Genomic DNA, 56,500 nt, shown 5'->3' with positions numbered 1-56,500 from the left:
CCTGCTGCGATGTGGCGATGGCCTCGGCCAGCTGGGCGGACTGCTGCGTCAGCGCGCCGATCTCGCGCAGGCGTTCCCCGGCGGTGCCGGCCACGCGGTAGCCCTGCTCCACCTCACGGGTGCCGTCTTCCACGCTCACGATCACGTCCTGGATCTCGGCCTGCACGTTCTTAATCAGGGCGGCGATGCGCGCGGTGGCCTGCCCGGAGGTGTCGGCCAGCTTGCGCACCTCGTCTGCCACGATGCTGAAGCGTCCGCCCGCTTCCCCGGCGCCGGCCGCCTCGATGCTGGCGTTCAGCGCGAGCAGGTTGGTCTGCCGGGCAATCTGCGAGATGGTGTCGACGATTTCCTGAATTTCGAGCGAGCGGTCGCCCAGGCCCTTGATGCGCTTGGCAACGCCCTGCACCTCGCGGCGGATGTTCTGCATGCCGTCCAGGGTGCCGGTCACGGCCTCCTGGCCCTGCTGGGAGGCCAGCAGCGCCGCACGCGCGGTCTCGGCGGAGTTCTGCGCCTGCTGCGCCACCTCACGGATGGCGGCGGTCACGGTCTGCACCTGCGTGGCCACGCGGGCGGCCTCGGCGGCGGTCAGCTGGGTGCCCTGACCGATCTGTTCGGTGGTCACCAGCAGCGCCCGCGACCCGTCGGTCACCGAGACCGAGGCGCGCTGCACGTCGCCCAGCACGTCGGCCAGCTCGGCGGTCATCAGGTTGATCGAGTCCACCACGTTGCCCAGCACGTCCTCGGTGACCTGGCCGCGCGCCGTCAGGTCACCGTCGGCGATGTCCATGGTCACGTCCAGAAACGCGCTGATGTTGCTCTGCAGGCGCGTGGCCTCCAGCCGTTCCTGCTCGGCCTTCTCGTGGTTGCTCTGCAGCTGGGCGGAGGCGTCGTTAAAGGCCCCGGCCACCAGCCCCAGCTCGTCCTGGCTGTTGACCTGCACGGTCTGGCCGAATTCCCCCCTGGCCAGCAGGCGCGCCGAGTGGGCTAGCTGACTCAGCGGGTTGATGATGGCGCGGCTCACGGCCACCAGCAGCAGGGCGGCCAGCAGGGTCAGCAGCGCCACGCCCAGCAGCTCCAGCAGCTGGCCGCTGCGCTGCGCGGCGAGGCGGTCACCCAGCAGCCGGTTGACTTCCTCGCTGCCCAGGGTAATGGCGGCGGCTGTCTGCGCCGCAGCGCTCTGCAGGCTCTTGAGGTTGGCGCGCTGCTCGACGCTGCGCAGCAGGTCGGCGTTGGCCGCCGTGGCAATGGCCTGGCGCGTCGGCTCCAGGTTGCGGATGGCCGCGCCCAGGGTGGGGGTCAGGCTCTCGTCCTGGGCCTCGGCGCGCTTGATGGCGCTGAACGCCTCGTCGAGCGCCACGCCGGCACGCACCGCCAGGTCGCGGTACTGCGGCGCGATGATGTCTACTAGGTCCGGCTGGTTCTTGACGGTTTCCAGCGAGGTGGCCAGGGCGGTCAGGGCGGCCAGCCGGGCGCGCACCTCGGGCAGACGAATCAGGGCGGCCTGAATGGCGAACGATGAGGTGGCGGTGGAGTCGAGGCGCAGGTTGGACTCCTGCAGCAGGACGTCCAGGCTGGGCAGCACCTGATCGTCGTAGAACTGCTTGTAGCTGGAGGCCAGCAGCAGGCCGCTGGGGCCAAGGTCGCTGGCCTGCAGCTGCGTCCACTGCTCGGCCACCTGAGTCACCGTGGTCTGGGTGTTGGGCAGCCGCGCGGCGCCGGCACCCTGTTCCAGGGCGGCCAGGGCCTGCGTGGCCGCCGCCTGCGCGCCGGTCGCATTGCCGTTCTTGCCCCGGATCCGCGCGTCAACGTAGCTGGCCAGCTCGGTCTGAAAGCGCTGGTAGTCGGCGATCTGGGCCACGCCCGCCTGCTCGCGCTGAATGAAATTGATGTCCTGCTGCCGGCCGCTGACGGCCAGCACCAGCAGCGCCGTGATGGGCAGCGCGAAGATGCCGGCGGTCAGGGCCAGCTTCTGCCCCACGCCAATGCGGCCCAGCAGGCTGCTGCGGTTCTGGGCGCTGGCGGTGGCGGCCTTGCGGCGCCCCTGCTTGGGCAGGGCGGTATTCAGGAAGGGATCGAGACGGGCGTTCTGGGACATGGGCGGGCTCCTTTGCTGGGGTGGGGAAAAGCGGTGGATCAGGGCTGGCGGTCAGGGACGGTGCGGGGACAGCGGCACTCAGCCCGGCAGACGGAAGCGGGTCAGGCTGCTGCCCAAGCGGTCGGCCAGGGCGCGCAGCTGCTCGGCCACATCGCGGCCTTCCTCGGCGGACTGCTGGGACTGCTGCGCCACGGCGGCAATCTGCCCCACGGCGCCGCTCATGTTCTGCACTTCCTGCACCTGTTCGCGCGCGGCGTCGGAGATGTTCTGGGCAAAGTGGGCGGTGACCCCGGCCAGCTCGCCGATCTCGCGCAGCGCCTCACCGGCCTGGCCAGCCACCACGTAGCCCCGCTCGACATGCGCGTTGTTGGACTGCATCTCCAGCGCCACGCCGCGCACGTCGCCCTGAATTCCGTCGATCAGCGTCGCAATGCGCGCGGTGGCCTCGGTCGACAGGTCGGCCAGTTCGCGGATTTCCTCGGCCACCACGGCAAAGCGCTTGCCGCCCTCGCCTGCGCCCGCCGCCTCGATGCTGGCGTGCAGGGACAGCAGGTTGACCTGACTGGCGACGTGGCTGATCGAGTCCACGATGTCCTCGATCTGCTCCGAGCGGCTGGTCAGAGACTGCACGCGGTCCGACACGCTGCGCGAGGACTCGCGGATGGCCTCCATGCCCTGCAGGGTGCCGCTCACGGCCTGCTGCCCGGTCTCGGAGGCGATCAGCGCGCGCTGGGCCGAGTCGGCCGAGGCCTGGGCAATCGCGGCCATCTGCCGGATGGCCGTGGCCATCGCCAGGGCCTGCGTGGTCACGCGCTGCGTTTCCTGGGTGGTGATCAGCGTGCCCTGGCGGATCTGTTCGGTGGAGCTCAGCATGGCCTGCGACCCGCCGGTCACCGACGCCGAGGCGCGCTGCACGTCGCCCAGCACGTCGGCCAGCTCGGCAGTCATCAGGTTGATCGAGTCCACCACGTTGCCCAGCACGTCCTCGCTGACCCGGCCGCGCGCCGTCAGGTCGCCGTCGGCGATCTTCATGGTCACGTCCAGGAACGCGCTGACGTTGCTCTGCAGGCGCCGGGCGTCCATGGCCTCCTGCTCGGTCCGGTCACGGTTGACGCGCAGCGTCGCGGTGGCGGCGTTGAACGCCTGACCCACCAGCCCCAGTTCGTCGCGGGAGGTGATGGGCACGTCCACATTCAGGTTGCCCTGTTCCAGCGCGCGGGCCGACTCGGTCAGGCGGCGCAGCGGGCCGGTGATGGCGCGGGCCACGGCCAGCAGCACCAGCGCCGCGAACAGCGTAATCAGCCCGGCCACCAGCAGCTCGAGGAACATGCTGCGGCGCTCCACGCCGGCGCGTGCGCCCAGCAGACGCTTGACCTCCTGCGCGCCGGTGCCGATGGCGGCCGAGACCAGTCGGGCCGCGTTTTCGATGTCCTTGGGGTCCAGACGCTCCGAGGCCAGGTTCATGTTGTCCCGGCCGGCGCTGCCGCTGAGCAGCAGACGCACGTCACTGAGGCCCGCCATGGCCTGCCCCAGCGTTCCCTTGAGGCTGGGGTCCTGCGCTGCGGCGCGATCGGCGGCGCCGAAGGCTGCGTCGAGCGCCACGCCGGCGCGGATCGCCGCGTCGCGGTACTGCGGAAGCAGAATGCTGAGCAGCGCCGACTGGTCCTCCATCCGGTTGATGGCCTCGGCCAGCAGGGCCAGCGTGGACAGTCGCGCGCGAACTTCAGGCAGATAGACCAGGGCGCTCTGGACGGCGAAATACGAGGACGCGGTGGGGTCGAGCACCAGGTTGGACTCGGTGAGCAGCGTTTCCAGCCGGGGCAGCAGCGACTCGCTGGTGAAGGTGTTGAAGTCCGAGACCGCGAACGTGCCCTGCGGCCCGGCGTCGGCGTCGCGCAGCTGCGCCCATTCCTCGCCCAGATCGGTGAACGCGCTCTGGCTGACGGTGAGCCCCCTGGCAGCCGTGTCGCGCTTTAGCGTCTCCAGGGCCTGGCCGGCCGTGGCTGCCGCTGCCGCCGCCGCCGTCTTGTTGCTGACCACACTGGCCCCGACGTACTCGGCGATGGCGGACTGGAACTGTCCGTAGGCCTCGATCTGCCGGGCGCCGCTCAGTTCGCGCTCGGTGAAGCGGATGTCCTGTTGCCGGCCGCTGGCCGTCAGAAACAGCAGGGCGGTGATGGGCAGCGCAAACAGCCCTGCCGTCAGGGCCAGCTTCTGTCCCACACTGATACGCCCCAGCAGGTCGCGGCCGGCGCGGCTAGGGCTGGGACGCGTTTTTGCGGCGGTGCGGGCCGGTGGGGGGGTCAGGGTGGGATCTAGGCGGGCGTTTTGCGACATGGGCGGGCTCCTTGGCGGTGCGGGTGGACGGGAAACGGCAGTGCGGGTAAGGGCAGCGCGGCAGGCGGCGGGCAGGACCCGGCCGGGTTCAGACGGACTGCATTCGGCCGCCGACGGCCGCGATCAGCGCGCTCAGCCCCAGCAGGGCCGCGGCGTGCTTGCCGAACTCGCGTTCGGTCAGCAGCGGCGCCACCTGCGGCGACGTCTCGGCGCTCGCGCTGCCGATCACCTCGTCGATGGGCAGCAGCAGCGTCTCGCCCGCGTCCTCGCACAGCAGGCCCAGGACGCTGCCGTTTGCCTGCTGGCCGGCGGGGCCGCTGCCGAGCATGGCGGCCAGGTTGACCACCGGCACGGCGCGGCCCAGGGCGCCGGACAGCCCCAGCAGGCTGCCGCCGCTGGCCGGCAGCGGCGACACCTGTCCCAGGGGCAGCACCTGGCGGGTCTGCCGCGTGGGCAGGGCCAGGGTGCGCTCCCCGCTGCGGAACAGCAGGTAGGTCTCGGACGTCGTGGGCAGGTTCACGGAGCTTAGACGTGCCGGGCGATCAGGCTCAGGAGCTGTTCGGGGGTGTAGGGTTTGATCAGGTAGTCCACCGCACCCTGCCGCATGCCCCACTTCACATCGGTCTCCGCACCCTTGCTGCTCACGAAGATGACCTTCATACCTTCGGCCGCAGGCAGCTTCTTGAGCGCGCGCAGGGTCTCGTAACCGTTGCGCTCGGGCATCACCACGTCAAGCAGCGCCAGCTGGGGGCGCTCGGCCTCCACGGTGGCCTCGGTCTGCTGGGCATCCGTGATGGACACGCACTCGTGGGCGCTGCCCTTGAGCGCCTCGGTCATAAAGCGGATGTCGGAGGGAGAGTCGTCAACGATCAGGATTTTTGCCATGTGGGTGCCTTCCTTGTGGGTCTTGTGCCTGCAGCACATTCGGGTGGGGTCCCGGTGGCCGGTGGCCGTGCCGGTCATAACTTCTGAGCGGAGGAGTCGCAGGGTCCACGTCAGAATTGGGGCTGTGGCGGTGACGATATTCACCATTGCTACACAGAACTCTTACATTTGCAGGCCTGGATAGAGTGCCGCATGTGCGGTATGAAGTACCTCACACAAGGGCCATGTGAATCACGGATATTTAACTTGTGATGCGGACTACTTAAGGACTCAGGTGCCTTGCGGCTGGGATGTCCCTGGACGTTCAAAATTGACGCGCACGTAAATTTTGGCCTATGCTGGGGGGGTCCGTTTTTGCAACCTGATCTTTTCCTCACCCCACCCCACAGGAGGTCAACCGTGGCCCTGAAACAGTTGTTTGACTTGAGCGGGAAAACCGCCCTCATCACCGGAGGCTCGCGCGGCCTGGGTCTGCAGATCGCCGAGGCACTGGGCGAGTACGGGGCCACCGTGGTCCTGACCGCCCGCAAGCAGAACGAGCTGGACGAGGCCAGGACCCACCTGGAGGGACTGGGCATCACGGTGCACGTCTACGCCAATGATCTGGGTGACTTCGCCAGCATCGATCCCACCGTCGAGAAGATCGTGTCCGAGGTGGGCAGCATCGACATCCTGGTGAACAATGCCGGGGCCACCTGGGGTGCGCCGACCGCCGAACACCCACTGGACGCGTGGCTGAAGGTGATGAACGTCAATCTCAACGGCACCTTTTTGATCACCCAAAGCGTGCTGAATCGCTGCATGCTGCCGCGCGGTGGCGGGCGCATCGTCAATGTCGCCAGCGTCGCCGGATTGCAGGGCAATGACCCGCGCATGGCCGCCACGCTGGCCTACAACACCTCCAAAGGCGGGCTGGTGAACTTTACCCGCGCGCTGGCGGCCGAGATGGCCGACAAGGGCGTGACGGTCAACAGCATCTGCCCCGGCTACTTTCCCACCAAGATGACCAAGGGCACGCTGGCCTACGGCGAGCAGGCCATTCTGGAAGCCACGCCAATGCACCGGCTGGGCGGCTCGGAAGACCTCAAGGGGCTGGCCCTGCTGCTGTCCAGCGACGCCAGCGCCTTCATGACCGGGCAGAACATCGCCGTGGACGGTGGGGCCACGGTCGTATGAAGCCGGGCGAACTCGCCGCATCGGTTGGACAGGAAGTCGCGCTCTCGGAGTGGGTTCTGGTGGATCAGGCGCGCATCGATGCCTTTGCCGACGCCACCGGGGACCACCAGTTCATTCATGTTGACGCAGCGAAAGCCGCCGCCGGACCGTTCGGCACCACCATCGCCCATGGGTTTCTGACCCTCTCCCTGCTGGCCGGAGAATTCATGAACACCGGCGGCTCAGTCCAGATTGAGGGCGCGCAGATGACCGTGAACTACGGCCTGAACCGCGTGCGCTTCGTCTCGCCGGTCAAGGTCGGCAGCCGCCTGCGCAACCGCGCCGTCCTGCAAAGTGCAGATCAGGGCGCAGGCTTCATGCAGATCACGGTGCTGAACACCATCGAGATCGAGGGTGAGGAGCGGCCCGCCGCGACGGCGGAGAGTGTGTTCCGGGTCTACCTGTGACCGTCGGCCTCCGCCGCTGATGAAGTGGGCGCCCAGACGGCGAGACAGTCGCTGACGGCGCCCGGCCCCTCTTTCTGAAAGCCTTCTCCCCCAAAGCGAGGAACCCCCATGACCGTATTCGACGTTTCAGACCGCTCCAGTGACCTGCGCCGGCGCCTGCTGGCCTTCATGGACGAGCACATCTATCCCAACGACGCCGAGGCGACCCGTCAGATCAACGAGGGAGAGCGCTGGGAGCACCTGCCGCTGATCGACGAACTGAAGCCCAAAGCGCGCGAGGCCGGGCTGTGGAACCTGTTCCTGCCTCCGGCCAGCGATCCGGACGGCACCTTCGGCCCCGGTCTTTCCAACCTGGAGTACGCCCCGCTGTGCGAGGTCATGGGCCGGGTGTGGTGGGCCCCCGAGGTCTTCAACTGCGCCGCGCCCGACACCGGCAACATGGAGGTGCTGGCCCGCTACGGCACGCCCGAGCAGCAGGCCCAGTGGCTGATTCCGCTGCTCAACGGCGAGATCCGCAGCGCGTTTTCCATGACCGAGCCGGACGTCGCCTCCAGCGACGCCACCAACATCGAGTCCAGCATCACGCGCGACGGAGACGACTACGTGATCAACGGCGAGAAGTGGTGGACCTCGGGCGCGGGTGATCCCCGCTGTGCGGTCAGCATCTTCATGGGCAAGACCGATCCCAACGCCGAGCGCCACCTGCAACAGAGCATGATCCTGATTCCCATGGACGCCCCCGGCGTCACGAAGACGCGCATGCTGACCGTCTTCGGCTACGACGACGCGCCGCACGGCCACGCACAGATGACGTTCAAGGACGTGCGCGTGCCGGCGTCAAGTCTGCTGCTGGGCGAGGGCCGGGGCTTTGAGATCGCCCAGGGCCGCCTGGGGCCGGGCCGCATTCACCACTGCATGCGTCTGATCGGGCAGGCCGAGCGCGCGCTGGAACTGATGGTGGCCCGCGCGTCGTCCCGCGTGGCCTTTGGCAAACCGCTCGCGGCGCACCAGCACGTGCGTGAGCTGATCGCGCAGAGCCGCATGGAGATCGATCAGGCCCGGCTGCTGACCATGAATGCCGCGCACATGATGGATACGGTGGGCAACAAGGAGGCGCGCGGGCAGATCGCGGCCATCAAGGTTGTGGCGCCCAACATGGCGCTGGCCGTCATCGACCGCGCCATTCAGGTGTTCGGCGGTGCGGGGGTCAGCCAGGACACCCCGCTGGCGATGATGTACGCCCAGGCCCGCACGCTTCGGCTGGCCGACGGTCCCGACATCGTGCACATCGGCACCGTGGCCAAGGAAGAACTGCGCCGTCAGGGCGAGGCGGCGCGCGGACGCGAGGGCGTGGCCCCGGTGTCCAGCTAGGGCGTCTGGCCTGAACCCGGAGACAATCAAAGCGTTGGCGCCGACGGAACGGCCTGGTGGAATGACCGGCCTCTCCACCGGCGCCCTCTGGCGGTGAGAGGCAACAGCCGCGCAAGGAGACACCCATGCAACTGAACAACAAGACAGTCGTCATCACTGGCGCCGCCTCGGGCATCGGGCTGGCCCTCGCCACCCGTTTCGTGCAGGAGGGGGCCACCGTGATTGCCTCGGACCGCAACGCGGAAGTGGGCGCGCAGAAGGCGCAGGAGATCGGGGCGCGTTTCGTGGCTGCCGACGTGGGGCAGGAGGCCGATATCCAGGCGCTGATCGAAAACGTGCTGGGCCAGGAGGGTCAGATCGACCTGTTCTGCTCCAATGCCGGCATCGCCATCGGCGAGGGTCCGGAGACACCCGACAAGCAGTGGGACCTGATTCACCGCGTGAATGTGATGTCCCATGTGTGGGCCGCCCGTCACCTGTTGCCGCACATGCTGGAGCGCGGCGAGGGTTACCTGCTGAACACCGCCTCGGCTGCTGGTCTGCTGACCGAACTGCACTCCGCGCCCTACGCCGTGACCAAGCACGCCGCGCTGGCCTTTGCCGAATGGCTGGCCATCACCTACGGGGACCGGGGCATCAAGGTGGCGTGTCTGTGCCCCGAGGGGGTCTGGACGCCCATGATCGAGAACGCCCCCATCCTGCAGCAGACTGCCGTGACCACCGACGTGCTGGTGGAAGAGACCCTGAAGGTGCTGCGTGCCGACGGCTTCCTGATCACCACCCACGACACCACCCTGAAATCCTTCCAGAACAAGGCGCGCGATTACGGCGAGTGGATCAGCAAGATGCGTCACCTGCGGACCAAGGCCATGGCGCTGCTGGGACAGGGCGCGGCTTTCAAGGACGGCGAGGCCCCGCGCACCGAGGGCCATCCTTGACCCGGCCGGAAACGTCGTCGGTGCGGTCCGGCGAGGAGCTGCCGCTGACCATCCTGCGGGACGTGCTGCGCGGCCGGATTGAGGGAGACCTGGACACGCTGGAGGTCGCGCAGTTTCCCGGCGGCTTTTCCAACCTGACCTACCTGCTGCGCATGGGCGGGCGCGAGTACGTGCTGCGCCGCGCACCGCTGGGGCCGGTGGCCAGGGGCGCACATGACATGGCCCGTGAGTACCACCTGCTGGAAAAGATTCATCCGGTGTTGCCCGTGGCCCCCGAACCGCTGCTGCTGGTCGAGGACCCTGGCCTGCTGGGCTCGCCCTTCTACCTGATGGAGCGGCGGCGCGGCGTGGTGGTGCGGACCACCATTCCGCCCGAGTACCGCGACCTGCCGGACGCCCCCCGGCAGATGTCGGAGGCGGTGGCCGACACGCTGGCCGCCCTGCACGCGGTGGACATCGACGCGGCGGGCCTGCGGGCCATCGGCAAGCCGGAGGGCTTCAACGCCCGGCAGGTGGGCGGCTGGGCCGGGCGCTGGCGGCGGGCGCGCGAGCTGCTGAAAGACAGCGGCGACCTGCCACCGCCGGCAGAACTGCGCGACGAACTGGTGATCGCGTGGCTCGAGGAGCAGACCCCCCCGGAGTCCGCGCACACCCTGGTTCACAACGACCTGAAACTGGACAACCTGATGCTCGATCCCACCGATCCCGCGCACGTGGTGGCCCTGCTGGACTGGGAAATGACCACGGTGGGCGACCCGCTGGTGGACCTCGGGCTCACGCTCACGTACTGGACCATGCCCGAACAGCCGGGCCGGGGCGTCAACGAGGTGGGGGCCAGCTTTCCAGGCTTCCTGAACCGGGAGCAGTTCATCGCCCGTTACGCCAGTCAGTCGGGCCGTCACGTGACGGGCGACTCGGTCCGGTGGTACGAGGTGCTGGGCCATTTCAAGCTGGCCGTGATCGTGATCCAGATTTTTGCCCGCTACCGCGCCGGACAGACCAGCGACCCGCGCTTTGCCCCGCTGGCCGGGCAGGCCGAGTGGCTGATCCGCGAGGCCTGGCGGCGCATCTCGGCCGAGGCGACGGGTGACGCCGGCGAGGTCCGGCCGGCCGATGAGTGAGCTGATCCTGATCCGGCACGGCCAGGCGACACCGTTTGAGCAGGAGACGGACCGCCTGTCCGGGCTGGGCGAGCAGCAGGCCCGCGCGGTGGGGCTGGCGCTGGGCACCGAGGCATTTGTGCCCACCCACGTGCTGCACGGCCCGCTGGTGCGTCAGCGCCGCACGGCCCAGATCGCCGCTGGAGCCGCGCATTTCGCGGACGCTGACGCCCCTCCGCCCTGGCCGGGCGCCGTGGAAGACGACCGGCTGGCCGAGTACGACGGAGACGGCCTGATACGTGACCTCGCGCCGCTGCTGGCCGCTCAGGACGCCGAATTCGCGGCGGCCGTCCGGCAATTCCAGCAGCGCCGCGACGCCCCGGACCGCAACCGCTCCTTTCAGCCCATGCTGGAGCAGCTTGCCGGGGCGTGGCAGGACGGCCGGGTCACGCACGCTGAGGTCGAGGGGTGGTCCGCGTTCCGCTCTCGGGTTCAGGCCGCGCTGGGCCACGTGCTGGGCCTGCCGTCCGGCTCGTCGGTGCTGGCCTTCACCAGCGGAGGCGTGATCGGGCTGATGGTGGCGCTGGCCCTGGATGCCCCGGACGCGGCGGCGCTGCGGCTGAACTGGCGCGTGCGTAACGGCAGCCTCACGCGCTTTACCTTCGGGGGTGGCCGCCTGAGCCTGGATTCCTTCAACGAGGTGGCGCATCTGCCGCCTGACCTCAGAAGCTGGCGTTAGCCGGATTATGCCAGCAGCCGCATAAAGGCGGTGAAGGTGCCCAGCGCGTGCGGGTGCGCGCCGAACAGCACTTCCGGGTGCCACTGCACCCCGATCACGCCCTCGGCCTCGACCGCCTCCACGATGCCGTCGGGAGCCACGGCGGTCACGCGTAGCGTCGGCGCGACCTCGTCGACCGCCTGATGGTGCGATGAATTCACCAGCGCCCGCTCGCCGTGGGTCTGCGCCAGCAGGCTGCCCGGCGTGAAGCTGACCTCGTGGCCCAGCGTATCGGCGTGGACGCGCTGGGCGTGGTCCACCCACGCCCCCGCCACGTCCGGCAGGTGCTGGTGCAGCGTGCCGCCTTCGAGGACGTTGATCATCTGAAAGCCCCGGCAGATGCCCAGGACGGGTTTGCCCAGGGCGCGGGCCGCCCGGTACAGCGCGGTTTCGAAGGCGTCGCGCGCCTCGTCCACCTCGCCCATGCCGCGCCGGGGGTGCTGCCCGAAATGGCGAGGATGCACGTCCACGCCGCCGCTGAACAGCACCGCGTCGAGGCGCCCGGCATAGTCGGCGGCCAGGTCCGGCTGGTTGGGCAGCAGGATGGGCAGGCCGCCCACCCGCTCGACTGCCTGCGAGTAGCGCCGGGACAGGCCGTTGTGGGTGCGGGGGGCGTCGTCCGCCAGGTGAGAGGTGGTCAGGCCGATGAGGGGACGCGCAGACATGCGGCCAGGATAGTGCGGTGATGGGAGGGATGGTGCGCTGGTGGGGCCACGACCTACAGGAACATTTATCCGCTCCACAGCCGCGCCTCCCCTTCGGGCGGCAGGCTGCGTCCATGAGTGTCTCCCTGCCCCATTCTGGCCCCATCGCCGGGCCTGACCGGCCCCCGCTGGCGCCGGGTGCCCCGCCGCCTTCGCCGCCCGCCTTCCAGGCCGCATTCTGGGGCGGCTTCGAGTGCAGCACCCAGCGTCGGCCCTCGGGACGGCGCATCGACGTGATCGACGCCACCGCGCACGACCGCTTTGCCGAACAGGACTACGGCCGGCTGGCGGCCAGCGGCCTGCGGACGGCCCGTGACGGGCTGCGCTGGCACCTGATCGAGCGTGTGCCCGGCGAGTACGACTTCGCCTCGGTGGCGGCGCAGGCGGCGGCGGCGCGCGGAGCGGGTGTGGAGGTGATCTGGGACCTGCTGCACTACGGCTTCCCGGATTTCGTCGACCCCTTTGCCCCGGACTTTCCGCAGACCTTTGCCCGGTACGCGGCGGCGGCGGCGCGGTTCCTGCGCGAGCAGACCGACGGAACGCTGTGGCTGTGCCCGGTCAACGAGATCTCGTTCACGGCCTGGGGCGGCGGGGACGTGGGGTATCTCAACCCCTTCGCGCAGGGCCGGGGCCTGACCCTCAAGGCGCAGCTGGTGCGCGCCGTCATCGCGGGCATGGACGCGGCGCGGGAGGTGGACCCGGGCGTGCGCTTCCTGCATGCCGAACCCTTGATCAGCGTGCAGGCCCATCCCGAGCGGCCGGACGAGGCGGGCGACGCGGAGCGGGGGCACGCGGCGCAGTTCGAGGCGCTGGACATGCTGCTGGGCCGGCTGCACCCCGAGCTGGGCGGCGCGGAGCGCTACGTGGACGTGGTGGGGCTCAACTACTACCCCTACAACCAGTGGTGGCACCACCCTGAGCCGCAGCGGCGTGAGCCAGTGGCCCACACCCACCCGGCGCACCGCCCGCTACGAGAACTGCTGGCCGAGGTGCATGCCCGCTACGGCCGTCCGCTGGTCCTTGCCGAGACCGGGGCGGAAGGTGAGGACCGCGCCGCGTGGTTTGAGCTGGTGGTGAGCGAGGTGGAGGCCGCGCGGGACGCGGGCGTGCCGGTGGCCGGCGTGTGCCTGTACCCGGTGGTCAACCACCCTGGCTGGGACGATGACCGCCACTGCCACAACGGGCTGTGGGACTACCCCGACGCCCTGGGGGGCCGCGCGGAGCACGCCCCGCTGGCCGGGGTGCTCCGGCTGGCCCAGCAGGCCTGGGACCGTGCGGGGGCGGAGGCCCGGCCTGCCAGCGCCGAACCCGCGCCGCTGTCTGAGCTGCTGGTCCGCCTCGCCCGCGCTGCCCCGGTCACCGCCGCCGAAGCCGCCGCGCGGGATCAGGACGGGGAGTTTCCCGCCGCCTCGTTCGGGGCGCTGCGCGACAGCGGCCTGCTGACCGCCACGCTGCCCACCACCCACGGCGGCCTGGGCGCTGCCGGCACGCGGCTGCTGGCGCTGCTGCGCCGGGTGGGGCGCGCCAGCCTGCCGGTGGGCCGGCTCTACGAGGGCCACGTCAACGCCCTGCAGCTGATCCTGGCCCACGGCAATCCGGAGCAGCGCGCGCGCGCCGCCGCCGACGCCCGCAGCGGCCAGCTGTTCGGGGTCTGGAACACTGAGGAGGCGCCGGGACTGCGGCTGGAACCGGACGGCGGCGCTCAGGCCTGGCGGATGACCGGCGGCAAGACCTTCGCCTCAGGCGCCCACTTCGTTACCCGTCCCCTGCTGCCGGCCGAGTTGCCGCAGGGCGGCGGACGGGTGCTGGCGCTGCTGCCGCACGCCGTTGCCCGTGGACGTTTCGATCCCGATTTCTGGCGCCCGCTGGGCATGCGCCCCACCGTCAGCTTCCGCGTCGACCTGGGAGGTCTGCGCCTGGGCGGGAACGACGTGATCGGCGGGCCGGGCGACTACTACCGGCAGCCGGAGTTCGGCGGCGGGGCGCTGCGGTTTCTGGCGGTGCAGCTGGGCGGCGCCGACGCCGCGCTGGAGTCGGCCCGGGACGTCCTGCGCCGGCTGGGCCGCGCAGGGGACGACGTTCAGCGGCTGCGCTTCGGCGCGGTGTCGGCCCGGCTGGAGGCCGCGTGGCAAACCGTCCTGCGCGGGGCGGCCCTGCTGGAACAGGCTGGACCTGACGACCCCGGGCGGGTGCTGGCCTACGTTGCCCTGGCCCGCGAGGTCAGCGAGGACGCCTGTCTGGCTGCCTGCGAGGCGGTGGAGCGGGCGGTGGGGGCACGCGGCCTGCTGGCCCCGCAGCCGGCCGAGCGGGCGGTGCGCGACCTGCGGATGTACCTGCGCCAGCCGGCCCCCGACGCGGCCCGGTTGCAGGTGGGAGGATTCGTGCTGGACGCCCCTGACCTGCCCGACAGTGCCTACAGCCTGTGGGGCGAGGAAGGTCTGTGAACACGGCGGCCCGGACCAGCCCGCTGGACCCGCGCCGCCTGGCTGGCCCGGTGTGGGTGGTTTCGCCGCACCCGGACGACGAGGCGCTGGGTTGCGGGGCCCTGATCGCCGCACTCGGCAGCTTGGGCCGTGAGGTCCACGCCCTGCTGCTGACCGACGGCGGGTTCTCGCATCCCCACTCGCGCCTGTTCCCGCGTGACCGTCTGGCCCGGACCCGTCTGGCCGAGTGGCGTACCGGCCTCGCCCTGCTGGGCGTGCCGGCCACCCGGACCCACGCGCTGGGCCTGCCCGACGGCGCGCTGGCGGGGGTGGCCCCGGCTGAGCTGCAGCGGAGGGTCGCGCGCGCGTTTGTCGCTGCGCCGCCTGGCACGCTGCTGCTGCCGTGGCGGCGTGACCCCCACCCCGACCACCGGGCGGCCTGGGAGCCGGTAACGGCGGCGGCGCCCCCGGCAGCCCGGCAGCTGGAATACGCCGTGTGGCTGCCGGAGCGCGGCGAGGCGGTCGACTGGCCTGCCGCGGACGAGGCCCGGATCTGGACCTTTGCGGTAGGTGCCGCGCGTGGCCTCAAGGCCCGGGCCATCGCTGCCCACGTTACCCAGCTGGGCGGCGTTTCCGACGATCCGGACGGCTTTACCCTGGCCCCGGAGATGGTCAAACGGGCGGTGGCGGGTCCGGAACGCTACGCCGAGGCGGCCGCGGCTGGCCTAGAGGTCCGCGCGTGACCCTGCCGGACCGGTACTTCGACGACGTGTACCGCGCCCGTGAAGACCCCTGGGACTTTGCCACCAGCCCCTATGAGGCCGCCAAGTACGCCCGCACCCTGGCCGCCCTGCCGCGTGAACGTTACCGGCGGGGCCTGGAGGTTGGCTGCTCCATCGGCGTGCTGAGCGGACTGCTCTCAGAGCGCGCCGACCAGCTGTGGGCGGTGGACCTGAACCAGCTGGCCCTGGCACGGGCACGGGCGCGCAACGCGGGCCGCCACAACCTTCACTTCGAGCAACGGCGGCTGCCCAGGGATCTGCCGCAAGGCCCCTTCGATCTGATCGTGCTCTCAGAAGTGCTGTACTACCTCTCACCGGGCGATCTGGAACAGGCGCTGGACGCGGTGCTGGCGCGGCTGGAGCTGGACGGCACGCTGCTGCTGGTCCACTGGACGCCGCCCGTCCACGATTACCCGCAGACGGGAGACGCTGTCCACGCCGCCGCGCTGGCGCGTGTGGGCCGGGGTCTGCGCCACCTGCATGCCGAGCGTCACGGGGACAGCGAACGGGGCTACCGGCTGGACGCTTTTGCCCGCAGCGGCTGAGCGGTCCGGGGCGAAGCCAAACCGGCCCCGGCCTGCCCCAGCCGGTCACGCACCTCAGTCAGGGCCTGCGCCACCGGCACCGGCGGGTAGACGGCTGACCAGTCGCCCGCCACCCGCGCGGCATGTGCGGCCTCCAGCGCCAGCCCGAAGGTGGAAGCACGCAGCGCGGCCAGCAGCGGCCCGGCCTGGGTGCGCCACAGGCGCGTCAGGTTGCCTCCCCCCTGCCCCGCGTACGCCGCCCGCAACGCGGCCTCGGCGCGGGCCAGCGCGGCCACCTCCGCGCCGCCGGGAACCTGCCAGGCGGCCGGGCCGCGTCGCCATTCAGACAGCTGCGTCGACAGGCCCACCGTCACCCGGCCGCTCAGGCGGGGGCTGGTGTACACGCGGGCCGCAGGGGTGTGCCGCAGCGTCAGGTCCGCGCGGCGCAGCGCCTCAACCAGGGCCAGGTCTTCCAGACACGGCACTGCTGGTACTCCACCCACGGCGCGGTAGGCCCGCACGCTCAGAGCGAGGCTGGCGCCGAAGTGCTGCCAGTGCCGGGGCCAGGGATCGGCGGGGTCCGGATCCAGGCGCGCGCCCAGCTCACTGGCCGCCATGCGGTACAGGTCGTCGAGGCGCTGGGTGCGCCGCACCTCGGGGGGAAGGGCCGCCCCTTTCCGGTCCAGCAGAATGCGCCCGGCAGCCGCGTCGGCCCCGGCCCGCAGCGGCGCGAGCAGCGCCCACAACCACGCCGGGTCCGCCCGGGTGTCGGCGTCGGTGCTGACGATCACGCCCCCCTCACCGGCCAGGGCTGCGGCGCGGTCCAGTGCCGCCCGGCGTGCCCCCACCACGTTGGCCTGCTCTGGAGGCAGCGTGACCTCCTGAATCCACAGCCGCAGGCCGTCCGGCGCGGCCTCGCGTGCGCGGGCCACGGTGCCGTCAGCGCAGTTGTTGACCAGCAGCAGCACGCCAAATGCCCGCCAGGGCTGGCCATCCTCGTCGACCTGGGCCCCCAGTGCCCGCAGCGTGGCCCCGATGCTGGCGGCCTCCTCGCGGGCCGGAATGGCCACGATGGCGGCGGAAGAGGCGCCGGCGGCGGCACTGGCCGCAGCGAACGGTGGGGAAAACATGCCCATGGCTGGCGGAAGCGTAGCGCCGCACCGGTCTCATGGGGGCTTTACCTTTCCCCGTCTGATTCTTTAGCTAGAGGCTATCTGGAACGCAATTTTGACCTGCGTTACGTTTGGCGCTCAGACCCCCCTCTTATAGTCCAGCCACCGTGCCAGGTGGCCGCGTCTGGACAGGGGCAGAAATGTGACGCCTGGCCCACCGCGATGCCACCGGCCCCAAAACGGTCCACACCACTTACAAGCCGCCGCTTCTACCCTGGGGGGAACTTATCCGTGCCGTATTCAGTCCCGTCTGCCGGGCCCCGCGGGGCCTCTGTTCCCGCCCTGATCGTGCTGGCGCACCTGCGCTGGGATTTTGTGTTTCAGCGTCCACAGCACCTGATGACCCGCGCGGCCCGTGACCGCGCCGTGTACTACATCGAGGAACCGGTGTTCGGGACGCACGATGACCATCTGGTGTGCCGGCAGGAAGGCGTCGTGACAGTGTGCACGCCGCATCTCCGGGCCGGGGACCCGCCTGCACCCTCCCAGGCCCGCACCGCCGGGCTGCTCAGCCGCCTGGTGGCCGACGAGGGGCTGGTGGAGTATGACCTGTGGGTCTACACCCCCATGGAACTCCCGGTCACGGCAGGCCTCCGTCCGCGCGTTACGGTGTACGACTGCATGGACGAGCTGGCCAACTTCAAGGGTGCGCCTCCCGAGCTACGCGCCCGCGAGGCTGAGTTGTTCGCCCGCGCCAGCGTGGTGTTCACCGGCGGCCAGCGACTGTACGAGGCCAAGGCCGAGCGCCACCCCAACGTGCATCCCTTCGCGTCCAGCGTGGAGGTGCAGCACTTCTCGCAGGCCCGCGCCGGACTGACCGACCCGGCGGACCAGGCCAGCCTTCCCGCCCCGCGTCTGGGTTTTTACGGCGTGATTGACGAGCGGTTCGACACCGCGCTGATCGCCGAACTGGCCAGCCGCCGGCCTGAGTGGCAGTTCGTCCTGATCGGGCCGGTGGTCAAGATCGACGCGGCTGAACTGCCGCGCGCCGCCAACATCCATTACCTGGGCATGAAAGATTACGCTCAGTTGCCCGAGTACCTGTCTCACTGGGATGTGGCGCTGCTGCCGTTTGCCCGCAACGAGGCCACCGAGTTCATCAGCCCCACCAAGACACCCGAGTATCTGGCGGCGGGCGTGCCGGTCGTGTCCACTGGAATTCGCGACGTGGTCCGGCCCTACGGTGACCTGAATCTGGCGCGCATCGCCGACGGCCCCGCAGCGTTTGAGGCCGCGTGTCAGTCCGCGCTGGATGAGGCCGGAACCCAGGCCGCGCAGGACCGCCAGTGCCGGGCCGATGCCTATCTGGCTGGCCTGTCGTGGGACCACACCTGGGCGCAGATGGCGGAGCTGATCGAGGCAGCGGCCACCTCTGACGCCCACCTGTCCATTCCGGCGGTTCACACGCAGTTGGTGGGCTCGGATGACTGAGCCTGCGGCGGGAAGCCCCCCGGTGTCCCCCGGCTTCGACTACCTGATCGTGGGCGCGGGCTTTGCCGGAAGCGTGCTGGCCGAGCGGCTGGCTAGCGTGGGCCGGCGGGTGCTGATCGTGGACCGCCGCCCGCACATCGGCGGCAACGCCTATGACCGCTACGACGACGCGGGCGTCCTGATCCACCCGTACGGCCCGCACATCTTCCATACCAACAGCGCCGAGGTTTTTGCCTACCTCTCCCGCTTTACCGAATGGCGGCCCTATCAGCACCGGGTGCTGGCCAGCGTCGACGGTCAGCAATTGCCCATCCCCATCAATCTGGATACCGTTAATCGGCTGTATGGCCTGAACCTGACGGCCTTTCAGGTCGAGGAGTTCTTCGCGTCGGTGGCCGAGCCCGTCGAACAGGTGCGGACCAGCGAGGACGTGGTGGTGGGCAAGGTGGGCCGCGACCTGTACAACAAATTTTTCCGGGGCTACACGCGCAAGCAGTGGGGACTGGACCCCAGTGAGCTGGACGCCAGCGTCACGGCCCGCGTGCCCACCCGCACCAACCGCGACGACCGCTATTTCGCCGACACCTATCAGGCCATGCCCCTGCACGGCTACACCCGCATGTTCGAGAGCATGCTGGCTCACCCCAGCATCAAGGTGATGCTCAACACCGATTACCGCGAGATTGTGGACCTGATTCCGCATGGTCACATGATCTACACCGGGCCGGTCGATGCTTTTTTTGCCCACCAGTTCGGCCGACTGCCGTACCGCAGCCTGGAGTTCCGGCATGAGACCCACGACACACCGCAGCTGCTGCCTGTCGGCACCGTTAATTTCCCCAATGACTACGCCTACACCCGCGTCAGCGAGTTCAAGCACATCACCGGTCAGCGTCACGAGCGGACCAGCGTGGTGTACGAATACCCCCAGGCGGAAGGGGATCCGTATTACCCGGTGCCGCGCCCCGAGAACGCCGAGCTGTATAAAAAATATGAGGCCCTGGCCCGCGCCCGGTCAGACGTGACCTTCGTGGGCCGCCTCGCCACCTACCGGTACTACAACATGGACCAGGTGGTGGCCCAGGCGCTGGCCACCTTCAAACGGTTGCAGGAGCGGGAACTGAGTGCCACTGAACTGCTCGGAGTGTAGGCTCCAGCAGTCGTGGCAGTGCGGGTGGCGCTGAGAATGAGGCGGTCTGTAGCCCCGCTCCGTTGACTACGAAAAGCTGGAGGCACATCAGATGTCCCTCCAGCCGTTCAGCGTGGCGGTCTGCTGAGGGTGCCGCCTAACGCAGGTCGCTGCGAAGCAGGTCAACCATGCCCTTGACGGCGCGTTCCTGCATGGCTTTCAGTTCGTCGGCGGTGTCCTTTTGCGCGGCGCGGACAGCGGCGAAGTCGCGGGCATCTGCGCCCGTCAGGCGCGTCACGTTGCTCTGCACCGTGAAGTGCGTCTCGGGCAGGCTGCCCAGGTGACGCTCAGCGTCCTTGTGCCGCGCGCTGAGGAAGGCCTGCAACAGGCCACCCTTGGCGCTGCGTTCCATCAACTCGCGCTGCAGGGCGCGGTCCTTGATGCCCTGAATCGCGTCCCAGGCGGCGTCGCCCAGCAGCTGCGCGGCGTTGACTGGCTGGGCGTACTCGGTGGCCGTGACCTCCTGGCCGTTCTCGGTGCGCCGCCACAGGCGCAGGAACAGGCCGCGCTCGGGCGTCCACAGGGTCTCGAAGTCGCGGGCGTCCTCGATCAGCACGCGAAGCTGCGCGGCGTTCCGGATGGGCGTGCGGTAGCCCTCACCCAGCACGCTCCAGTCGCTCAGGCCCTCAGCATTGGGCGCACTGAGACTGGCGTAGCTGCGGGCCAGATGCTCGGCGTCCTCGCCTGCACGGCCCACCACCGTCTTGCCCGCAAAGAACTGGATCTCGCCCGCGTCGGTCAGGGCCGCCCGGTGCTCCAGGTGATGCAGGCCGTGGCCCCAGCGGTCCAGCGCGGCGCGCAGCAGGTCAGTCAGCCGGGCGTCGGCACTGGCCGGGTCCGCCACGATGGCGGCCACGTCGGCGTCGATCTGGGCGGTGCTGAGCAGCCGCTGAAAGCCGGTCACGTCACTGGGCGCCTTTGCAGCGCTCTTCTCTCCCGGCGTTGCTGCAGCGGGTGCGTCCTTGCGGCGGCCCCCGGGTTGGCGGTTGGCGGATTGGCGGCTGGGTGTTTCGCTCATACCGTAATGATAAAGCATTTCGGCTGCTGCGTTTGTGGGCTGTGGACCGGCAGCAGGAACGCGGAGCCCGTCTGGCACGCCCGCAGGCACCGAAGTCGGGGCGGCGCGGTGGCCCTTACGTCACGCCGTGGGTCAGCCACTCCGGGTGGGCGTTCAGGGCGGCGGGACGGGCGACGCGGCTCTGAACGGTCAGGGTGCGCCCTGCTTCGGCCGCGTCCAGTACACCCTGCATCACGTCCAGCACGTGGTACGCCAGTTCACCGCTGGCCCGGTGGGCGGCGCCAGTTTCGGTGGCGGCCAGCATGTCGGCCAGCCCGATGCCGCGCGCATTGTCCTGGAAGGGCCGGGTCAACTCGACGGTTTCCCAGTGCTCCTCGCCGGCCGCGTGCACCCGCAGCGGCCCCCCAAAGGTGTTGGGGTCCGGCAGGCTCAGCGTGCCGGTGGTGCCGTAGATCTCGATGCGCGGCACCTCGCTGGCCTGCACGTCAAAACTGGCTATAAAGGTGGCCACCGGCCCCACCGCGGCTGCGTCTCCCCCGTGTGGCCCGCCCCCGTGTGCCCCGAAGGTCAGCTGGGCGGTGACGTGCGTGGGCGTGCCGACCGAGATGCGCTGGCCCTGCCTGGGCCCACTGCCGATCTCGCGCTCGGCATGCGCCCTGACGGCGCTGCCGCCCACCCGGGTCACGCCGCCCAGCAGGTTCACCAGCGCCGTCAGGTAGTACGGTCCCATGTCGAACAATGGTCCCGCACCGGGCTGGTAAAAGAAGTCGGGGTCCGGGTGCCAGCCTTCCGGGCCGTTGCCCAGCATGAAGGCGGTGGCGGCCACCGGACGGCCGATGCGCCCCGCGTCCAGCAGCTCACGGGCCGTTTGCAGGCCCGCACCCAGAAAGGTGTCGGGAGCGCCGCCCACCCGCAGGCCGCGTGCCCGCGCCGCCGCCAGGATGGCCTGACCGTCGGCACGCGTCGTCGCCAGCGGTTTCTCGCTGTAAACGTGCTTGCCAGCGTTCAGGGCCGCCAGCGACGCGGCGGCGTGCGCGGCGGGCGGCGTCAGGTTCACCACCGCCACGATCTCGGGGTCTGCCAGCAGGGCCTCCAGGGTCACCGCGCGGCTGCCATAGGCGCTGGCCTGCGCCTGGGCGCGGTGCGGATCCAGATCGGTGATGGCCGCCACCCGGAACACCCCCAGCTCGCGGGCGATCTTCAGGTAAGCCGTGCTGATGTTGCCCGCGCCGATAATACCGATGCTGTGCGTCATGCTGGAGACCTCCGGAGCAGTGAACGGGCCTGGGGGCGGGGTGGGCCGGGGCGCCGCCTGGCACAACCGCGCGGCCGGATCGTAGAGTGGGCAGGAGACCGCCACCCGCTCGTCCCTCTCCCCTTCCTGTGCCGCTTGATTGTAGCGAGAACGTCCCCACCCCCTGCTGCGAGGTTTCTATGACCCACCGCGTTTCCGTCGGCCTGCAACTGTACACCCTGCGCGAACAACTGGCCCAGGACTTCCCTGGCACCCTGGACGCCGTGGCCACCAGCGGCGTCATGGAGCTTGAGCTGGCCGGAGAATACGGCGGCCTGGACGGGCCTGCCCTGCGGGCGGCCCTGGCCGAACGCGGCCTGACGGCCACCGCGGCCCATATCGGCGGGGACGCCTGGGAGCAGGACACGGCGGGGCAGGTCGCGTTTTTGCACGGCGTTGGCGTGAGGCGCGCGGTGTACCCGTGGTTCAAGGGCGAGGGGCCGCAGTGGGCGGCACTGGCCGACCGGCTGGAACGGCTGGCGCAAACGCTGGCCGCTGAAGGTATCACGCTCAGCTACCACAACCATGACCACGAGCTGAGCGAGACGGTGGACGGGCAACCAGTGCTGGATCTGCTGCTGGAACGCGCCCCCAGCCTGGGGCTGGAACTTGACACCGCCTGGGTCCACGCGGGCGGCCGGGATCCTGTGGATTACCTGCGCCGCTACGCGGAGCGCACCGCACTGGTGCATCTCAAGGACCTGCGCCGCGAGGACGGGGGCTGGCGCACCGTCGAGCTCGGCGCGGGAGAGGTGCCGCTCGCGGACATTCTGGCGGCCACGCCGCCGGGGGCGTCTGTGTTTTACGAACAGGACCAGGCCGACGGTCTCGCCAGCCTGCGCCTCAGCCTGGCGTACCTCGGCACCCTGGGCTGAAGACCCCTACTCCAGCGCGCCCTGCCCGGTCAGGTGCCGGCCCACGATCAGGGTGTGGATGTCGTGGGTGCCCTCGTAGGTGTCCACCGTTTCAAGGTTCAGCATGTGGCGGATCACCGGATACTCGGTGGTGATGCCGTTGCCGCCTAGCATTTCACGGGCCAGGCGGGCGCCCTGCAGCGCCACCCGCACGTTGTTGCGCTTGGCGTAGCTGACCTGCGCGAAGTTCATGCGCCCGGCGTCCTTCAGGGTGCCCAGCCGCCACGCCAGCAGCATGCCGGTGCTGTGGTCGGTGGCCATGCGGACCAGCTTGTCCTGCACCAGCTGCCGCGAGGCGATGGGTTTACCAAAGGTGCTGCGGTCCCCGGTGTAGTCCAGCGAGGTCTGCAACACCGCTTCCAGCGCGCCCATCGCGCCCCAGGCAATGCCGAAGCGGGCGCTGGTCAGACACGACAGCGGGCTTTTCAGGCCCTGGCTGCCGGGCAGCAGGTTGGCAGCGGGAATGCGGCAGTCCTCCAGAACGATCTCGCCGGTCACGCTGGCGCGCAGGCTCATCTTGCGTTTGATGGTTGGGGCCGAGAAGCCGGGGCTGTCGGTGGGCACGATAAAGCCCCGGATCACGCCCCCCTCGTCCTTGGCCCACACCACGGCCACGTCGGCCTCGGGGCTGTTGGTAATCCACATCTTGTTGCCGTTCAGAACGTACTCGTCGCCGTCCAGCCGCGCCCGCGTCCGCATCGCGCCGGGATCCGAGCCGCCATCGGGTTCGGTGAGGCCAAAGCAGCCGATCAGCTCGCCAGAGGCCAGGCCGGGCAGCCACCGCTGCTTTTGCTCCTCGCTGCCGAAACTCAGAATGGGGTACATCACCAGGCTGCCCTGCACGCTGGCCGCGCTCCTGAGGCCGCTGTCCACCCGCTCAAGCTCGTACATCATCGCGCCGTAGGCGCTGTAGCTCACGCCCGCCCCGCCGTACTCCTCGGGGGTCGTCGGCCCCAGCAGGCCCATCTGGCCGAAACCGCGCATCACGTCCCGCACCGGCAGGTCGCCGTCGTCCCACCACTGCGCGATCTGGGGCACAAGTTCGGCGTCGCAATACGCCCTGACGCTCTCGCGCACCAGCCGTTCGTCGGGAGTCAGGAGTTCGTGAACAGCAAATTCGTCAATCATGAAGAACCTCGGGGTGAAGTGGGAGAAGGGAGTGTAACGCCCGCGCATTGTGTCACAGCGCGCCCGGGTGAAATGGATCGGCCGGTGCACGCTACGGAATCGCGTGCTACATGCCTTGGACATCTCACCTGGCAGTTTGTACGGCGTTCAGGCCTGGAGCACGCGGGCCTGCAGCCGGAGCGGAGCGATGAAGTTTAATGGAACCCAGCCCATAGCCTTAGCCACCGCGCCTCTCCATTCCCTTTCGCAGACCAACCGGAACGTGTCTGCTCACAATCGTGGGGACGGGCGCGCTTGCCCGGCGTGGACGGTCCGCTGAAAACAGTCCACGTTTCCCGCGCCGCGTTTGCTGAGCCGCCGGTCCCGGTGGTGTTGTTTTTCACCCTGTCGAGTCCCTGACCGACTGCATGGACAGCGCCGGGTGCCCACACACCAATTGGCCCATATTTCGCGTGCTGTTCTCGCTGGGCCTGAATGCGGGCTGGACGCGTGGTGTCCCCATCCGGCCCGCCGTGGTCGTATTCCATCTGCCACTCGAACTGCTGACCGCCCACATCCGGCGGAACCGGGGGACAGTGTGGCGCAACCTGCGCCCACTGATTGCCTCTGGTGTCCTGGGCGCCGTGGACCATTACGGCAGTCAGGGCGGTGAGTCTGTTGCCAGAGCGCATACTGTCCGACCACGCCGCGCCAAGAAATAGGCCCACTCCAGTGGACTGCGCTCCTCTGGGGACAGGCAGGCGCTCAGGAGTATCGGCAACTGGACTGTTCATTCTTCAGCCTCGTCCGGGTCAGGACTTACGGCTTCAGGGCCAGGCGTAAGGCGGCTGACGTCCTCGGGTCCACCGCTGATCTTGTCCTTCCCGCTTGATGCTCAACCTTCAGCTCATTCGGCGTCATCCGGCAACTGGAAACGGGGGAAGGCAACGCCCACCAAAGGGCGTGGCCGCTGGATCGGCCACGCGGCCCGCCGATCCACATCCAGCGGCCGCATCCCCTGGGCAGGAGAAAACATCTGAGCGTCACCAGTCGCCACTCCGCCGTGTTCACGGAATGTCAACGCCAGGTGTGCCTCCTCCCTTCCCCCCAGATCGGTGATCAGCTTCTGGAACGATGCCTCGTACACCTGCGTGGCCAGCGCATGGTGGGCCTTGTCCGACGATGGGTCTGCTGGGGGGCTGGGCAGCAGGGCCCAGTAGCCTATCCGCCGGATCCAGTAGCCGGGCTGGATGTTCCACGCCTCGTTCCAGCCGTAGATGTAGGGGGGTTCAACTTCGAACGGCTGTAGCGGCTGGCCAAGCACCTGGTGCCACTCCGGATCACCTCGGGCGATGGCCGCCTCCACCACGAGGAGCTCAGACCCAGCTGGCCACCAGCCCAGCAACACGCCGCCGCGGTCGAAATCCCGGGTGTACCACCGGGCGGCGAGCTGAGCGACAACCCGAGGGGAGACAGCGACTCGGCGGGTGCCGTGCAACTGTGCGGGGAGGTCAAAGAGCATCACAGCCGCTTCATGGTCCAGGCGTTCAGTGTGGGGGTCATGATCACGCCCGCCATGACTTTGTCCGGGTTGAGCTGACGAGGTGGGTCATCGCGCTCAGGCGCGCCCTGCCCAGGGAGTGGTACGGGGGCAGTCGCCGGTTGATGGAGTCAGGGTCAGCGGGGAAGAAAACAGCGCGTGGAACGTTCATGACACCCTCCAAAGGCAAACTGCGAAACAGTTCAAGCATCGAATCCGATTGACCGTACCAAGAGTTATAGCATCAAGAGTTGCTGTACCACAAGTGATAGAACTGGGCAGGATAAAAGGATGCCCAGGACGAAACGCGCTCCCAGTGCCGCCCGCAAGCTGTTCGGTCAACGTTTGCGGGCGGAGCGGCACGCCCGTAGCCTGACCCTGGAGGATGTGGGGGAGCGGGCGGATATTGCATGGAATTACGTGGCGCAGGTGGAACGGGGCGAGCGCAACATCGGCATCGACAACATGGCGGCCCTGGCCGACGCGCTGGGGCTCGGGCTGGACGAATTGCTGCGGCCTTCAGACATGACACCGGGCATGGTCCGATAGGCCTGGCTCCAATTGCCCCTACCGTCACACCTGAAGGGGACCGAGAACTCTGGGCTCACTTCACCTCCAAGAGATGGTATCGCCCAAAACGACGTTGCACTGCGCTCCTTGACGACCAGTCCCCGTCCGCTTGGCAGCGCTGCTGGGCATGGGCCGTTCAACATAGGGTGAAACTCAGGGCCCAGGCGGACTGTGCGTGGTCCCAGGCCTGCCGATTCTGGGAGCGGTGGCCCTCGGCATTCAGCTGGGCGGTAATCTGCCGCATCAACCGGATGCGACCGTTCAGGGACGCGGGGGCCAGGCGTGCTTTGCGGGCGGTGGTGGCCCGGCCGGCCTCCCAGCACGGTTCATACGGGCTCCGATTGAATCGTTTGCAAAACGATGAAAATCCGAGCGAAGCGAGAACGAGTAGAACGGGTTCCGGGAGTGGAGTTGGCAAACCTGCGCCCTCCCGGTTTGTTAACGAAACAGACGGAATCCGTATCCGACATGGGAAGTGGGCTGCCCAATCGAGCGCACCGCGCCTTGGCCGCCGTCAGGGCGTCGCGGGTCCGGGTGCCGATCAGCCGCGCCTCGTGCGCGGCCGGCGCCGCCCTGATGTACACCGTCAATTCCGTCGCGTCTGGTATGTCGCATGCGACGAAGGGCGTGCACACCTCCATCAGCGAACTGATGAAACCAGGCGGTCCGGTTCTTGGGGAGCAGACCAGGCGATGACCAAGCTGGCAGCCACCCGCCATGCTGTCTCCAGAGTCGCACTCAACTGGGGCCGGTCCTGTTTGGCAATGCCGGGTTCGATCTCGATGACTTTCTGGATGACGTCGAGAGTGCGGGAAAGGGGAGTTTAGCAGTTGAGAAATGGGCGTTATCTAAACTCTCTCACCCTTGTTTTAAATGCAGACAGGTTTTCGAGTTCGGCTCATGCCGAGTTGCGTACTGTACTCAAATGGCCTCGTTTTTGGGTCTGCCCCGATCCTCCAGAGACAATACGTCCACTACGATGGCTTTGATGCGGAGTCCGCGCACTTGGTTGGTCTGATGAAACGAGAGGTGCTGTTTATGAGCACTTCGTTCATGCTCTAGATGTTGCAGGGCCGCCGCGACGTCCCCCTGTTTCAGCAAGAGGTCCACCAACTGGCCGCGGGCCCGCACTTCCAAGTCCAGTAACTGCCGCCTTGAGGCAAGGTCCAGAACTTTCTCGAATGCTGCCCGGGCACCTTCCTCATCTCCCTGTGCTGCCTGGTTTTCTGCGGAGTACATCGTGGCCCATCCCCAGGCTTCGGGCAGGCGATCGGGGTTCAGCAGGGGTGAGGCCAGGAGCTGTTCGTACAATTGCGCCGCTTCAACGGGGGAACCGGATTCGCTTTTAGCCCGTGCCAGTACTCCAAGCGCGAGCACCCCTATGTTCGGCTGCGGGCTGAGCTGAGCAGCTTGCATACTCTGAAGAGCACAATCAATGGCCAGGTTGAGATCCCCAACCTCCAGGGCGGTGTCAGCCAGATTGTACAGACAGTTGGCGAGTCCTCCCTGCGCCCCGGCGCCGGTGTACAACCTGGAGGCCTCACGGAAGGTTTCAATGGCCTGTTCAGGTTGATTTCCCCGGGCTTGAATGATCCCGAGATTCGTTTGGGCGTTCGCTTCTCCCACCTCGTCGCCGAGCCTCGCGGACAGTACGCTTACGGCCTCACAGAGGTATTGTGCTTCCTCCTGAAGGTCGACCGCGCTGAGAACCGCGGAAAGCAGATTCAGGCCATCACGCTCGAGGGTCAGGTCGGCGTAGGTGCGGGCGACAGCGATGACGTTGCTGAGCAGCAGCGCTGCCGCTTCGAGATCATTTGCATCGAGGAGGGCGAGTGACTGGTTGCGCTGGACGTAGGCGCGTCCCAAGTCATCGGCGTATTCCTCAACCAGCACGGAGGCGGCCTCGGTCAGGGCCTGTGCCAGAACAGGATGGCTGCGGCGCTTGTCCCAGGCTTCCTGAAACAGTTCTGTCAGGCGAATTTCCACGCCCTCCGGGAAGCGACGGGCAGAGAATTCTTGCTCCACTGCCTTCCTTGTGGGCAGCAATTCATTGCCACCTTCGTCCAGCAGCACGCCGGGAGCAATCAGATACTGGTCTTCCTCTACGTCCAGACGCTCCAACTCACCGCTGCGAATCATCTCGCCAAAGGCCTGAACCACCCGTGGATCAAACTGTTGCCCCGCCTGGGATTCAATTTCCGACAAGGCGGCTTCAGGTGTCCAGGCTTTTTTGTAGGGACGTTCACTCGTCAGGGCGTCGTATACGTCTGCAACGGAGACCAGTCGGCCACTGATGGGAATGTGTTCACCCTTCAGCCCATGTGGGTAACCACGCCCGTCCCAACGCTCATGATGGGTCAGCGCGATTTCTTCGGCGACCTGAAGCAGTTTGGAATGGCCCCCGGAAAGAATCCGTCCGCCAATCATCGTGTGCTGCTTCATCATCTCGAACTCTTCAGGCGTGAACCGGCCAGGCTTGAGCAAGATCGCGTCCGGAATACCAATTTTCCCCACGTCGTGAAGGCGAGCGGCCAGGCGGATCATGACCACCTCCGCTGTGGGCAGGCCCAGCCGTTCCGCCAGGCGGGCAGTCACATGACCCACGCGGAAGGTATGTTGGCCCGTCTGGTCATCACGGTATTCCGCTGCTGCAGCAAGCCGCGTGACAATTTCTACCTGTGCGAACTCCAACTCCTGGGTTCTTTTCTGCACCGCTGCTTCTGCGTCCTCTCGGGCCCGTTCGGACACTTCCCGAAGCAGGCGCTGGGTGTCGGCCTCCATGTTGGCTTTTTCAACATCGAACCGCGCCTGATGTTCGCTGATTCGGACTGCCTCGTGTTCAGCGTGGTCTGCCCGCTCAGCCTGGAGTAACTCCTCGAAAAGGTCGGCACTCCGCTGATAGTGCCCGAGCTGTCTGCTGGCACGGGCCTGGCCCTCCTTGGCTTGCCAGACCTCGCTTTTCAGACCGGCGGTTGCCGCGTGCTGTCCCGCCTCCTTGTAGAGGCAATACGCTTCTTGGGCATTGCCCGACCGGGCGGCCAGCTGGGCCAGGCTCAGGGTGGCCCAGACCCGAACCAAAATGAGTTGCAGCTCTGTAGCGATGGCCAGCGCTTTACGGCTCATTTGAGCGGCCAGTTCATCGTCTCCCAGGGTGGCGTAAACGCGCCCAAGACTGTCGAGCACCTCCGCTTCTTCTTCCTGCGCCCCGATCTGTTCGGCCAGGGCCAGCGCCTTGAGGTATCCGGCAATCCCGCGTTTCAAATCTCCGCGGTCCCTGGCCACGTCAGCGAGGGCCACCCGTCCTGCCAGTTCCATACGCTGGTCACAATTCCGCTGGACGGTTTCAATCCCTTCGTGCAGGTACCGGTCGGCCTGGTCAAAGAGCTGCATAGAACGGTAGAGGGCCCCCACGTTGATCAGGCAAGCCCCCAGCTGCCGCTCCAGGGATTGGCCCGAAGAACGGATAAACGCCACACAGGCAAGGAAATACTCGAGGGCTTGCCCCGCGTTCCCAGCCCGCTGGTGCAGCAAGCCGAGATTGTTGAGGCTGCCAGCATAACCGGGCGCGTCGTTTAGCTCCCGGCGCAAGGTTGACGCGCGTTCCAGAGAGGCGATGGCTTCGTTGAGTTCACCATGCCGCAGCTGCATGCCGCCCTGAAGATTGTGCGCGTGAGCGACCACTTCCCATGCACTGCATCCCGAAGCTTCCTCGATCAGTGGTCCAACCAGATCTTCAAAGGCCGACGCGTCGTTCGTATTCATAAAAACGCGCAGCGCGATGAGCTTTGCCTGGCACTTTCTTTCTGGCTGCTGGGAGGCAGCAAAACATTTTGCGGCCTCAAGGGCAGAACTGACAGCCGTGTTCGCCTCATCCAATTCCAGAGCCTGCTGGGCCGCCGTAAAATGCGCCTCGGCACGCAGGGCGGGAGCATCTTGATTTGCAGCGATCACCAGCGCTTCTTCAAGCGCGTGACGGGCATCAGTCATGGTTGGTGGCAAATTGAGTCGCTCTAGAAGATGAGGGTGATGTGGCATGGGATCCTTGGCATGAGGCGTTGGGGAGAGGGGACCGTAACTTAGGCAGCGAGACCCTCTTCCGGGTCTCGCTGCATGGAAAGTCCCTGCCTCTAGAGTGCCATCCTCGTTCTCACAGAACGATGACAGATCCTGACGTTATTTCAGAGAGTCAACAAACCCGGCAATATTGAGTTGACCGTAGCCCAACGTTGACGCTCCGGGTTGAAGCGATGGCGTATTCACGGTGTCCACGTTGGTGGCATGGTCGATCAGTCGGGTGGCAAGATTGATGCCCGCATCTCCGTGTTCGCCAAGGGCAAGTGCCAGCGCCCCGCTGACCATGGGTGCGGCGAAAGACGTTCCGCGCCATGTGGCGAAGTAGTTGCCCGGATAGGCAGTGACCACTCCCTCCCCTGGAGCCAGGACTTCAAGATCGGCACCGTAACTGGAAAAGCTGGACCGGACGCCGTCCGTATTTGAACTCCCGACCGAGAGGGTGTGCGCCGCAGCGTTGCCGCTGCGGGCCATCCGTGCGGGGTACAGCACGGGGTTGGTCCCCGTATTACCGGCCGAGAGAACGACATAGACACCAGCGGCGGCGGCATCAGCCAGAGCGTTTTCAAGGTCGGCGTCCGGTTCACTGGCCACCGATGCGTTAATGATCTGCGCGCCATGCTGTACGGCAAACCGGACGGCCGCAGCAATCTCTCGGGTATCACCTGTGCCGTCAGGCGCGAGGGCGCGAAGCGGCATGATCACTGCGTTTGGAGCGACCTGCAAGACAATGTCTGCGACGCCGGTGCCGTGCCCGAACCCCATATCGCCAGGACGTCCCCCTTCCTGCGGATTTCCGTCCATCTCCAGAAAGTCCTGACGGGCGGAGCTGAGACGGCCGTCGAAAGCAGCGTGATTCAGGTCGATGCCCGAATCAATAATGGCGACCGTTACGCCCCGGCCAAGCTGGGGTGCACTCTGCTGGCCCTGAGAGAGCCTTACCGTTTCCCAAATGGGTGTATTGGCCCTGAAGGTATTGTTCGGTCCGCTTGAGAGCGTCGACGCATCCAGTGCGGCAGTCCAGTCACTGGGTGAGGCCGTCACGAAAGCACCAGCGGTCACAAACGCTCCAGCCGTCACAAACGCTCCAGCCGTCACAAACGCCCCAGCGGTGACGAATGCACCCGCGAGGGCATTCAGGCGGGGCGAACCAGTGCTTTGTCCCGTATGCGCGACAAACTCCGGTATGATGGCTAGATTTCCGGAACGGGTGGTGTTGGGAGTCGTACCGCATGCTGCGAGTGAAGCGCTGAGAAGCAGCCAGCAGAGTGCTGGCTTTAACGTTTTATGCATTGGTCACCTGTGCGCCGAGATCGGTGCTCGGCGCTTCTGGAGAGATCGCGTGGCCCAGGACTTGTAGCCTGATTTGTTCTTCACGACAGAACGGCGGGGCCTTGGGGCGGCGGAGCGGGAAAGCGACGGCGAATGAACCAACGACATGTGACCCTCCATGAGACGATCCTTAATGTAAGCCCTGAGTTGTCGGCTTCAGGTTAAGGATATCCATAAGCTTCTCATTCCATCTTGAGGCTTCCTCACATTTATGGAGGAGTGTCGGCGTCGCTTGTAGCAGTGGGTCTCCGATGGGGAGTTCTAGGGGGTTATTCATGACGTCCAAGACGGTCTGATGAGGACCGGGACCTGGCTATCAGTGGGGCTGGATACCCTCCTGATCGATATTTTTGCTTCCCGAAACTTTTGTTCGTATTTCAGTTGTGTGGCGGATGTGGCCTGCTGTCCCTCTTGAAGTTAAAACCCAGTTCAAATATTTTTACACGTTTTCAAAATTCTCAACTCACCATTAGCGCACGCCACCCGGCCGAAAGAAGGCGAACTGATAAGCACCGTTGGCACGCTCTTCCAACTGGGTCACAGGCCCACTGGAGTTCAGAGCGATGGTCGGCCCGTCGGCATTCCGCCCGGTCGTGTAATACAGGCCCCCAAAACCACGGAGGGGACCTGACGTGAACGTCAGGCGCTTGCTCGACGCGGTGTAACTGTAGTTGCCCCATTCGTCATCCCGGACGCGGTAGCGGCCAGCGTTCACCAGGGAAAACCGGTACTGGTAGACAAAGCCTCCCGGTCCATTCCATTGGTAGACGGCGTACTCCCCCATGGGAGGATGAGCAGGCAACGCGGTAGACCGGGAGGGGGAAATTGGCGGCCGGGCCACGGCAGCGGGCCTGGCAGCGTTGGTTGAGGTCGTTGGGGGTGGTGAGGCGGCCGGCGTTGTGGGACCTTGAACAGTGAGCAGGGTTCGGGCCTGAACCACCTGGGTGGCGCTCATGTACCGCAGGCGTACCTCGTACCTGCCGACGGGAAGCCCCGTCAATACAACCTTACCCCCAGAATCGGACGGCAGATAGGCCGTCTGAACGGCCGTGCTGGGTGCTGTCAGGTTCACCAGTTCCAGATACCGTGGGCCACCCACCGTGTGGTCCAGCGGAACGTCGGCAAAGTGCACCGTGATGCCTTCCCCCACGCGGTAGATCGTTTGACCTGGCGTCAAAGTCTGAGCCTGAACAGGTGTGCCCAGAACGACGGCGACGGTCAAAACCAGCAGGCCCCGGCAGTGGTATGACATGGTGACTCCAGTTTAAGGGGTCTGACAATGCACTTCACGTTTCGGCAGGGATAGCGTCCTGGACCCAATAGGTCAACCCAAAGGGCGGTACCTGAGCCTGTGCCCCACAGACAGGCTGCCCTGCTGCGTGCTGATATGCTCGCCGCCTACCTGAAATTTAGCTGCCACACCGACATCCTGACGTGCTTCACCGGTTCGCCGGGGTCTTCCTGGCCGTGTTCCAGCACAGTCCACCCTCCTGCGGAAAATTGCCCTGTACCTCCCCTGTGATGCCCCGCCCGAATGGAAGCCCACCTCGTCGCCCGCACGGCAACCGAGAGAGACCGACACTTGGCCTCTCTTGGCACGGCTCCTTGCAGATCAGCCAGGCTGTGCGGAGACTGGACGCGCTCTGGGTTCTGGCGATGCCATTCCTCGCGTCTCAGACATTAATTTTCCGAAGGGCTGGGTGTTGAGGCGCTTGGCCTTTGGGACGGGCGTGTGGGTCTTGAACGAGGAATCACAGTTGCGAGAACTGGAGCTGGCCGATGCAGTGTCTTGCTCCTCTCCAGGCCTTCCCCTGCCACGCAGACGCCCCTACCGGCGCCGCCTCCCGCTGGCCCACGCCCTCCGAGATCACCGAGGTGCGCCGCCGGGTGGGCGAGCTGCGCCAGCCCTGGTCCGCCGAGACCGTGCGGAACGCAGTGATGCAGATCAGCTCCCGCGTGTCCCCGGCGCTGCTGAACCGCGCCCGGACCCTGGAACCGCCCAGCTTCCAGCCCCGGTCCTATGACCTGCAGTTCACGCTGGTCTTGGCCTACTTATACTTGCCCACGCTGCCCTGACCACAAACTTGCAACACTCGGGGCATGACCGCTCAACCCGCGCCGCTCTCCATCGGACACCTGGCCGCCGAGACAGGTGAGGGGGTCAAGGCCCTGCGCTACTGGACGGACCTCGGCCTGCTGGAACATGGACGCACCGCGGGCGGCTACCGAACGTACAGCACCGAAAGTGTGGAGCGCGTGCAGTTCATCCGGTCCGCCCAGCGTGTTGGATTTAGCCTCCGCGACATTGCCCGTATCCTGAATCTGCACGCAGACGGCCATAAGCCCTGTCAGGAAGTCCGGGAAGAATTGCAATTGCACCTTCAGGCCGTGCGTCAGCAACTGACCCAGCTTCAGGCGCTGGAAGCGGAACTCGCCGGGCGGCTGGCGTATGCCCAGATGCACCCTGATCCCGAGTGCGGCGCCCCCGGCTGCGTGTACCTGAATCCAGCAGCCCCTTGACTCTCCCCCTGAGAGGAGACTCTAGCTTCGGGCATGGAATCCAACTGCTGCGCCCCCAGCACCGACGGGCAGGACGTCACGTCCTGCCCGGTCAGTGGCACCCGCGGAAAAGCGGTCCCCCTGATCACCCTCAAGGCCCTGCTGACCCCAGTCGCCCTGGCGCGACTGAGGCCGGAAGAGGCCTTCCGGTTGTGCCCGGACCCCGCCTGCGACGTGGTGTACTTCAGCGCGTCTCAGACCTACGGCACAGAAGATCTCAAGATGCCGGTCTTCCAGAAGAATCAGGCGGCTGAGGTTCCGGTCTGTTACTGCTTTGCTCACACGCGGGCGGATCTCGGTGAGGCCATGGCTTCGGGGACGGGTCAGGTGCTGGAAGCCTCGATCCGCGCGCACGTACAGGCCGGGCGCTGCGGGTGCGAGGTCAACAACCCGCAGGGCAGTTGCTGCCTGGGCAATGTCGTGACCGTTCTGCGGAGTCTGGACCGCCAGGGGCAGGCATGACACGCTACGACGCCGTGGTGGTCGGCGGGGGAATGGCCGGTCTGCCGCTGGCCCTCAAATTAGGCTTCAAGGGACGCTCGGTCGCGCTGATTGAGCGGGATCAACTGGGGGGCACCTGCCTCAACCGGGGATGTATTCCCACCAAGACCCTGATTGCCAGTGCCCGCGTGGCCCATCTGGCGCGGGAAGCCGCCCACTGGGGCGTTCACGCCGGACCCGTCCGCGTGAATCTGCCCGAGGTGATGCGGCGTAAGGACGATCTGGTGACCGGCGTGCGGCAGGGCGCGGAAACCAACGTGGAGACGAATCCGAACGTCACCCTGATCCGGGGGGAGGCCCGCTTCACCGGGCCGCACACCCTGGAGGTGAATGGGGAAGCCATCGAAGCAGCGCAGGTCTTCATCAACACCGGAACCCGTCCGGCGATGCCCGGCATCGCCGGATTGAGAGACATACCCTTTCTCGATTCCACCAGCGCCTTGCAGTTGACGGCCCTGCCTGAGCAACTGCTGGTGGTGGGTGGAGGTTATATCGGGGTGGAGTACGCGCAGATGTTCCGCCGCTTCGGCTCGGAGGTGACCCTGGTGCAGCGCGGCCCGCACCTCCTGAAACAGGAAGACGGGGACATCGCGCGTGCTCTGGAGCACGCCCTCACCCGGGAGGGCATCACTGTTCTGACTGGGACCGCTGCAACGGCAGTCACGGGGAGTGAAGGTCAGCTTCGACTGACGGTCCGGGTAGGCGGTGCGGAGCGCGTTCTGAAAGGCTCACACCTGCTGATCGCCGGGGGACGGCAGCCGAATACAGACGGGTTGAGTCTGGAAGCTGCTGGCGTCGCTTTGGACGGTCAGGGTTTCATCCCAGTCAATGACCGTCTGGAAACGGAAGTGCCGGGCATCTGTGCGCTGGGCGACGTGCGGGGCGGCCCGATGTTCACCCACACGGCGCGCGACGACGCGCGGGTGGTGTACGAGAACGTCACGAAGAACGCAGGGCTGTCCATCCGTGACCGGGTGGTGCCCTATGCCGTATTCAGTGACCCGCAGCTCGGGCGGGTGGGCCTCACCGAGGGCGAGGCCCGGCAGCTCGGCTACCGGGTCAAGGTGGGGCGTTACGACGGGCACAAGATCGCCAGGGCGCGGGCCATGGGAGAAACGGCCGGGTTCATCAAGATCGTGGCGGACGCGGACACGAACCGCCTGCTGGGCGCGGCGGTGCTGCTGGCCGATGGGGCGGAAGTCGTGCATGAACTGATCGCGGCGATGCACCTGAAGGCAAAGTACACCGATTTGCAGGACATGCTGCATATTCACCCCACCCTCGCGGAGGGGTTGTCGAGTGCCCTGGGGGGCGTCCACGCCGAGGAAGGCATCTGAATGCCGGAGACACGATACAGGTCCATCTGTCCGCAGCCCCAGAGCGCCCGGTCAGCACTGAACGAAAGACGGTGCTGCTGGGAAGCGCGGCTGTGCTGACTGTTGCGGTGTTGTTGCGTCTGCAACACCCTGCTGATGACGGGTCTGCTGGTGAGCGTTCTGGGCGGCGTCCTGAGCGCGGTGAGCGGCTGGCTGGCCGTGCCTTGGGGTGATTGGGCTGCTGCTGGGACGGGCCCTGTCACCGCGCCCCAGCCTGTGCCGGACACCACTCCTCACTCGTTTTCAGTTGATCTCAGGTTCGCCACCCCAGCGGCGGAGGAAATCATGTCCATGCAAACACGCCCACCCGTTCACCCTGACCCCGGCACGGCCCTCTACGCTTCGGCTGGGCCCATACCCACCGTGACCACCACGCAGATGACCGAAGTGGACCGCGCCATGGTGGAGGACTACGGTATCAGCCTGCTTCAGATGATGGAGAACGCTGGCCGGGCGCTGGCTGGGCAAGCGCGTCGCCAGCTGGGCGGCTCGGTGATGGGCCAGCGCATCACGGTGCTGTGCGGGGCTGGCCACAATGGCGGCGGTGGTCTGGTCGCGGCCCGCCGCCTGCAGGACTGGGGCGCGCAGGTCGAGGTAACCCTGGTGCGTCATCCAGACGGGTATCACGGCGTTCCGCAGCATCAGCTGCGGATCTTGCAAGCCCTCGGCCGTTCAGTACGCGGTGGCGGGTTGCCGTCCTCAGGGGCAGCCCTGATCATCGACGCCCTGATCGGATACGGGCTGAACTCTGCCCCCCGGGGCCACGCTGCTGACCTGCTCCACTGGGCCAATCACCAGGCCGCGCCCATTCTGGCGCTGGACACTCCCTCTGGAATAGAGGTGAGCGAAGGTCAGGTCTTCCAGCCGGCCATCCACGCGGCGGCCACCCTGACCCTCGCCCTGCCCAAGCGGGGATTCCTGAATCCCGAGGTGCAGCCGCTCCTGGGAGCGCTGCTGCTCGCCGACATCGGCGTCCCGCCTGAACTGTATCTCCGGATGGGTCTGAAGGTACCCGGGATCTTTGCCACGCAGGAGACTGTCCCCCTGAGCTGGCATCAGGATTCGGGCCATCCAGGCGTTGCCGAGACGCCAGCGCATCAGGATGACCCCGCGCCGCTGAATTCCACACGTACTGCTTGATCCGGCTGCTTGATCCGGGGGAAGGGCCATTGCTTAAAGGGTGTCCTGCTGCCCCTGCCCTGGAGCGCCATAATGAAGTGTTACACGCCCTGGGAAAGAGACGCAGACCGCGACAGCACCTGATCTACAGCCCCAGGCTGGCCATATGCGGGCAATTGGCTGTGATACGCAAGACCCAGAACCTGCGGCGCGGCGATGGGTGGCTTGCAAGTGCGGCGTTGCACCTGATCTCGCCCTGAATCTGTGTGACGCGTAGGATGCACGTCATGACCCTGACCCAGCGCCTCCTGAGCATGATGCGCCTGCGGCCCACGCCCGTGCCGGGCAGCGTGTGGCACTTGACGGGCACCGGCTGGAGCGCCGGGTTGACTGAGGAGGACATGCAGCAGATCGGCGCGGTGTGTCCGCCCCGTCCATACCGCAAGGGGGAGCGCATCTACCGCGCGGGAGATCCCGGCGGGACGCTGCAGATCCTGCTTGACGGCCACGTGAAACTCAGCCGCACCGGCATGCTTGGAGGGGAGCGCGTGATCACTGTGTGCGGCCCGGACGATTTCTTCGGAGAGAGCTTTCTGACGGAGATGACCACCACCCAGGCGGACGCCACGTGCCTGTCCGACCGCGCCGTGATCTGTCCGATCACCCGGGAGCAGTTCCTGGAGATCACGCGGCGTGTGCCGGCAGTGGCGATCTTACTGGCCAGTATTCTGGCGACGAGGGTGCACCAACTTCAGACGCGGCTGGAGTCCCTTTCGCAGCCTGTGCAGGTGCGGCTTGCTCAGGTCATGCTTGACCTCACCTACCGCTTTGGGCGGGAGATTGAAGCCGGTGTCTACGATCTGCAGGTGGAACTGCGGCATGAGGAGATCGCCAGCCTTGCCCACGCCAGCCGCGTGAGTGCCACACAGGCGATCAGCGCGTGGCGTGCCCAGCAACTTGTGCTGGGCACGCGCGGCCAGTACCGCGTGAACGTCACTGGACTGGAACGGCTGAGCGAGGAACTGCAGCTCGACGCACTAAATAAGACCCCCGTCCCTGACAGGTGAGGGCGTGGCCTGGCGTGACGCATGCCCTCCCGCGAAGTCCCCAGCATTTCGATGGTTGCTCAGACAGGTGTTTTAAGACCCCGTCTTCCGCCCCGGACGCATGGTGTCAGGGGCGGTGAACGCCCTGAGCCTCGCCCACCGGCCACGTCAAGGCTTAACGGCACGGATGGTCATCTGAACGCTGTTCCCACCACTCAGTTCGAACGTCGGGGTGTACTCTCCGGCAAGACTTCCTGCGGTGAAGCGCACAGGCAGCAGACCCGCTACGGGCTCTGTGGTGCCGTACCCGTTGAGTTGCCCGGACAGGATGGGGGTGCCGTTGGCACGCAGTGGGCTCTGAGCGCTCTGCCCCGTGGCTCCTGACGGCGCTTTTCCGATGATCCCGCCCACGACCTCGTCGCCGGGCAAGGTGAGGATTCCGTCGCCGTTGGCATCCCGCACCAGCAGACCCCCGTTGTACTTCGGATACTGACTGGGCTGGGCCGGCAGAACGCCAACCCCGTTCAGCGGGGTCCCGTTCCGCCATAGCAAAAAGCCCAGCAGGGCCGGAGCTGGCCGGTTTACGGCCACCGTCTGTCCATTGGCGTTGGCACCCCGCGGCAGCAGGAAATTTGTCGGAGCGATGCGTGCGGCCGGCACGGCCCCGAGGATCGTGACGGAGCCGACCGCGCTGCGTGGGGCCGCGCCGGGCGACTCGCGAACCTGAGCAACGATGGGATACGTTCCGGCGCTCGGGTTGCGGAACGCCCCGCCGCGGATATGGGCCAGGATCTTGACGCCGGGTGCGTCCGGCCCATCTGTCCTCACAGGGGTCGTGAACGTGATGGTCAGGACGTTCCCGACAGCGCTCGCGACATAACAGCACACGTCAGCCTGTGGCCAGCCGCGCGGCACAGCCACATTGATGGGCCGCTCCGCCACGCGAATGAAGGCTGGTGGCAAGGTGATGGTGATGCTGCCGCCAGTATCAAACGCAAGGCCAGGAACCTGCGCGTCACCAGCCTGCGGGAGTGCCAGGATCAGATCTGTGGGGAACGCGGCCACGTTGCCGTCGGTGGTGACCGGTGACGGCGCAATAGTGAGCGGCAGGGGCGCGTCCTGGGCCAGAGCGGACGACGTTGCGAGGGCCACGAGGGTGAACAACCTGAGGGGAATACGCATAAGACTCCAGGGGATGCACGGTGGCAGCGGGAGAGAGGCGATGACGCTCAGCTGAGAGCCTGTCGCGTGCCCACGTTCCTGGCTCGCAACAGCGCGAAAACGGCGCCCAGCACCATACCGTAGATCACGTGGCCCATCAGACTCATCAAGTTCTGGGTGGTGAAGGCCTGCGCAAACTGGACGCCCATGCCCATCATTAAGGGCATCATCACAAGCGGCCCAAGAACCCACCACACCATGCCGTAGAGGGCGCCCTGCCATACCCCCGCACAGGTTCCTGTGACGCGGTCCCCCAACAGGAGACCAAAGCCCAAGCCGATGCCGGCGCTGATGATCAGATGCACGACAAAACCGACCACAGCGCTGTCGCTGCCCACCAGACTGGCGATCATGGGGAGCATGCCCATCATGGCCATCAGCATGCCGAAGACCAGGCCGCCGGCCAGGCCACCGAGAACTCCGGCTTTCACGTTCTGTGTATTCATTGGTCTACCTCCACCAGGAGTCTGAGTGATCTCAGCGGGAGCCTGTGTCAAGCTGCCGACACGCTGCATGAACTTGCTTCTGTGCACCCACCCAGCGGCCAGACCTTCCTTACGTGCACGCTGTTCAGCGCGGCACCCGGGTCTTACACGGCGTCAACCGCCGATCGGCATGTGCGGGACCAGATGTACCGGCAGCTGCGGGACTACGTCTTGGCGCGGACATGGGGCCGTTCACGCTATTGCGTCCCTCCTCCTGTCTCTGGGGGCGAGGCAGAGGCCAGGGGAAGCCGTCACTTTCGGGCCATCCGGCCTGCAGCAAAAGCCGCCACTTCAGATGAAGTGGCGGGCCCTCTGGGGGAAAACGGCGGCTCAGTCGCTGGCGGCTGCGCCCATCACCGGAATCGTCAGCGTGGTCAACACCTGATCTCCCGACATCAGGGCGATGGACGCGATGTCGTTGACCCCCACGCTGGTGTCGTTGCGGCTCACACTCACGTTCAACAGCAGGGTGTTGCCGCGCTGCGTGACGCCATCCAGGGTGATGGTGGTGCCTTCCGGCAGCCCCGTGACGGACAGACTCAGGTCACCGGGAACGGTGTACTCCAGGGCCGACATCGGAACCACCAGCGACATCCACGAGCTTTCGGTGTAGAGCTTGGTGTAGCCCAGACCTTCACCGTCGCTGGCCGAGACCCGGACGGGGTTGGGGGCGGCGAAGGCGGAGCCGGCGGCGAGGGTCAGGGCGAGCACAGCGGTCATCAGGGTCTTGTTCATGGTCTTTCTCCTTGTCTGACGTGGGAGCGGGCGTGTTTCGCCTTCCGTGTCGTCTTGAGACAGAGCATGCGCCGCCCCTGTGGAGAGACCGCGGAGAATTGATGCAGATTTCGCGCAGGCGGCAGGCGGCCCCCCCCCGTTTCCGGCGTCAACTTCATGGGCAGGCTGGGAGACATGTGAGGGAAAAACAGCTCATGCCTGTCGGAGGCTCCATCCTGACCCGGACAGGTCTTTGGGATGGGCTTAGTCCCCCTGACCTGTGACCTTTCGGTAGACAGGTCAGCACCCTGCACGTCGGACCGCTGCCAGCGCTCCAGTCCTACGCTGGGCCGCATGACCTGGCACAGACGCAGACAGCCCCCCGGGATGCACCTTTCCCCTTGATCCTGATAGGGACGGGCAGCAGCATGGCGGCCGCCACCAAGGGTTCCTGGCTGCCACTGACAACCTTGATTGTGAAGGTCCAGACCTCCACGCTGACACTCCAATCTCGGTCCCAAAAGCCGTCATGGGCCACCTGGCCGTATAGTTGGGGGATGACGGTCATCCCAGCCCGCATGAGGGACCGTGCCCCCCTCACCTGAGCTCCAGTTGCTCGCCCAGGCCCTCACCGCCAGCGTGCACAGCCTCATCATCGCTGACGCCCGGCAACCGGACCTGCCCATCATCTACGCCAACCCGGCATTCGAACGCCTGAGCGGGTACCCGGCCGCCGAGATCCTCGGGCGCAACTGCCGCTTTCTCCAGGGTCAGGCGCCCAACGCTGCCCCCAGGCAGGCAATCAGGCAGGCCCTGGCCCAGGGAGGCAGCACCACTGTCCTGCTGCGCAACTTCCGCAAGGACGGCACGCCCTTCGACAACGAACTGACCCTCAGTCCCATGCGTGACGCGGCCGGGACAGTCACGCACTTCGTGGGCTTCCAGATCGACGTGACCGCGCGCGAAGCAGCGTCGGCGCTGATGGCCCGCCTGCAGGCCCTGACCCAGCATCTGGCCGCCGTCCGCACGCAGGATCAGGTCACAGACCTGATCCTGCACGATGCCCTGCAGGCCCTGGGCGGCATCGGTGGGACCGTGCTGCTGGTGCGGGATCATGCCTTGAAGGTGGTTGCGCGCCACGGCCAGACCCAGGCCAGTGTTTGGCAGGACGGGAACCTGGAGGGGCCACGCCCCAGCCCAGACGCGCTGCGCTCGAGGACGCCCCTGTTCTTCGAGCATGCAGGGGCGCTGGTGGCCGCGTATCCAGACCTCGAAACCCTCACGGGCGGTGTGGCGCCGGTCGCGAGCGCTGTGTTGCCCATGGTGGAAGGCAGCGAGCCGTTGGGCGTGATCGTGCTGGACTTCCGTGAACCCCACAACTTCACCCCGGATGAGCAGCATTTCCTGCAGACCCTGGCCTCCCAGTGCGCCCTCGCTCTGGACCGCGCCCACCTGTCTGGTGATCTGGAGCGGCAGGTGCAGGACCGCACCGCCGAACTTGAGGCCTTCGTGCGCTTCACTGAAGCGGCAGACGGCGAGACCGAAGTGCTGGCCCTGGCACAGCGGGCCGTGGACGTCCTGCTGGTGCTGTTTCCCGGCAGCACCAGCAGCTATTTCGCTCTGGAGAATGGCCGCTGGAAGCTCAAAGTCTACAGCCCTGACCTGGAAGACCGGCCGGACCTGCTGGCCAATGCCCAGACCGGGGCGCCCGTGGACGCCCCGATCTTCGCGCAGTCCATGCGAACGGCCGAGCCGATCTTCGTCGACGGCTGGGACGCCCAGCTCGAACAGCTCCCCCAGACCGGGATGTACCAGAGTGTCGCGGTCTTTCCCCTGCCGATCGGCGGCTCGGTCCAGGCGATGTTCGCGCTGGGCGTTAAGAACACCCCGCGCTGGTCCGGACACCACCAGGCAGTGTTTCGCTCGGTGGGACGCAGCCTGCGTCTGGCGCTGGAACGCACCGAGACGGCGCGGCAGCTCACGGCCCAGCGGGACCTGTTACAGGCGGCGAACGAGGAGCTTGAAGCGTTCACCTACAGCGTGTCGCATGACTTGCGGACCCCTGTGCGGCACATCATCAGTTTCGGCGATCTGCTGCGCCGCTCACTCCCGGCACCGCTGGACGTCAAGGCCGAGCGGTATTTCGGCATTCTCCGAACAGCAGCCGACACGCTGAACACCCTGATCGACGGCATGCTGGATGTCTCGCGCGCCTCACGTCAACCCCTGAAGGTGGAGCGGGTGGACCTGGACCGGGTGTTGCATGCTGTCCGCCAGGACGTGGGCGTGGCCCGGCCGCAACGCCAGATCGTCTGGCAGATCCTAGCCCTCCCAGAGGTCATGGGGGACGCGGGGCTGCTGCGCCGGGTGATGACGGCCCTGGTGGACAACGCGGTGAAATACACCCGTGACCGTGATCAGGCCGTGATCACGGTCTGGGCCGAGGACCAGGGCGAGAACTGGGCGGTGTTTGTGCGCGACAACGGCGTGGGGTTTAACCCGCAGTACAAAGACAGGTTGTTTACCATGTTCCAACGCCTGCACCGCCAGGAAGACTATGAGGGAGCGGCAGTGAGCCTGGCGAATGCGCGGCGCATCCTGGCCCGGCATGGGGGGACAATGCTGGCTGAGGGTCAGCCAGATGAAGGTGCCACATTTGGCTTCACGCTGCCCAAAGCAAGTCGCTGAGCAAGGAGGGAGACAGGCCCGTTCTCCGGTAGCCTCACTCTGGTGGTCATCCCCTTTGTCGTTTACCTGGTGTTGAGGCTTGAAGTGCGAGAGCGCTTCATAAATATTCATTGAAGCAGGCCACACAATCCCGGGCGCCTTTCAGCCTACCTTTCCATCGCAAGCAGTGAACAGACCGGTTGAGTCGATAGAGCACGAAACCCAATGATCAGAATGCGAGCTTCAAATGCGAGTTTTAAAAAGGTGGTCCCTATGAAGAAAGTCCTGCTCCTCTCCCTTCTGCTGTCCCTCTCCCCCGTGGCCCTGGCACAAGACACGTCTACCGACACCACCGTCACGGACACCACCACGGCGCCCCTCGATCCCAACAACGACGGCGTTGTCGACACCAACAACAACGGCCGCGCCGACACCCGTGAGTTCCCCTGGGGTCTGCTGGGCTTGATTGGTCTGGCGGGACTGGCAGGCCGCAATCGCCCCGCACCCACGCCCGTTCGCGTGGACACCCGGGACGCCCACGACACCACCCGTCGCTAACGCTCCCCAAATGGTCTAGTGCTCGCCCTGAAGACATTCAGGGCGAGCGTTTCTGATTCAACTCGTGATTGCATCACCGGTGGGTGACGGCCCACCTCCTGGCAGCGCCGCGGTTCACGGCGCCTTCTGTACGTCCCCTACTTCAATTTCATCACAGCGGTCCTTTTGTGACCAGAACCGTGTGAAAGGGCGGTCTCCACACTTCCGCCTGGACCCTTCTGGTTCGCCCCTGACACAGGCTCTTCCGTGAGCGTGGATTTCGTGACCTTCAAGGTCCTGGCAGAGCACCTCGGGGTCCCGGAAGGTCCCCTTCGGCGCCTGGTCCATGCGTACTGTTCCGTGCACGGCGCGTTGCCCAGACCCAGTCCCACGAGCCCGAGCCATCAACGACTGATTCCCATGATCGCCGTGGAACGTCTTCAGGCGGCACAGCACATGACCCGCGACGGTCCCGGCATGAGCACGGTAGACACCCTCAAAGCCCTGCGCGACGGCGTGCGTTTGTCCCGTCTGTCCAGGGTCCATCAGACGGCACGCTGGCCCCCATTCTGGCCGAACTGCACACCCTGCACGCCGAGGTCACAGATCTCCGGTCTGAACTGGCGGAGGTGCGCGCACTGCTCCAGTTGATGGCCCGCCAACCGGGATGGGGCGCCCGTCCCCCTGAAAGCAGGGACCCGGTCCCGGACGCGTCCACATCCACAGCTCCGACCTGGCGCAGTGCTCCCCCACTGGCGGCCGCCTGCCCGTATCCGGCTGGCCTTGAACCTGGCCTGACCCGCCTGCTGTCCGATCTGGACGCCGGGTATACCCTGCTGAACGTGTGGGGAGACGTGGTGTTGCTGACGCCCAGTGGTCAACAGGTGCACCTGGTGGATCCCGGCACGGTGGCCGCTCTGGTGAAACAGGGCTGGGTCACCCAGGATGGCCAGGGGTTCGGCCTCACCCCCGGCCACTGACCAAGGTTCTGCCTGCACCTGAAATCTGATCCGGCAGGCAGAGCAGGGTGACCGATCGCCAGCCCAAACCCAAACACCTGTTTGCGTTCGGCTCAAGGTGGTTTACATGCCCAAAAACAGGACCGTCACTGAGCGGAAAACCGGGTCACCCTCAACGTGCTTCAAGCGCTCGAGCCCAGAGTGAGGTTCACACCAGACCACGTCGTCTGGCCCATCCTAGAGCGAAGGCTGCACGCCCTGGTCAACCGCCTCGGCGCCCTTTGCGGCATCCGGCCGAGTGGTCCGCTCCGTCACGTTGAGGAGCAATTGCACCGTCTCGGCGGGACTGTCCCACTGCGGACAATGTCCGCTGTGTTCGAACCAGTAGACCTGCGCCTGCGGAAACAGACGCAAGGCCCGCCATGCCTGCCGGGGCAGACACACCCGGTCATAGTGGCCCCAAGCAATCACCATGGGCTGGGTCAAGGTGTCGGTGGCTGTGCCCGGTGGCAGGTCCCCTCCCCTCAGGATCAAACTGCGCCTGAGTTCCCGCACGGAGGGTGACGCTGCATAGGACTTCATTTCAGCGAGCGCTACGTCTGCAGGAATGTCCCAGGGATGGGAGGAGTACTGGGCAAACAGCAGCGTGCGTCCCCACCGGGTGCGGGTCAGCAGGGGCATCAGGGGACGGGAAAGTCGAATCAGTCCCAGAGACAGTTGACCTGTCCGGTCAAAAAACGGCTGTTCCCAACCCTGCTGAAAGCCGCCCGGATCCAGGGCGACGACGGCCCCCACCACGCCGCGGCGGGCCAGTTCCATGGCCAGGCGGCCCCCCATGGAGTTGCCCACGACGTCCGTCCCGATCAGGTCATGTTCGTGGAGAAAGGTGGTGATGGCGTCCGCGAGGGTCTTAACCGACACCGGGCCATCAAGGGCTGGGGTGTGTCCGAACCCCGGCAAGTCCACGGCGATAACCTCGCGGTGGGCAGTCAATCCGTCCAAAATGGGCTGCCACGTGCGCCAGTTGCTGCCGAGGCCGTGCAGGAGGAGAAGCGGTGGACCCTGACCGCGGCGGAAGGCGTGAAAATGCATCGGCGCACCCTAACAGGCTTTAAGCAACCCGTCGTGCATTGGGGGACAGTTCACCCGTCAGCCCAGGCAAAACCCAGCAACATTCGCAACGGAGCCGTGCCCCGAGGGCCACTCCGTTTAAGGAATGACGCTCTCGAACAGCGTGCCGCGTCGGTCCTCGGTGACGTCCCGGAACAGCTCCGGGAACAGGCTGGGCATCCCGCGCCTGGCGCAGCGGAGGTGGTACTCGATGTGGGCGTGGTAGCGCTGGCTGGGCAGCACCAGCAGGTTGCCTGGGTCATTGTTGGTGCTGTCGCCATCGCGGTGATGGACAATCTCGCCGGGGGACAGGGGCCGGGCGAGCATTTCCTCGGCCAGGACGCGGTGCAGCGAACGGGTCTTACCTGTCGCATTGTCGCGTGTCTTACGATAGGTCTTGTGGCGTTTCACTCTCCATGTCCCCCTGTTCTGATGATGCAGCCCTGGTTTGTGTCAGGCCAGAGTACGCCGCCGGGCTCACAAACGTCAGTTCACCAGGACCAGGCGTGATCCACTCTGACGCTGTGGTGATCGGCGGATTTGCCGCTGACCCTGCAACTGGGCTTCATGAACTTCTTCGGCGCAAGAATGATCTGCTCCCCGGTGTGCGGAAGCCACCGTGAGGCTTGGCGGCCGTTCCAGGGACAGACCTCCTTGTCATCAGAGGGTTCTATCTGGGGAGAACTCCGAGGGCAGACAGCACCCGTGACATTTGGGTGACTCGACAGGCGGAGAATGGGGCGGTGACCGCTTCAACAAACCGCCAGGAGGCGGGCCGCCCGCCCCGAATGGTGCTGACTGTCAATGATTGCCAGGAGATCGCTGAGCGCTTCCTGGACCACGTTGGCACTGACCCGGTGCGCAATGACAGCCTCCGTTACCTCGCTCGTCGCCTGCGCGTGCTGGCGGTTGAGGCTGAGACCAGGCCCTCTCGAGGCTGACGATGGAGAGGGGCCTGCTCGTCGGCCAATCCCTGAAGCGTTTTTGCTGTCGTAAGACGTCAGACCAGTGTGACAACAGGCCCACTACGCTGGCTCCTATATAGATCAGGGCCTGCCCGGGTGACGGCAGGCATACCGCCCCACCGTGCGTGGGGCTTTTTTCTGGCTGAACGGGCCGCGAACAGCGCTTTGGTCTGGACAGGCCAGGGACGTCCTTTATGCACTGCCGCGACAGGTTGCCGAGAGGCCGCAGTCACTACGCTCATCTGGTCGAGTGGGTGCTCCAGGTTTGAGCCTGCCCACACCGCCCTCACCCTGAGCCCAGCTCAGGAGCCCGCACTTCAGGAGCCCCATGCGTTTAAATCTGTTTCTGCCCGCCCTGCTTGCCCTGACCCTGGGAGCAGCCCTGGCGGACGACGCTGCCCCCAGCACGCCAAGCACCCCAAGCCCCTTTGCCAGCAGTCTCAAACAACTCGCGTCCAGCGGCACGGTCATCACGCTGCTGGCGGAGGTCAACGGCCAGTCCACCGTGGTTGCCACGGTCAATCCAGACGGCACCCTGAACGTGACGGGGGACCTGCAAAGCGCCACCACGGTCCGGGTCGGCGACACCACCTACACCCTGGCGGCCAGGGTCACGGGCGGCGGCACCCTGTTCGTCACGTTGACAACGGCGCAGGGCACCACCCAGACGCTGCCCCTGATCGCCGCGGTTCAGCGGGCCGCGGCGGCTGGAAAATCCGAGACGGCGCCGCATGGCCCGGCAACATCGGCCGCAGCTCAAAAGGCAACGGAAAAAGCGAAGGAAAAGGCAGCGGAAAAAACGGACAAAGAGAAAGAAAAGGCGGCGGAAAAAGCGGAGAAAGAGAAGCCTGCCTCCACAGGCGCTGAAGTGGAGACGCCTGAGGCCAGCACGGGCGCGTCGAATGCGGCCCCCGGGGCTGGATCGGGGTCAGATCATGCCAAGACGCCGCCCGCCCCCGGGAAACCGCCCAAGGGTCCACCCGCTGCGGGCGGACGCCCCTAAACGCGGCTGGTCTGGGCAAGGGTAGGGGGAGACGGACATACCCGTCTCCCCTTACCCTTGCGCGCGCTCAGATCACGGGCCTGGATACCCCGGGTTGGGGCCGAGAGCCAGCAAAAGGACCACCTGTAAGGGAATGCGGGCTGACTGGATCCAGGTCAATCAGGTCGTGCGATGGGGACTGGAGGCGTTGCAGCTCCACCTTCAGCGTCTCGGAACGCCGTTTCCTGCGCCTGAAACGTCAGTGTGTTGAAGCGTCAGTCGTCAGGGGTCTCATGTTTCGCTCCCCGAGTGAAATTCTCACAGTGTAAAATTCACAAATTTGTGATGGTTCTGTGCTGATTTACTTTCTAAACTTCCTTTCGTACATTCGCTCGAATGGACGGTCCGACGACTTCACCTGTAGTTCACGAGGCAGTTATGCATCAACGACAATCTGGATTCGCCCTCGTCCTCGTACTGCTGATGTCCGTAATCACCATTGCCGTACTGGCAACCACGGTTTCGATCACCAGTCATGGAAGCCGATCGAACAGTGTGCGGACCGTACAGGGGACCCAGGCGTTGCTGGCGGCAGACAGCGGCGTAAGCACCTTTGTGGCGCGTGTGAAGGAAGGGGGCTTTGTTGGTACCCTCTCCAGTCTTCCTTGCTGGGTCCAGGGCAGCAACGTCGATGGTGCCAGCTGTCCTGTGGGCACCACGGCCAATCTCGGGACCCTCTATCTCACCTCCAGTACCAGCGGTCCGCGGGCAGATGTGAAGGTGGTCCAGCTCAATCCCGCTGACTCTACCCTCACCATTCAGTCGGTAGGCCGTACGGGCATTTCCGGGGGGGAAGCCAAGGCCACCCTGACACAACGGGTGACCTACAGCCGCCCGACATTCATGAATACGAGTCCGCCAGCCGCATTGACGTCCTGCCCGGCCATCACCGCCGGCGGATCATCGAACCTGACGGGTTCTGCCACCGTCTACAACGGTATTATTCCCGACTTTACCACCGTCACTTCGGCCTCTCCCGGCTTCATCTCCGGAGCGATGGCCACTGGCACGCTGAGTGGCAGCGGCTGGCCTGCGACCCTGACGGTGGCTGACGCCACCAACCTCAGTACTGGCAGCGTCATTCAGGTGGGTGCGCAGACCTACCGGGTCACGGGTGAGCCGGCAATCAATACGCTGACCGTCGTTCCCGCCAATGCCCTGAACCTGCCGCCCCTGGGCACAAGCCTGACAGGCAGTTTGAACCTGATTCCTATCGCGGTGCGCGGCACCGCTTTTGCGACAGGCACCAGCACCAACGGAAAACCGATCTACCGCCTGCCGATTGGTGATCCCACCAGCATCTACATCAATGACACGCTCTACATCACCCTCCAGGGCGTGACCTACGGCGTGGCGGTCACGGGCAAGGGATTTACCGGAGGTGACCTGACACAGGGCTACACCGACGTGACCCTGGGTCCTGCAGGGGCGGGCGCCAACACCTATAACCCCCTGACTGGTGCCCTGCTACTTGCCAATTCCATCCCTGCCCCCACGTCGTTTCAACTCGCATCTGCGGCGTCAGGCACGCCGCTCCGCCGCTACGTGCCGTCGGCCATGAGTGCGGGCTCCATCGTGGGGGTTGCCAGCGGCGTGGTGCCGAGCAGCGCCTGGGGTGGAAGCAGTACCCAGTCGCCGGCAGCCATCGCTGGCAACAGCAATGTCAGCTGCGGCGATGAGCTTTTTGCTCAGCTGTTTAACAATTACACCAAGACCCAGTACCACAACCTGGTTGCGCCAGCCAATCGGCTCAGCTCGCCCAGCGCCCAGCCGCTGAACAACGACATCTACTGGCTGGGGCCGTCGTCCTTTCCCAGCACCCAGAGCTACAGCATAAGCAATGGTGGATTGTGCGGGACCGGAATCCTGATCGTCAACGGCAACCTGAACCTCAACGGCACCGGGAACGTTGATCTTGGCAGCAACAGTTGCACGTCCAAGGGTTCCGCTGGCGGAACCCAGGGGTTCAACGGCATCCTCTACGTGATCGGCAACATGTCGAGTCAGGGCAATACCGTGATCCGCGGCGCGGTGATCGTCGAGGGCAGTCCGTCGCCATCGGTGGCCACCAAGCTCAGCGGCGGCATGAACATCACGTACGATCCAGCACCCATGATCGCTTCAGCCAAAAACCTCTCGCCCCTGAATTTCTCTAACCGCGCCGGCACTTGGAGCCAGCAATGAACACCCGGGGGTTTACGCTGCTTGAAGTGCTGACGGTCATTGCCGTGCTGGGAATCTTGATGGCGATAGCCACCCCCAGTTATCTGGCTTACCTGCAACGGCTGACCGTGCAGCAGGGCGTGCAGCAGTTCGCACGCGACGTGGACCGTGCGCGCAGTCAGGCCAGGCGCACCAATTCCTGCCGCATCTTTAGTGTGGTGGGTCCCAGCAGCTATCAGATTCAGTCCTACGCTTCCCCCAACTGCGCGGGTACGCCGATCACGGAGACGCTCAATATGCCGGCCGGCACCCAGCTGACTCTCAAATCCGTGCAGGGCAGCGCGTCATTTCGGCCCCCGTATGGCGTGAACTTTACCGCCATGCCAGTGGACGTGACGGTGGCCAGCACCAGCCATGTCAACGTTACTAGAACCCTGCGCATCACGGCTGTGATGGGCTCGGTGGTCATCCAGTGAAGGGCAGGGCCGAGAGCGGATTGACGTTGGTCGAAGTGATGGTGGCCGTCGGCATCTTTGCGGTGTTGATCGGGGCCATCCTGCCGATTATTTCGGACCTGTTCAGGGTGAACCGCGACACAGTCAATGTTCAGACGATCGGCAGCTACGCCCAGAGCGTGGGCGAGCAGACACGGACGCTGTGGTTGACCCGCGTGACGCCCGTGGCGCCGAGCACAGACGCCTATCCATCTTTCACAGCTGGGCAGGTACCCAATCCGCTTCCCTCTCCCCCCGCCAACGTGAGTTGTGCCGCGCCCCTGGTTGAGGCCGTGGGCTCCGCCTCTCCAGTGGGCCGCCGCCGGCTCACGGTGACCTGCACCCCACCAGGGAAGCCCGCGATGGTCTTTGTAATTGAAATCGGCAGGCCCGAATGAAACATCAACGGCAGGCTGGCTTCACCCTCATCGAGTTGCTGGTGGCCATGGGGCTGCTGGGCATTCTGTTGCTGGCGCTCAACAGCGTGGAATCTTTAACCACGACAAGTTCAGTGAAGCTCACCGGGCAAGCCAATCGCCTGCGAAGCCTTCAGGACTCAGTCGGGTACGTGGGAGACCGGGTACGGGTGGCCCGCGATCTGCGAACCAGCGTGACCGTGGACGGCGTGAGCTGCACCCTGACGCCTGCAATGGGCGCCTATCCCTGCTTCGCGATGCTGGTGACCGAGGCGCAGCAGCTCGGCAAAGTGGACCAGTACGACGCCAATACCTCCCTGTACCTGGTCTACCGCTTTATTCCGCGCTCTCAGCTTGTGGCGGCCGACAAGGCGCCAGACAGCTGGGCGGACACCAACACGTTGGCGTTGGTGGAGTCGCGAACGGTGGTGTGCTCACCGAATCCTCCCGCACTGCCCTGCACCAGGGCGAATCCTGCCCCCAGCGGCAGCGTCACGATGCCAGACGCTGTTCCTGCCAGCCTGAACACCTCAGCAACCAACGTGATCATGGATTACGGCACCCTGGAGGGGAGTGGAGGAAGCTTCACGCCCTTTAACTACGATTCGGCCACCGGAGCTTTGAAGTTGGCATTCCGACAGAAGCAACTGGAACGGGGCGCCGTGCAGTACAGCCCCGGCGGCGGTCCACTGGAAGTCACTGTCCAGCGCCGCAACTGACCAGGGACCGCTCGCTGCTGCTCGCACAAGCGTTCGCGCTGGTGCTGCCCGGACTGAATGGAGTATCAGGGTGGGCAGGGTTGCTCAAGGCGTCATTGCTTGCCCGTGCTGTCTTGCATGCTTCCCAGCGTGAACCATCCGGGGGCCAGACGTTCCAGACGGCCTTTGCGGACCATCCGGCCTGTCCAGTCCCGGGCCACCGCCCGGTTCCCGTCAAACAGCGTCTCCGCAATGAACTGACTCGACGTGGGCCAGGTCAGGGTGGCGGCGCGTTCGGCGAACAGACGCTCGGCCCAGTTGCGCAGGCCCTGAACATTGGGCGGGACAGAAGAAGCCTCGGTCGGTGCCTCCTGAGGCACTGATTTCCGCAAACGGTCTCGCACTTCTCTGGCCTCACGTTCCCAACGCGTCGGCTGACCTTTGAGGTATCTGCCGATGGTGACATTGGAGACGCCCAGGTCAGCGGCAATCTCCTGACGTATGTCCCCAGCGGCGTAGCGCTCGCGAATGGAGTCGATCTGGCGCTCGGTGAGGGTGCGGAACGCCCGGATATCGTAGGCGGCTTGCAGGTGATTCTGTACGCTGGTGACGTACGATCCGCTGAGTATCGCTAGTTGTCTCACGGACTTGCCCTCGGCCCACACGTGGCCACGGCTGGCGGCTTCGCGGTAGATGCTGCTGAGCTGGTATTGGCCGTGCTGGCGTGGCTTGATGTTCCCGGCCAGCGTCAGGGCGGCATGTCTCATGAAGGCGTCGGTCTCGAGTCCAATCTGCTGAGCGGCGGCGGAGATCCGTTCCAATTCGCTCTGGCTGAGCCGCAGCATCAGTTCCTGTCCGCGCCCCATTCTGGGGATGCTATCAACTGGGACGCTGGCAACGCCTGCTCGGGAGCCTGACCAGTAGATGGGCGGGTGGGCGCATGCCCCTCAAGCCTGGGGCTTCCCCTATACGGCGGAGGCGGCCTTCAGGTACTGGTAGACGGTCTCCCGGCTGATGCCGAAGTCCCTGGCAATACTGGTTTTCGACTCGCCCTGCTCTGCACGCTGCTGCAGATCATTGACCTGAGCGCTCGTCAGCGTCTTTTTGCGTCCCTTGTACACGCCAGCCTTCTTGGCCGCCGCTGAGCAGCAGCCTGGACATCGCCGAGTCTTCCCCGGTGAAGGTCAGCCCCTCCTTGATGAACTCGACCCGCACGCCTTTGTCCGTTAATCCATTAACCAGGGCGCGGAGATCGTCGAGGTTGCGGGCGAGGCGGTCCATGCTGTGGACCACCACGGTGTCCCCTTCGCGGGCGTGACCCAGCAGGGCGGTCAACTGGGGGCGGTTGGCGTTCCCGCCGCTGACCTTGTCGGTGAACACCTTGTCGAAGCTCAGGCCATCCAGTTGGCGGATGGTGTTCTGGTCCTCGGACGAAACACGGGTGTAGCCGAGGCGGTGGCCTCTGGTGGACTCGTTCATGGGGGCTCCTGTCAGGTTAGACTCTTAGACCCCGGCAGGATACTGTCAGACAATGCCTAAATCAACCCTATTCTGACGCCTTTTCGACCCTGCTTCTGACATCAGGGTGGGGTATACCTCAATCTGACAGGCGGCATACTGATAACAACCGTTAAGGGTGCAACAAGTGCTGGACACGTCACCTTAACGTCATCCAATTCGGTAAAACTCGCATAGACCTGAATGAGCATTCCATCGTGCTCGAGGAGCACTTATGATCCCAGATCCCCCCAATCTCACTCCCATCCTGCCCCGCCAATCGCCGTCCCCAGTGCCGAACGATACCCTGGCCTGGAAGGTCGACGCGCTAGAACTTCGTATGGTCAGCTGGTGGGCACGGCACGGCATCTTGCTGCTGCGGCTGACACTGGGGTTGGTGTTCTTCTGGTTCGGCATCCAGAAGTTCTTTCCAGGTCTCAGCGTGGCCCAGGATCTCGCCACCAACACCATCTCGGTGCTGACCTTTGGCCACCTGCCAGCACGGATCAGCCTGCCCGTGCTGGCCACCTGGGAATGCCTGATCGGACTGGGGCTGCTTTCGGGACGCCATTTACGCGTGACCCTGCTCCTGCTCTTCGCGCAGATGGCGGGCACCTTTTTGCCGCTGGTCTTTTTTCCGGCTGAGACTTTCAAGATCGTGCCGTGGGTCCCTACGCTGGAAGGGCAATACATCATCAAGAATCTGGTGCTGATCGCTGCCGCCCTGGTGGTGGGGGCCACCTCGCGCGGGGGACGGCTAATTTACAGCGCCGAGGCGGCTGACGCCGCTGAGCAGACGCAGAATCTCCACGCCCGTTTCCGCCGCCGTTTTCACCAGAACCCTGGAAAATAAAGCGAAGTCCTCCTTCTTGAGGTAACGACAAATGCCGGTTAGGGTAGGCCCTAAACGGCGTTTCAAGTGGCTACACCCCACGCGGTCTGACGACGACGAACGAGGGATTCCAGACGGACACGCTCGTCCGGTGTCAGTTGAGGACTGGTGGGAGGTGACCGCGGCGCATTTCCACTTCCAGGGCCAGCTGACGTCTCGGTATTTCCCCAAATTCTTCTGAGTCAATCCACTAGAATGAAACACGTGACTTCCTCCCATCCCGGCGCTTCTTCTGAAGCGCCCATCTCCAGGCCGAACTCCGTACGCAGCCAGCTGCTCCTGCCCTTCACCGCCTACTTTCTGATGCTGGCCTCCACCAGCTTCATCGCCGGAGGCATCGTGCACCTGGGGTTGGGGGAGAACACCGGCTTCTACATCACCCTTGCCGTGGTGGGGGTGGTGTGTTTTACTGCCGGAAATTACCTGCAGGAATACGTCATTCAGAAAAACAAACGCGGTACCGGGCTGGGCACGTTCCTGCTGGTGTCCTTTGTCCTTTCCGTAGGAATCGGCATGATGACGGGCGGGATTCAGCATTACCTGGACAATCCCCTTTACTCCACCGTCCTGATTCCTGTGGGCCTGCTGCTGGCGGTGGCGGCGTTCGCTGTGCGCGAAAAGCTGACGCTGGGACGCAAAGTCATTCAGCTGACGGCCGGCACGCTGAGCCTGGCGGCGCTGTTGTTCGGAGGCCTGGGCGCGCTGGCCAAAGTCGTGGCCACGCCAGCCGGCCATGCCCACGGCGCGGCCACCGAGACAGTCCCCACCCCCGCAGACACAGTTTCCCTCCCCCAGGCGTCCTCCGAAGGAGTCCCTGAGGAGACTGTGGCGCCCGTTCCTGCAGTCACGCCTGCGATGGCCCCAGACGCCGCTGCCGAAGAGCACGACGACGGGCACGACCACTGACGGTGCTGAAAGGGAAGCGACAGCTTCGACGGTGCAGCGGGGACCTGTGGGTCCCCGCCTTATTTTTATCTTCCCATCGGCACGACAGGGTAATTACTACAACTCCCCGGGCAGATTCACCGCGCTGCGGAGTTTGTGTCGGTTCACGGTGCAGCGCCCGGCCTGGCGCTTGGCGGTTGAGAGCCTGCACCTCGCTGATTCATATTCCGTCCAGGACCCGTTGAAGCATCGACCTGGCCTGAACTCCGAGCGGGCCGAGCGCCTCGTTTTCCGTCAACCCGAGCGCCAGCACCGGGTCGAGAAAGCCCACCTCGGTGCCAGTCTGCATTCCGCTCACAAACGCGCCACAGGGCAGCAGGGCAGCAACACTTGGGTCAAGCTCGAGGGCCTGTCGGGCCAGGTCCGGCGAGCAGACCCCAAGCCCCACCACGCGGGCTGCCAGCTGGTGTCCAGTCTTGTCGGCGATGATGTCGCTGAATTCGAGGGTGTAGAGCACACCCAGACCCTCGGCCGAGAGTGCGGTCTTCAGCCGTTCGAGAACGGCGTCTACATCGGCTTCGAACGTTCGCTTGAGGGCAAATTCGGTCATGGAAACCTCCTGAATGGGCGCGGATCTAATTGACCTTTCCGGAAGAGACACCGTACCACCTGTGCCCCCGGCTGTCTCTGGTAAACGCGTTGACATACAGCACATCCCAGACCTCGTTTTCCCAACTTGCAAGGTGTCAGCTGAGTCAGCTTACTTCAGCAGCCACAGCTGGAAATCGTAGATTTCCTGCGCCTGTCCCCTGCCGATGTCACGCGACAGTTTCAGGATGTCCTTGTTCTGCGACTGCATCAGGGCCATGTTCGCCATCATCAGGGCGCTGCCATGGTGGGGCACCATGCCCTTGACGAACGCCCTGTCCTTGTCGGCAGACCCGGCCTTCCGAATGTCCCCCACCATGCCCGTCATCATGCCTTTCATGCTGGCGGCCATCTTGCCGTCCACGCCGCTGTAGCTCTTGAGCAGGGTGTTCATCTGGGCAATCTCGGTGTTCTGGTCCTTGATGATGGTGGTCGCCCAGGTCTTGACCTGCGCGTTCCTGGTGGTCCTCAGGATCTCGCGGCTCATCTCCACCGCCGCCTGGTGGTGGGGAACCATCATCGACAGGAAGGCCCGGTCGAACCCCTTGCCGCTCAGCTTGTCCAGGCCGCCCATCATGCCCATCATGTCGGTCATCTGCATGCCGCCGCCCATGCCCATCTGGCTGTGATCCATGCCGCCGTGGGTCATGCCCGTCTGTGCGAAGGCAAGCGTGCCCAGGGTGGTGATGGTGAATGCCGCTGTGAGTCTCTTTTTCATGTCATCTACCTCTGCCAGCAAGGCTACTGACATGGTGTTAAGTTCCTGTCAGGCGCATCACCTGGAAGCGCCCGGCCCCACGACACTGGGTGATCTCGACGAGGCGAGCGCTCTCAAGACCAACGCTCATCTCTACTTGTGTCGAAAAGAAAGAGCCAGGATCCGGGTCCAGCGGAGAAACATCGTCCCAGGACCTTCCTTGCCGGGTGCGCCCTTTAGGTACTGGAAGACGGTCACCCGGCTGATGCCGAAGGACCGGGCGAGGCTGACCTTCGACTCCCACTGCACTGCACGCTGCTGCAGATCACTGACTTGGACAGCCGTCAGGGTCTTTTTACGTCCCTTGTACACGCCAGCCTTCTTGGCCACCTTGATGTCTTCACGCTGACGCTCGCGGATCAACGCGCGCTTTGTCCCTGGCGGTGGAAAAATTCCTGGATCCTGTCGTTACCCCTGGAAGGGCTTGGTGGCAGACCGGGAATGGGCATTAAATCCAGTGACAGGGCAGCGGGGCGACAGTTCACGTCGCCCCGCTGCCCTGTCAGCTACTGCGCAACAGAGCTTCAGTTCAGCGCCCGTGTCCCGGCCGAC

Annotated in this window: 54 protein-coding genes (2 of these 54 only partly in view); 29 read left to right on the top strand and 25 right to left on the bottom strand. The window is 65.8% G+C overall.

Going from position 1 to position 56,500, the window contains the following annotated elements; all coding sequences use genetic code 11:
* The 4 genes from IEY31_RS08415 to IEY31_RS08400 form a co-directional block, all read right to left on the bottom strand.
* Positions 1-2,095, bottom strand: the 5' portion of a protein-coding gene (locus tag IEY31_RS08415; protein WP_188970864.1) for a methyl-accepting chemotaxis protein. It extends 167 nt beyond the left edge of the window; only the first 2,095 of its 2,262 coding nucleotides appear in the window; it begins with the start codon at positions 2,093-2,095; its stop codon lies off the left edge, out of view.
* A 78-nt stretch (positions 2,096-2,173) separates the two neighbouring features.
* Positions 2,174-4,432, bottom strand: coding sequence for a methyl-accepting chemotaxis protein (locus IEY31_RS08410; protein ID WP_188970862.1), 2,259 nt, complete (start codon positions 4,430-4,432; stop codon positions 2,174-2,176).
* 88 nt (positions 4,433-4,520) lie between these two features.
* Entirely contained in the window at positions 4,521-4,952 is a 432-nt protein-coding gene (locus tag IEY31_RS08405; RefSeq protein ID WP_188970860.1) for a chemotaxis protein CheW, read from the bottom strand.
* 5 nt (positions 4,953-4,957) lie between these two features.
* The gene (locus IEY31_RS08400; protein ID WP_229723425.1) at positions 4,958-5,395 is read right to left on the bottom strand and encodes a response regulator; all 438 of its coding nucleotides are present in this window, start codon (positions 5,393-5,395) and stop codon (positions 4,958-4,960) included.
* Between the two features lie 321 nt (positions 5,396-5,716).
* On the opposite strand from IEY31_RS08400, the gene IEY31_RS08395 reads away from it, so the two are divergent.
* From IEY31_RS08395 to IEY31_RS08370, 6 genes are all read left to right on the top strand, one after another.
* On the top strand, positions 5,717-6,493 hold the full coding sequence (locus IEY31_RS08395) for an SDR family oxidoreductase (protein ID WP_188970858.1): 777 nt from the start codon (positions 5,717-5,719) through the stop codon (positions 6,491-6,493).
* On the top strand, positions 6,490-6,939 hold the full coding sequence (locus tag IEY31_RS08390) for a MaoC family dehydratase (protein ID WP_188970856.1): 450 nt from the start codon (positions 6,490-6,492) through the stop codon (positions 6,937-6,939). The genes IEY31_RS08395 and IEY31_RS08390 overlap by 4 nt, the downstream gene beginning before the upstream one ends.
* Positions 6,940-7,047: 108 nt before the next feature.
* Positions 7,048-8,310 (top strand): acyl-CoA dehydrogenase family protein, encoded by a 1,263-nt coding sequence (locus tag IEY31_RS08385; RefSeq protein WP_188970854.1) that lies wholly within the window; start codon positions 7,048-7,050, stop codon positions 8,308-8,310.
* Between the two features lie 125 nt (positions 8,311-8,435).
* Positions 8,436-9,248, top strand: coding sequence for an SDR family oxidoreductase (locus IEY31_RS08380; RefSeq protein WP_188970852.1), 813 nt, complete (start codon positions 8,436-8,438; stop codon positions 9,246-9,248).
* Positions 9,245-10,369, top strand: a complete 1,125-nt coding sequence (locus IEY31_RS08375) for a phosphotransferase family protein (protein WP_188970850.1) — start codon at positions 9,245-9,247, stop codon at positions 10,367-10,369. Before IEY31_RS08380 ends, IEY31_RS08375 begins: the two co-directional genes overlap by 4 nt.
* Entirely contained in the window at positions 10,362-11,087 is a 726-nt protein-coding gene (locus IEY31_RS08370) for a histidine phosphatase family protein (protein WP_188970848.1), read from the top strand. The genes IEY31_RS08375 and IEY31_RS08370 overlap by 8 nt, the downstream gene beginning before the upstream one ends.
* Before the next feature lie 5 nt (positions 11,088-11,092).
* On the opposite strand, the gene IEY31_RS08365 is transcribed toward IEY31_RS08370, so the two are convergent.
* The gene (locus IEY31_RS08365; protein WP_188970846.1) at positions 11,093-11,791 is read right to left on the bottom strand and encodes a gamma-glutamyl-gamma-aminobutyrate hydrolase family protein; all 699 of its coding nucleotides are present in this window, start codon (positions 11,789-11,791) and stop codon (positions 11,093-11,095) included.
* A 113-nt stretch (positions 11,792-11,904) separates the two neighbouring features.
* Between IEY31_RS08365 and IEY31_RS08360 the strand changes: the two genes are divergently transcribed.
* The 3 genes from IEY31_RS08360 to IEY31_RS08350 are packed head-to-tail and all read left to right on the top strand — an operon-like array spanning position 11,905 to position 15,580.
* Positions 11,905-14,274, top strand: a complete 2,370-nt coding sequence (locus IEY31_RS08360) for an acyl-CoA dehydrogenase family protein (protein ID WP_188970844.1) — start codon at positions 11,905-11,907, stop codon at positions 14,272-14,274.
* Complete coding sequence (locus IEY31_RS08355) at positions 14,271-14,996, top strand: PIG-L deacetylase family protein (protein WP_188970842.1); 726 nt, start codon at positions 14,271-14,273, stop codon at positions 14,994-14,996. Before IEY31_RS08360 ends, IEY31_RS08355 begins: the two co-directional genes overlap by 4 nt.
* The gene (locus IEY31_RS08350) at positions 14,993-15,580 is read left to right on the top strand and encodes an SAM-dependent methyltransferase (RefSeq protein ID WP_188970840.1); all 588 of its coding nucleotides are present in this window, start codon (positions 14,993-14,995) and stop codon (positions 15,578-15,580) included. The genes IEY31_RS08355 and IEY31_RS08350 overlap by 4 nt, the downstream gene beginning before the upstream one ends.
* Here the strand turns inward: IEY31_RS08350 and IEY31_RS08345 are convergent.
* The gene (locus IEY31_RS08345) at positions 15,547-16,695 is read right to left on the bottom strand and encodes a glycosyltransferase (protein ID WP_229723424.1); all 1,149 of its coding nucleotides are present in this window, start codon (positions 16,693-16,695) and stop codon (positions 15,547-15,549) included. The genes IEY31_RS08350 and IEY31_RS08345 overlap by 34 nt on opposite strands.
* A 267-nt stretch (positions 16,696-16,962) precedes the next feature.
* On the opposite strand from IEY31_RS08345, the gene IEY31_RS08340 reads away from it, so the two are divergent.
* Together IEY31_RS08340 and glf are read left to right on the top strand one after the other, a co-directional pair.
* A complete protein-coding gene (locus IEY31_RS08340; protein ID WP_229723423.1) occupies positions 16,963-18,162 on the top strand; it encodes a glycosyltransferase family 1 protein in 1,200 nt (399 codons plus the stop codon).
* Positions 18,155-19,312, top strand: coding sequence for a UDP-galactopyranose mutase (gene glf / locus IEY31_RS08335; RefSeq protein ID WP_188970838.1), 1,158 nt, complete (start codon positions 18,155-18,157; stop codon positions 19,310-19,312). Before IEY31_RS08340 ends, glf begins: the two co-directional genes overlap by 8 nt.
* Positions 19,313-19,448: 136 nt before the next feature.
* Here glf and IEY31_RS08330 read toward each other — a convergent pair whose 3' ends face one another.
* Both IEY31_RS08330 and IEY31_RS08325 read right to left on the bottom strand, forming a co-directional pair.
* Positions 19,449-20,369, bottom strand: a complete 921-nt coding sequence (locus IEY31_RS08330; protein ID WP_188970836.1) for a DNA repair protein — start codon at positions 20,367-20,369, stop codon at positions 19,449-19,451.
* A 115-nt stretch (positions 20,370-20,484) separates the two neighbouring features.
* Complete coding sequence (locus IEY31_RS08325; RefSeq protein ID WP_188970834.1) at positions 20,485-21,624, bottom strand: Gfo/Idh/MocA family protein; 1,140 nt, start codon at positions 21,622-21,624, stop codon at positions 20,485-20,487.
* A gap of 179 nt (positions 21,625-21,803) precedes the next feature.
* On the opposite strand from IEY31_RS08325, the gene IEY31_RS08320 reads away from it, so the two are divergent.
* A complete protein-coding gene (locus IEY31_RS08320; protein ID WP_188970832.1) occupies positions 21,804-22,538 on the top strand; it encodes a sugar phosphate isomerase/epimerase family protein in 735 nt (244 codons plus the stop codon).
* A 6-nt stretch (positions 22,539-22,544) separates the two neighbouring features.
* Here IEY31_RS08320 and IEY31_RS08315 read toward each other — a convergent pair whose 3' ends face one another.
* Both IEY31_RS08315 and IEY31_RS08310 read right to left on the bottom strand, forming a co-directional pair.
* A complete protein-coding gene (locus IEY31_RS08315) occupies positions 22,545-23,705 on the bottom strand; it encodes an acyl-CoA dehydrogenase family protein (RefSeq protein ID WP_188970830.1) in 1,161 nt (386 codons plus the stop codon).
* Between the two features lie 886 nt (positions 23,706-24,591).
* Complete coding sequence (locus IEY31_RS08310) at positions 24,592-25,209, bottom strand: hypothetical protein (protein ID WP_229723422.1); 618 nt, start codon at positions 25,207-25,209, stop codon at positions 24,592-24,594.
* Positions 25,210-25,515: 306 nt separating this feature from the next.
* On the opposite strand from IEY31_RS08310, the gene IEY31_RS08305 reads away from it, so the two are divergent.
* Complete coding sequence (locus IEY31_RS08305) at positions 25,516-25,773, top strand: helix-turn-helix domain-containing protein (protein ID WP_188970826.1); 258 nt, start codon at positions 25,516-25,518, stop codon at positions 25,771-25,773.
* Positions 25,774-26,715: 942 nt separating this feature from the next.
* Here the strand turns inward: IEY31_RS08305 and IEY31_RS08300 are convergent.
* From IEY31_RS08300 to IEY31_RS08290, 3 genes are all read right to left on the bottom strand, one after another.
* Positions 26,716-29,781, bottom strand: a complete 3,066-nt coding sequence (locus IEY31_RS08300) for an HD domain-containing phosphohydrolase (protein WP_188970824.1) — start codon at positions 29,779-29,781, stop codon at positions 26,716-26,718.
* A gap of 186 nt (positions 29,782-29,967) precedes the next feature.
* Positions 29,968-30,927 carry a S8 family serine peptidase gene (locus IEY31_RS08295; protein ID WP_188970822.1) on the bottom strand — a complete coding sequence of 320 codons (960 nt, stop codon included), beginning with the start codon at positions 30,925-30,927 and terminating at the stop codon, positions 29,968-29,970.
* Between the two features lie 739 nt (positions 30,928-31,666).
* Positions 31,667-32,449: a hypothetical protein gene (locus IEY31_RS08290; protein WP_188970820.1), complete on the bottom strand. Its 783-nt coding sequence runs from the start codon at positions 32,447-32,449 to the stop codon at positions 31,667-31,669.
* Between the two features lie 527 nt (positions 32,450-32,976).
* On the opposite strand from IEY31_RS08290, the gene IEY31_RS08285 reads away from it, so the two are divergent.
* From IEY31_RS08285 to IEY31_RS08260, 6 genes are all read left to right on the top strand, one after another.
* Positions 32,977-33,273, top strand: a complete 297-nt coding sequence (locus tag IEY31_RS08285) for a hypothetical protein (protein WP_188970818.1) — start codon at positions 32,977-32,979, stop codon at positions 33,271-33,273.
* Between the two features lie 24 nt (positions 33,274-33,297).
* Positions 33,298-33,717, top strand: a complete 420-nt coding sequence (locus tag IEY31_RS08280) for a MerR family DNA-binding protein (RefSeq protein ID WP_188970816.1) — start codon at positions 33,298-33,300, stop codon at positions 33,715-33,717.
* Positions 33,718-33,750: 33 nt separating this feature from the next.
* The gene (locus IEY31_RS08275; protein WP_188970814.1) at positions 33,751-34,218 is read left to right on the top strand and encodes a putative iron-sulfur cluster-binding metallochaperone; all 468 of its coding nucleotides are present in this window, start codon (positions 33,751-33,753) and stop codon (positions 34,216-34,218) included.
* Positions 34,215-35,594: a dihydrolipoyl dehydrogenase gene (gene lpdA / locus IEY31_RS08270; RefSeq protein ID WP_188970812.1), complete on the top strand. Its 1,380-nt coding sequence runs from the start codon at positions 34,215-34,217 to the stop codon at positions 35,592-35,594. The genes IEY31_RS08275 and lpdA overlap by 4 nt, the downstream gene beginning before the upstream one ends.
* Positions 35,595-35,918: 324 nt before the next feature.
* Positions 35,919-36,773: an NAD(P)H-hydrate epimerase gene (locus IEY31_RS08265; protein ID WP_188970810.1), complete on the top strand. Its 855-nt coding sequence runs from the start codon at positions 35,919-35,921 to the stop codon at positions 36,771-36,773.
* A 266-nt stretch (positions 36,774-37,039) separates the two neighbouring features.
* Entirely contained in the window at positions 37,040-37,819 is a 780-nt protein-coding gene (locus tag IEY31_RS08260) for a Crp/Fnr family transcriptional regulator (protein WP_188970808.1), read from the top strand.
* A 147-nt stretch (positions 37,820-37,966) separates the two neighbouring features.
* Here IEY31_RS08260 and IEY31_RS08255 read toward each other — a convergent pair whose 3' ends face one another.
* From IEY31_RS08255 to IEY31_RS08245, 3 genes are all read right to left on the bottom strand, one after another.
* The gene (locus tag IEY31_RS08255) at positions 37,967-38,980 is read right to left on the bottom strand and encodes a hypothetical protein (protein ID WP_188970807.1); all 1,014 of its coding nucleotides are present in this window, start codon (positions 38,978-38,980) and stop codon (positions 37,967-37,969) included.
* Positions 38,981-39,027: 47 nt separating this feature from the next.
* Entirely contained in the window at positions 39,028-39,465 is a 438-nt protein-coding gene (locus tag IEY31_RS08250) for a hypothetical protein (protein WP_188970805.1), read from the bottom strand.
* A 369-nt stretch (positions 39,466-39,834) separates the two neighbouring features.
* A complete protein-coding gene (locus IEY31_RS08245; protein WP_188970803.1) occupies positions 39,835-40,239 on the bottom strand; it encodes a hypothetical protein in 405 nt (134 codons plus the stop codon).
* A 567-nt stretch (positions 40,240-40,806) separates the two neighbouring features.
* Here IEY31_RS08245 and IEY31_RS08240 point away from each other — a divergent pair.
* From IEY31_RS08240 to IEY31_RS08230, 3 genes are all read left to right on the top strand, one after another.
* Positions 40,807-42,906, top strand: coding sequence for a GAF domain-containing protein (locus tag IEY31_RS08240; protein ID WP_188970801.1), 2,100 nt, complete (start codon positions 40,807-40,809; stop codon positions 42,904-42,906).
* A 252-nt stretch (positions 42,907-43,158) separates the two neighbouring features.
* Positions 43,159-43,443 carry a WGxxGxxG family protein gene (locus IEY31_RS08235; protein WP_188970798.1) on the top strand — a complete coding sequence of 95 codons (285 nt, stop codon included), beginning with the start codon at positions 43,159-43,161 and terminating at the stop codon, positions 43,441-43,443.
* 608 nt (positions 43,444-44,051) lie between these two features.
* Complete coding sequence (locus tag IEY31_RS08230; protein WP_188970796.1) at positions 44,052-44,402, top strand: hypothetical protein; 351 nt, start codon at positions 44,052-44,054, stop codon at positions 44,400-44,402.
* A gap of 216 nt (positions 44,403-44,618) precedes the next feature.
* Here IEY31_RS08230 and IEY31_RS08225 read toward each other — a convergent pair whose 3' ends face one another.
* Together IEY31_RS08225 and IEY31_RS08220 are read right to left on the bottom strand one after the other, a co-directional pair.
* Entirely contained in the window at positions 44,619-45,473 is an 855-nt protein-coding gene (locus IEY31_RS08225) for an alpha/beta fold hydrolase (RefSeq protein WP_188970794.1), read from the bottom strand.
* A gap of 117 nt (positions 45,474-45,590) precedes the next feature.
* The gene (locus IEY31_RS08220) at positions 45,591-45,902 is read right to left on the bottom strand and encodes an HNH endonuclease (RefSeq protein WP_188970792.1); all 312 of its coding nucleotides are present in this window, start codon (positions 45,900-45,902) and stop codon (positions 45,591-45,593) included.
* An 882-nt stretch (positions 45,903-46,784) separates the two neighbouring features.
* Here IEY31_RS08220 and IEY31_RS08215 point away from each other — a divergent pair.
* The 5 genes from IEY31_RS08215 to IEY31_RS08195 all read left to right on the top strand — a co-directional run bounded on the left by IEY31_RS08215 (position 46,785) and on the right by IEY31_RS08195 (position 51,290).
* Entirely contained in the window at positions 46,785-47,459 is a 675-nt protein-coding gene (locus tag IEY31_RS08215; protein WP_188970790.1) for a hypothetical protein, read from the top strand.
* A gap of 375 nt (positions 47,460-47,834) precedes the next feature.
* Entirely contained in the window at positions 47,835-49,682 is a 1,848-nt protein-coding gene (locus IEY31_RS08210; protein WP_229723421.1) for a hypothetical protein, read from the top strand.
* Positions 49,679-50,137, top strand: coding sequence for a type II secretion system protein (locus IEY31_RS08205; protein ID WP_188970787.1), 459 nt, complete (start codon positions 49,679-49,681; stop codon positions 50,135-50,137). Before IEY31_RS08210 ends, IEY31_RS08205 begins: the two co-directional genes overlap by 4 nt.
* The gene (locus IEY31_RS08200) at positions 50,134-50,553 is read left to right on the top strand and encodes a prepilin-type N-terminal cleavage/methylation domain-containing protein (RefSeq protein WP_268238933.1); all 420 of its coding nucleotides are present in this window, start codon (positions 50,134-50,136) and stop codon (positions 50,551-50,553) included. Before IEY31_RS08205 ends, IEY31_RS08200 begins: the two co-directional genes overlap by 4 nt.
* On the top strand, positions 50,550-51,290 hold the full coding sequence (locus IEY31_RS08195) for a PulJ/GspJ family protein (RefSeq protein WP_188970784.1): 741 nt from the start codon (positions 50,550-50,552) through the stop codon (positions 51,288-51,290). The genes IEY31_RS08200 and IEY31_RS08195 overlap by 4 nt, the downstream gene beginning before the upstream one ends.
* A gap of 92 nt (positions 51,291-51,382) precedes the next feature.
* Here IEY31_RS08195 and IEY31_RS08190 read toward each other — a convergent pair whose 3' ends face one another.
* From IEY31_RS08190 to IEY31_RS08185, 3 genes are all read right to left on the bottom strand, one after another.
* Positions 51,383-52,135 (bottom strand): helix-turn-helix domain-containing protein, encoded by a 753-nt coding sequence (locus IEY31_RS08190; protein WP_188970783.1) that lies wholly within the window; start codon positions 52,133-52,135, stop codon positions 51,383-51,385.
* Positions 52,136-52,234: 99 nt separating this feature from the next.
* Positions 52,235-52,390 (bottom strand): helix-turn-helix domain-containing protein, encoded by a 156-nt coding sequence (locus tag IEY31_RS19145; RefSeq protein WP_229723420.1) that lies wholly within the window; start codon positions 52,388-52,390, stop codon positions 52,235-52,237.
* Positions 52,344-52,748, bottom strand: a complete 405-nt coding sequence (locus tag IEY31_RS08185) for a recombinase family protein (protein ID WP_229723419.1) — start codon at positions 52,746-52,748, stop codon at positions 52,344-52,346. The genes IEY31_RS19145 and IEY31_RS08185 overlap by 47 nt, the downstream gene beginning before the upstream one ends.
* Before the next feature lie 253 nt (positions 52,749-53,001).
* Here IEY31_RS08185 and IEY31_RS08180 point away from each other — a divergent pair, with 253 nt between their 5' ends.
* Both IEY31_RS08180 and IEY31_RS08175 read left to right on the top strand, forming a co-directional pair.
* Positions 53,002-53,619, top strand: coding sequence for a DoxX family membrane protein (locus IEY31_RS08180; protein ID WP_188970782.1), 618 nt, complete (start codon positions 53,002-53,004; stop codon positions 53,617-53,619).
* A gap of 147 nt (positions 53,620-53,766) precedes the next feature.
* Positions 53,767-54,564, top strand: coding sequence for a hypothetical protein (locus IEY31_RS08175; RefSeq protein WP_188970781.1), 798 nt, complete (start codon positions 53,767-53,769; stop codon positions 54,562-54,564).
* 199 nt (positions 54,565-54,763) lie between these two features.
* Here IEY31_RS08175 and IEY31_RS08170 read toward each other — a convergent pair whose 3' ends face one another.
* The 4 genes from IEY31_RS08170 to IEY31_RS08155 form a co-directional block, all read right to left on the bottom strand.
* On the bottom strand, positions 54,764-55,153 hold the full coding sequence (locus IEY31_RS08170) for a DUF302 domain-containing protein (protein WP_188970780.1): 390 nt from the start codon (positions 55,151-55,153) through the stop codon (positions 54,764-54,766).
* A gap of 150 nt (positions 55,154-55,303) precedes the next feature.
* Complete coding sequence (locus IEY31_RS08165; RefSeq protein ID WP_188970779.1) at positions 55,304-55,909, bottom strand: DUF305 domain-containing protein; 606 nt, start codon at positions 55,907-55,909, stop codon at positions 55,304-55,306.
* 132 nt (positions 55,910-56,041) lie between these two features.
* Positions 56,042-56,311 carry a helix-turn-helix domain-containing protein gene (locus tag IEY31_RS08160; protein ID WP_188970778.1) on the bottom strand — a complete coding sequence of 90 codons (270 nt, stop codon included), beginning with the start codon at positions 56,309-56,311 and terminating at the stop codon, positions 56,042-56,044.
* Positions 56,312-56,472: 161 nt separating this feature from the next.
* Positions 56,473-56,500, bottom strand: the final stretch of a protein-coding gene (locus IEY31_RS08155) for an isocitrate lyase/PEP mutase family protein (protein WP_188970776.1). It continues 776 nt past the right edge of the window; only the last 28 of its 804 coding nucleotides appear in the window; its start codon lies off the right edge, out of view; its stop codon occupies positions 56,473-56,475.

Source organism: Deinococcus aerolatus, from assembly GCF_014647055.1.
Taxonomy (GTDB): Bacteria; Deinococcota; Deinococci; order Deinococcales; family Deinococcaceae; genus Deinococcus; species Deinococcus aerolatus.
Note: the sequence above shows the minus strand (reverse complement) of the source record. Positions and strands in the feature narration are given on the sequence as shown.

Coding starts and splice junctions, on each gene's coding strand:
- IEY31_RS08410 (WP_188970862.1), bottom strand. CDS start 4,432: ATGTCGCAAAACGCCCGCCTAGATCCCACCCTGACCCCCCCACCGGCC.
- IEY31_RS08400 (WP_229723425.1), bottom strand. CDS start 5,395: ATGACCGGCACGGCCACCGGCCACCGGGACCCCACCCGAATGTGCTGC.
- IEY31_RS08390 (WP_188970856.1), top strand. CDS start 6,490: ATGAAGCCGGGCGAACTCGCCGCATCGGTTGGACAGGAAGTCGCGCTC.
- IEY31_RS08385 (WP_188970854.1), top strand. CDS start 7,048: ATGACCGTATTCGACGTTTCAGACCGCTCCAGTGACCTGCGCCGGCGC.
- IEY31_RS08380 (WP_188970852.1), top strand. CDS start 8,436: ATGCAACTGAACAACAAGACAGTCGTCATCACTGGCGCCGCCTCGGGC.
- IEY31_RS08370 (WP_188970848.1), top strand. CDS start 10,362: ATGAGTGAGCTGATCCTGATCCGGCACGGCCAGGCGACACCGTTTGAG.
- IEY31_RS08365 (WP_188970846.1), bottom strand. CDS start 11,791: ATGTCTGCGCGTCCCCTCATCGGCCTGACCACCTCTCACCTGGCGGAC.
- IEY31_RS08360 (WP_188970844.1), top strand. CDS start 11,905: ATGAGTGTCTCCCTGCCCCATTCTGGCCCCATCGCCGGGCCTGACCGG.
- IEY31_RS08345 (WP_229723424.1), bottom strand. CDS start 16,695: ATGGGCATGTTTTCCCCACCGTTCGCTGCGGCCAGTGCCGCCGCCGGC.
- glf (WP_188970838.1), top strand. CDS start 18,155: ATGACTGAGCCTGCGGCGGGAAGCCCCCCGGTGTCCCCCGGCTTCGAC.
- IEY31_RS08330 (WP_188970836.1), bottom strand. CDS start 20,369: ATGAGCGAAACACCCAGCCGCCAATCCGCCAACCGCCAACCCGGGGGC.
- IEY31_RS08325 (WP_188970834.1), bottom strand. CDS start 21,624: ATGACGCACAGCATCGGTATTATCGGCGCGGGCAACATCAGCACGGCT.
- IEY31_RS08320 (WP_188970832.1), top strand. CDS start 21,804: ATGACCCACCGCGTTTCCGTCGGCCTGCAACTGTACACCCTGCGCGAA.
- IEY31_RS08315 (WP_188970830.1), bottom strand. CDS start 23,705: ATGATTGACGAATTTGCTGTTCACGAACTCCTGACTCCCGACGAACGG.
- IEY31_RS08305 (WP_188970826.1), top strand. CDS start 25,516: ATGCCCAGGACGAAACGCGCTCCCAGTGCCGCCCGCAAGCTGTTCGGT.
- IEY31_RS08300 (WP_188970824.1), bottom strand. CDS start 29,781: ATGACTGATGCCCGTCACGCGCTTGAAGAAGCGCTGGTGATCGCTGCA.
- IEY31_RS08290 (WP_188970820.1), bottom strand. CDS start 32,449: ATGTCATACCACTGCCGGGGCCTGCTGGTTTTGACCGTCGCCGTCGTT.
- IEY31_RS08285 (WP_188970818.1), top strand. CDS start 32,977: ATGCAGTGTCTTGCTCCTCTCCAGGCCTTCCCCTGCCACGCAGACGCC.
- IEY31_RS08280 (WP_188970816.1), top strand. CDS start 33,298: ATGACCGCTCAACCCGCGCCGCTCTCCATCGGACACCTGGCCGCCGAG.
- IEY31_RS08275 (WP_188970814.1), top strand. CDS start 33,751: ATGGAATCCAACTGCTGCGCCCCCAGCACCGACGGGCAGGACGTCACG.
- lpdA (WP_188970812.1), top strand. CDS start 34,215: ATGACACGCTACGACGCCGTGGTGGTCGGCGGGGGAATGGCCGGTCTG.
- IEY31_RS08265 (WP_188970810.1), top strand. CDS start 35,919: ATGTCCATGCAAACACGCCCACCCGTTCACCCTGACCCCGGCACGGCC.
- IEY31_RS08260 (WP_188970808.1), top strand. CDS start 37,040: ATGACCCTGACCCAGCGCCTCCTGAGCATGATGCGCCTGCGGCCCACG.
- IEY31_RS08255 (WP_188970807.1), bottom strand. CDS start 38,980: ATGCGTATTCCCCTCAGGTTGTTCACCCTCGTGGCCCTCGCAACGTCG.
- IEY31_RS08250 (WP_188970805.1), bottom strand. CDS start 39,465: ATGAATACACAGAACGTGAAAGCCGGAGTTCTCGGTGGCCTGGCCGGC.
- IEY31_RS08245 (WP_188970803.1), bottom strand. CDS start 40,239: ATGAACAAGACCCTGATGACCGCTGTGCTCGCCCTGACCCTCGCCGCC.
- IEY31_RS08235 (WP_188970798.1), top strand. CDS start 43,159: ATGAAGAAAGTCCTGCTCCTCTCCCTTCTGCTGTCCCTCTCCCCCGTG.
- IEY31_RS08225 (WP_188970794.1), bottom strand. CDS start 45,473: ATGCATTTTCACGCCTTCCGCCGCGGTCAGGGTCCACCGCTTCTCCTC.
- IEY31_RS08215 (WP_188970790.1), top strand. CDS start 46,785: ATGCGTTTAAATCTGTTTCTGCCCGCCCTGCTTGCCCTGACCCTGGGA.
- IEY31_RS08210 (WP_229723421.1), top strand. CDS start 47,835: ATGGACGGTCCGACGACTTCACCTGTAGTTCACGAGGCAGTTATGCAT.
- IEY31_RS08205 (WP_188970787.1), top strand. CDS start 49,679: ATGAACACCCGGGGGTTTACGCTGCTTGAAGTGCTGACGGTCATTGCC.
- IEY31_RS08195 (WP_188970784.1), top strand. CDS start 50,550: ATGAAACATCAACGGCAGGCTGGCTTCACCCTCATCGAGTTGCTGGTG.
- IEY31_RS08190 (WP_188970783.1), bottom strand. CDS start 52,135: ATGGGGCGCGGACAGGAACTGATGCTGCGGCTCAGCCAGAGCGAATTG.
- IEY31_RS08185 (WP_229723419.1), bottom strand. CDS start 52,748: ATGAACGAGTCCACCAGAGGCCACCGCCTCGGCTACACCCGTGTTTCG.
- IEY31_RS08180 (WP_188970782.1), top strand. CDS start 53,002: ATGATCCCAGATCCCCCCAATCTCACTCCCATCCTGCCCCGCCAATCG.
- IEY31_RS08170 (WP_188970780.1), bottom strand. CDS start 55,153: ATGACCGAATTTGCCCTCAAGCGAACGTTCGAAGCCGATGTAGACGCC.
- IEY31_RS08165 (WP_188970779.1), bottom strand. CDS start 55,909: ATGAAAAAGAGACTCACAGCGGCATTCACCATCACCACCCTGGGCACG.